62 protein-coding genes (2 of these 62 cut by a window edge) are annotated in these 55355 nt (G+C 51.8%); 24 read left to right on the top strand and 38 right to left on the bottom strand.

The genetic code is table 11. The features are described 5' to 3' along the window. On the top strand, nucleotides 1-1524 hold the 3' portion of the coding sequence (locus INP77_RS02160; protein WP_228518648.1) for an EAL domain-containing protein. Its footprint begins 108 nt before the window's first position; only the last 1524 of its 1632 coding nucleotides appear in the window; its start codon lies beyond the left edge, outside the window; its stop codon occupies nucleotides 1522-1524. Nucleotides 1525-1548: 24 nt separating this feature from the next. On the opposite strand, the gene INP77_RS02155 is transcribed toward INP77_RS02160, so the two are convergent. The 4 genes from INP77_RS02155 to epsC all read right to left on the bottom strand — a co-directional run bounded on the left by INP77_RS02155 (nucleotide 1549) and on the right by epsC (nucleotide 6804). After that, nucleotides 1549-2868: a TAXI family TRAP transporter solute-binding subunit gene (locus INP77_RS02155; protein ID WP_194747050.1), complete on the bottom strand. Its 1320-nt coding sequence runs from the start codon at nucleotides 2866-2868 to the stop codon at nucleotides 1549-1551. Nucleotides 2869-3039: 171 nt separating this feature from the next. Next, entirely contained in the window at nucleotides 3040-4953 is a 1914-nt protein-coding gene (locus INP77_RS02150) for a family 2A encapsulin nanocompartment cargo protein cysteine desulfurase (RefSeq protein ID WP_194747049.1), read from the bottom strand. Next, nucleotides 4940-5854, bottom strand: coding sequence for a family 2A encapsulin nanocompartment shell protein (locus INP77_RS02145; RefSeq protein ID WP_194747048.1), 915 nt, complete (start codon nucleotides 5852-5854; stop codon nucleotides 4940-4942). Before INP77_RS02145 ends, INP77_RS02150 begins: the two co-directional genes overlap by 14 nt. 47 nt (nucleotides 5855-5901) lie before the next feature. Then, on the bottom strand, nucleotides 5902-6804 hold the full coding sequence (gene epsC / locus INP77_RS02140) for a serine O-acetyltransferase EpsC (protein ID WP_194747047.1): 903 nt from the start codon (nucleotides 6802-6804) through the stop codon (nucleotides 5902-5904). A gap of 321 nt (nucleotides 6805-7125) precedes the next feature. Here epsC and cysK point away from each other — a divergent pair, with 321 nt between their 5' ends. The 6 genes from cysK (at nucleotide 7126) to INP77_RS02110 (ending at nucleotide 13070) form a co-directional block, all read left to right on the top strand. After that, nucleotides 7126-8112, top strand: coding sequence for a cysteine synthase A (gene cysK / locus INP77_RS02135; protein ID WP_194747046.1), 987 nt, complete (start codon nucleotides 7126-7128; stop codon nucleotides 8110-8112). A 187-nt stretch (nucleotides 8113-8299) separates the two neighbouring features. Beyond that, on the top strand, nucleotides 8300-9280 hold the full coding sequence (locus INP77_RS02130) for a sulfate ABC transporter substrate-binding protein (protein ID WP_194747045.1): 981 nt from the start codon (nucleotides 8300-8302) through the stop codon (nucleotides 9278-9280). Between the two features lie 50 nt (nucleotides 9281-9330). Beyond that, nucleotides 9331-10200, top strand: coding sequence for an EAL domain-containing protein (locus INP77_RS02125; protein ID WP_194747516.1), 870 nt, complete (start codon nucleotides 9331-9333; stop codon nucleotides 10198-10200). Nucleotides 10201-10309: 109 nt separating this feature from the next. After that, complete coding sequence (gene cysT, locus INP77_RS02120) at nucleotides 10310-11143, top strand: sulfate ABC transporter permease subunit CysT (RefSeq protein WP_194747044.1); 834 nt, start codon at nucleotides 10310-10312, stop codon at nucleotides 11141-11143. Between the two features lie 57 nt (nucleotides 11144-11200). Beyond that, nucleotides 11201-12091, top strand: coding sequence for a sulfate ABC transporter permease subunit CysW (gene cysW, locus INP77_RS02115; protein WP_194747043.1), 891 nt, complete (start codon nucleotides 11201-11203; stop codon nucleotides 12089-12091). A gap of 1 nt (nucleotide 12092) precedes the next feature. After that, a complete protein-coding gene (locus INP77_RS02110; protein ID WP_194747042.1) occupies nucleotides 12093-13070 on the top strand; it encodes a sulfate/molybdate ABC transporter ATP-binding protein in 978 nt (325 codons plus the stop codon). Nucleotides 13071-13165: 95 nt separating this feature from the next. Here the strand turns inward: INP77_RS02110 and INP77_RS02105 are convergent, their stop codons facing one another. The 12 genes from INP77_RS02105 to ribA form a co-directional block, all read right to left on the bottom strand. Beyond that, nucleotides 13166-13585, bottom strand: a complete 420-nt coding sequence (locus INP77_RS02105; RefSeq protein WP_194747041.1) for a type II toxin-antitoxin system VapC family toxin — start codon at nucleotides 13583-13585, stop codon at nucleotides 13166-13168. Next, complete coding sequence (locus INP77_RS02100; protein ID WP_194747040.1) at nucleotides 13582-13821, bottom strand: plasmid stability protein; 240 nt, start codon at nucleotides 13819-13821, stop codon at nucleotides 13582-13584. The genes INP77_RS02105 and INP77_RS02100 overlap by 4 nt, the downstream gene beginning before the upstream one ends. 353 nt (nucleotides 13822-14174) lie before the next feature. Then, a complete protein-coding gene (locus tag INP77_RS02095; protein ID WP_194747039.1) occupies nucleotides 14175-14543 on the bottom strand; it encodes a MoaF C-terminal domain-containing protein in 369 nt (122 codons plus the stop codon). Nucleotides 14544-14883: 340 nt separating this feature from the next. Next, nucleotides 14884-15180, bottom strand: a complete 297-nt coding sequence (locus INP77_RS02090; RefSeq protein ID WP_194747038.1) for a hypothetical protein — start codon at nucleotides 15178-15180, stop codon at nucleotides 14884-14886. Nucleotides 15181-15251: 71 nt separating this feature from the next. Beyond that, nucleotides 15252-15518, bottom strand: a complete 267-nt coding sequence (locus INP77_RS02085; protein ID WP_194747037.1) for a hypothetical protein — start codon at nucleotides 15516-15518, stop codon at nucleotides 15252-15254. A gap of 474 nt (nucleotides 15519-15992) precedes the next feature. After that, nucleotides 15993-16631, bottom strand: coding sequence for a hypothetical protein (locus tag INP77_RS02080; protein WP_194747036.1), 639 nt, complete (start codon nucleotides 16629-16631; stop codon nucleotides 15993-15995). 99 nt (nucleotides 16632-16730) lie between these two features. Next, nucleotides 16731-17429: a hypothetical protein gene (locus INP77_RS02075; protein WP_194747035.1), complete on the bottom strand. Its 699-nt coding sequence runs from the start codon at nucleotides 17427-17429 to the stop codon at nucleotides 16731-16733. Between the two features lie 85 nt (nucleotides 17430-17514). Further along, nucleotides 17515-18033, bottom strand: coding sequence for a hypothetical protein (locus tag INP77_RS02070; protein ID WP_194747034.1), 519 nt, complete (start codon nucleotides 18031-18033; stop codon nucleotides 17515-17517). Between the two features lie 390 nt (nucleotides 18034-18423). Continuing rightward, nucleotides 18424-19695, bottom strand: a complete 1272-nt coding sequence (locus INP77_RS02065; protein WP_194747033.1) for a bifunctional O-acetylhomoserine aminocarboxypropyltransferase/cysteine synthase — start codon at nucleotides 19693-19695, stop codon at nucleotides 18424-18426. Between the two features lie 94 nt (nucleotides 19696-19789). Then, a complete protein-coding gene (locus tag INP77_RS02060) occupies nucleotides 19790-21019 on the bottom strand; it encodes an SfnB family sulfur acquisition oxidoreductase (protein WP_194747032.1) in 1230 nt (409 codons plus the stop codon). Between the two features lie 21 nt (nucleotides 21020-21040). Then, nucleotides 21041-21673, bottom strand: a complete 633-nt coding sequence (locus tag INP77_RS02055; protein WP_228518647.1) for an OmpW family protein — start codon at nucleotides 21671-21673, stop codon at nucleotides 21041-21043. Between the two features lie 312 nt (nucleotides 21674-21985). Continuing rightward, nucleotides 21986-22591, bottom strand: coding sequence for a GTP cyclohydrolase II (gene ribA, locus INP77_RS02050; protein ID WP_194747031.1), 606 nt, complete (start codon nucleotides 22589-22591; stop codon nucleotides 21986-21988). Between the two features lie 239 nt (nucleotides 22592-22830). Between ribA and INP77_RS02045 the strand changes: the two genes are divergently transcribed. From INP77_RS02045 to INP77_RS02035, 3 genes are read left to right on the top strand one after another with little or no spacing between them, the layout of a single operon-like run. Then, complete coding sequence (locus INP77_RS02045; protein ID WP_228518646.1) at nucleotides 22831-23106, top strand: PepSY domain-containing protein; 276 nt, start codon at nucleotides 22831-22833, stop codon at nucleotides 23104-23106. After that, entirely contained in the window at nucleotides 23106-23771 is a 666-nt protein-coding gene (locus INP77_RS02040; RefSeq protein WP_194747030.1) for a response regulator transcription factor, read from the top strand. Before INP77_RS02045 ends, INP77_RS02040 begins: the two co-directional genes overlap by 1 nt. Next, nucleotides 23768-25102: an ATP-binding protein gene (locus tag INP77_RS02035; protein ID WP_194747029.1), complete on the top strand. Its 1335-nt coding sequence runs from the start codon at nucleotides 23768-23770 to the stop codon at nucleotides 25100-25102. Before INP77_RS02040 ends, INP77_RS02035 begins: the two co-directional genes overlap by 4 nt. 17 nt (nucleotides 25103-25119) lie before the next feature. Here the strand turns inward: INP77_RS02035 and INP77_RS02030 are convergent, their stop codons facing one another. Continuing rightward, complete coding sequence (locus tag INP77_RS02030) at nucleotides 25120-25449, bottom strand: PepSY domain-containing protein (RefSeq protein WP_194747028.1); 330 nt, start codon at nucleotides 25447-25449, stop codon at nucleotides 25120-25122. A 220-nt stretch (nucleotides 25450-25669) separates the two neighbouring features. Between INP77_RS02030 and INP77_RS02025 the strand changes: the two genes are divergently transcribed. Continuing rightward, on the top strand, nucleotides 25670-25927 hold the full coding sequence (locus tag INP77_RS02025) for a hypothetical protein (RefSeq protein ID WP_194747027.1): 258 nt from the start codon (nucleotides 25670-25672) through the stop codon (nucleotides 25925-25927). 6 nt (nucleotides 25928-25933) lie between these two features. On the opposite strand, the gene INP77_RS02020 is transcribed toward INP77_RS02025, so the two are convergent. From INP77_RS02020 to INP77_RS02010, 3 genes are read right to left on the bottom strand one after another with little or no spacing between them, the layout of a single operon-like run. Continuing rightward, complete coding sequence (locus INP77_RS02020) at nucleotides 25934-26386, bottom strand: response regulator (protein ID WP_194747026.1); 453 nt, start codon at nucleotides 26384-26386, stop codon at nucleotides 25934-25936. Then, complete coding sequence (locus tag INP77_RS02015; RefSeq protein WP_194747025.1) at nucleotides 26383-28365, bottom strand: ATP-binding protein; 1983 nt, start codon at nucleotides 28363-28365, stop codon at nucleotides 26383-26385. The genes INP77_RS02020 and INP77_RS02015 overlap by 4 nt, the downstream gene beginning before the upstream one ends. 2 nt (nucleotides 28366-28367) lie before the next feature. Next, on the bottom strand, nucleotides 28368-29168 hold the full coding sequence (locus INP77_RS02010; protein ID WP_194747024.1) for a LuxR C-terminal-related transcriptional regulator: 801 nt from the start codon (nucleotides 29166-29168) through the stop codon (nucleotides 28368-28370). A gap of 154 nt (nucleotides 29169-29322) precedes the next feature. Here INP77_RS02010 and INP77_RS02005 point away from each other — a divergent pair, with 154 nt between their 5' ends. The 3 genes from INP77_RS02005 (at nucleotide 29323) to INP77_RS01995 (ending at nucleotide 32036) form a co-directional block, all read left to right on the top strand. Continuing rightward, the gene (locus tag INP77_RS02005) at nucleotides 29323-29550 is read left to right on the top strand and encodes a hypothetical protein (RefSeq protein ID WP_194747023.1); all 228 of its coding nucleotides are present in this window, start codon (nucleotides 29323-29325) and stop codon (nucleotides 29548-29550) included. A 205-nt stretch (nucleotides 29551-29755) separates the two neighbouring features. Further along, nucleotides 29756-31342: a SulP family inorganic anion transporter gene (locus INP77_RS02000; RefSeq protein WP_194747022.1), complete on the top strand. Its 1587-nt coding sequence runs from the start codon at nucleotides 29756-29758 to the stop codon at nucleotides 31340-31342. 49 nt (nucleotides 31343-31391) lie between these two features. After that, nucleotides 31392-32036, top strand: a complete 645-nt coding sequence (locus tag INP77_RS01995) for a carbonic anhydrase (RefSeq protein WP_194747021.1) — start codon at nucleotides 31392-31394, stop codon at nucleotides 32034-32036. 72 nt (nucleotides 32037-32108) lie between these two features. Here INP77_RS01995 and fdx read toward each other — a convergent pair whose 3' ends face one another. From fdx to cysE, 9 genes are all read right to left on the bottom strand, one after another. Continuing rightward, the gene (gene fdx, locus INP77_RS01990; protein WP_194747020.1) at nucleotides 32109-32450 is read right to left on the bottom strand and encodes an ISC system 2Fe-2S type ferredoxin; all 342 of its coding nucleotides are present in this window, start codon (nucleotides 32448-32450) and stop codon (nucleotides 32109-32111) included. Between the two features lies 1 nt (nucleotide 32451). Then, the gene (gene hscA, locus INP77_RS01985; protein ID WP_194747019.1) at nucleotides 32452-34341 is read right to left on the bottom strand and encodes a Fe-S protein assembly chaperone HscA; all 1890 of its coding nucleotides are present in this window, start codon (nucleotides 34339-34341) and stop codon (nucleotides 32452-32454) included. A gap of 6 nt (nucleotides 34342-34347) precedes the next feature. Beyond that, nucleotides 34348-34860: a Fe-S protein assembly co-chaperone HscB gene (gene hscB, locus INP77_RS01980; RefSeq protein ID WP_194747018.1), complete on the bottom strand. Its 513-nt coding sequence runs from the start codon at nucleotides 34858-34860 to the stop codon at nucleotides 34348-34350. 43 nt (nucleotides 34861-34903) lie between these two features. Continuing rightward, nucleotides 34904-35227 carry an iron-sulfur cluster assembly protein IscA gene (gene iscA, locus INP77_RS01975; protein ID WP_194747017.1) on the bottom strand — a complete coding sequence of 108 codons (324 nt, stop codon included), beginning with the start codon at nucleotides 35225-35227 and terminating at the stop codon, nucleotides 34904-34906. A 1-nt stretch (nucleotide 35228) separates the two neighbouring features. Further along, nucleotides 35229-35612, bottom strand: coding sequence for a Fe-S cluster assembly scaffold IscU (iscU, locus tag INP77_RS01970; RefSeq protein WP_194747016.1), 384 nt, complete (start codon nucleotides 35610-35612; stop codon nucleotides 35229-35231). 179 nt (nucleotides 35613-35791) lie between these two features. Then, entirely contained in the window at nucleotides 35792-37009 is a 1218-nt protein-coding gene (locus INP77_RS01965) for an IscS subfamily cysteine desulfurase (RefSeq protein WP_194747015.1), read from the bottom strand. A gap of 26 nt (nucleotides 37010-37035) precedes the next feature. Further along, the gene (locus INP77_RS01960; protein ID WP_194747014.1) at nucleotides 37036-38181 is read right to left on the bottom strand and encodes a cysteine desulfurase family protein; all 1146 of its coding nucleotides are present in this window, start codon (nucleotides 38179-38181) and stop codon (nucleotides 37036-37038) included. Between the two features lie 27 nt (nucleotides 38182-38208). Continuing rightward, complete coding sequence (gene iscR / locus INP77_RS01955) at nucleotides 38209-38679, bottom strand: Fe-S cluster assembly transcriptional regulator IscR (RefSeq protein ID WP_194747013.1); 471 nt, start codon at nucleotides 38677-38679, stop codon at nucleotides 38209-38211. A gap of 152 nt (nucleotides 38680-38831) precedes the next feature. Beyond that, nucleotides 38832-39566 carry a serine O-acetyltransferase gene (cysE, locus tag INP77_RS01950; protein ID WP_194747012.1) on the bottom strand — a complete coding sequence of 245 codons (735 nt, stop codon included), beginning with the start codon at nucleotides 39564-39566 and terminating at the stop codon, nucleotides 38832-38834. A 200-nt stretch (nucleotides 39567-39766) separates the two neighbouring features. On the opposite strand from cysE, the gene INP77_RS01945 reads away from it, so the two are divergent. Then, nucleotides 39767-40075 (top strand): YkgJ family cysteine cluster protein, encoded by a 309-nt coding sequence (locus INP77_RS01945; RefSeq protein ID WP_194747011.1) that lies wholly within the window; start codon nucleotides 39767-39769, stop codon nucleotides 40073-40075. Between the two features lie 101 nt (nucleotides 40076-40176). Here the strand turns inward: INP77_RS01945 and INP77_RS01940 are convergent, their stop codons facing one another. Continuing rightward, nucleotides 40177-40929 (bottom strand): RNA methyltransferase, encoded by a 753-nt coding sequence (locus tag INP77_RS01940; protein ID WP_194747010.1) that lies wholly within the window; start codon nucleotides 40927-40929, stop codon nucleotides 40177-40179. Between the two features lie 84 nt (nucleotides 40930-41013). Between INP77_RS01940 and INP77_RS01935 the strand changes: the two genes are divergently transcribed. From INP77_RS01935 to INP77_RS01900, 8 genes are all read left to right on the top strand, one after another. Beyond that, entirely contained in the window at nucleotides 41014-41823 is an 810-nt protein-coding gene (locus INP77_RS01935) for an inositol monophosphatase family protein (protein ID WP_194747009.1), read from the top strand. Between the two features lie 248 nt (nucleotides 41824-42071). Then, entirely contained in the window at nucleotides 42072-44618 is a 2547-nt protein-coding gene (mutS, locus tag INP77_RS01930; RefSeq protein ID WP_194747008.1) for a DNA mismatch repair protein MutS, read from the top strand. Nucleotides 44619-44628: 10 nt separating this feature from the next. Then, nucleotides 44629-45228 carry a nitroreductase family protein gene (locus tag INP77_RS01925; RefSeq protein ID WP_194747007.1) on the top strand — a complete coding sequence of 200 codons (600 nt, stop codon included), beginning with the start codon at nucleotides 44629-44631 and terminating at the stop codon, nucleotides 45226-45228. A 94-nt stretch (nucleotides 45229-45322) separates the two neighbouring features. Continuing rightward, nucleotides 45323-45691 (top strand): co-chaperone YbbN, encoded by a 369-nt coding sequence (locus INP77_RS01920; RefSeq protein WP_194747006.1) that lies wholly within the window; start codon nucleotides 45323-45325, stop codon nucleotides 45689-45691. 295 nt (nucleotides 45692-45986) lie between these two features. After that, nucleotides 45987-46583, top strand: coding sequence for a hypothetical protein (locus INP77_RS01915; RefSeq protein WP_194747005.1), 597 nt, complete (start codon nucleotides 45987-45989; stop codon nucleotides 46581-46583). Between the two features lie 234 nt (nucleotides 46584-46817). After that, on the top strand, nucleotides 46818-47270 hold the full coding sequence (locus tag INP77_RS01910; protein WP_194747004.1) for a DUF4262 domain-containing protein: 453 nt from the start codon (nucleotides 46818-46820) through the stop codon (nucleotides 47268-47270). A 97-nt stretch (nucleotides 47271-47367) separates the two neighbouring features. Beyond that, the gene (locus tag INP77_RS01905; RefSeq protein ID WP_194747003.1) at nucleotides 47368-48222 is read left to right on the top strand and encodes an AbiJ-NTD4 domain-containing protein; all 855 of its coding nucleotides are present in this window, start codon (nucleotides 47368-47370) and stop codon (nucleotides 48220-48222) included. A 53-nt stretch (nucleotides 48223-48275) separates the two neighbouring features. Next, complete coding sequence (locus INP77_RS01900) at nucleotides 48276-48815, top strand: hypothetical protein (protein ID WP_194747002.1); 540 nt, start codon at nucleotides 48276-48278, stop codon at nucleotides 48813-48815. Nucleotides 48816-48940: 125 nt separating this feature from the next. On the opposite strand, the gene INP77_RS01895 is transcribed toward INP77_RS01900, so the two are convergent. After that, entirely contained in the window at nucleotides 48941-49405 is a 465-nt protein-coding gene (locus tag INP77_RS01895; protein WP_194747001.1) for an Lrp/AsnC family transcriptional regulator, read from the bottom strand. Nucleotides 49406-49569: 164 nt separating this feature from the next. On the opposite strand from INP77_RS01895, the gene leuA reads away from it, so the two are divergent. Then, nucleotides 49570-51264 (top strand): 2-isopropylmalate synthase, encoded by a 1695-nt coding sequence (leuA, locus tag INP77_RS01890; RefSeq protein WP_194747000.1) that lies wholly within the window; start codon nucleotides 49570-49572, stop codon nucleotides 51262-51264. A 46-nt stretch (nucleotides 51265-51310) separates the two neighbouring features. Here leuA and INP77_RS01885 read toward each other — a convergent pair whose 3' ends face one another. The 7 genes from INP77_RS01885 to wrbA form a co-directional block, all read right to left on the bottom strand. Further along, a complete protein-coding gene (locus tag INP77_RS01885; protein WP_194746999.1) occupies nucleotides 51311-51658 on the bottom strand; it encodes a hypothetical protein in 348 nt (115 codons plus the stop codon). Between the two features lie 72 nt (nucleotides 51659-51730). Continuing rightward, nucleotides 51731-52618, bottom strand: a complete 888-nt coding sequence (locus INP77_RS01880) for a peptidoglycan DD-metalloendopeptidase family protein (protein ID WP_194746998.1) — start codon at nucleotides 52616-52618, stop codon at nucleotides 51731-51733. Further along, nucleotides 52615-53289, bottom strand: a complete 675-nt coding sequence (locus INP77_RS01875) for a protein-L-isoaspartate(D-aspartate) O-methyltransferase (protein WP_194746997.1) — start codon at nucleotides 53287-53289, stop codon at nucleotides 52615-52617. Before INP77_RS01875 ends, INP77_RS01880 begins: the two co-directional genes overlap by 4 nt. Nucleotides 53290-53309: 20 nt before the next feature. Beyond that, the gene (gene surE, locus INP77_RS01870) at nucleotides 53310-54059 is read right to left on the bottom strand and encodes a 5'/3'-nucleotidase SurE (RefSeq protein ID WP_194746996.1); all 750 of its coding nucleotides are present in this window, start codon (nucleotides 54057-54059) and stop codon (nucleotides 53310-53312) included. A gap of 96 nt (nucleotides 54060-54155) precedes the next feature. Further along, the gene (locus INP77_RS01865; protein ID WP_194746995.1) at nucleotides 54156-54518 is read right to left on the bottom strand and encodes a DUF2069 domain-containing protein; all 363 of its coding nucleotides are present in this window, start codon (nucleotides 54516-54518) and stop codon (nucleotides 54156-54158) included. Further along, a complete protein-coding gene (locus INP77_RS01860; protein ID WP_228518645.1) occupies nucleotides 54515-55255 on the bottom strand; it encodes a HugZ family protein in 741 nt (246 codons plus the stop codon). Before INP77_RS01860 ends, INP77_RS01865 begins: the two co-directional genes overlap by 4 nt. Before the next feature lie 23 nt (nucleotides 55256-55278). Further along, on the bottom strand, nucleotides 55279-55355 hold the final stretch of the coding sequence (gene wrbA, locus INP77_RS01855) for an NAD(P)H:quinone oxidoreductase (protein WP_194746994.1). The gene runs 514 nt beyond the window's last position; only the last 77 of its 591 coding nucleotides appear in the window; its start codon lies off the right edge, out of view; its stop codon occupies nucleotides 55279-55281.

The following is a 55355-nucleotide window of genomic DNA, read 5'->3' as shown; positions in this document are numbered from 1 at the left end:
TGGCTGGCAATTGTCAGTATTGTCACTGTGTTGTGGGGACTACCGTTTTTGCCAACACACCCTGCGCTAAGCCTGTTTTTACTGCAAAGCAGTGCATACCTGATTTTCATGCTCGCCAGCCTAGGGGTGGTGTACCAGACTTGGCATCAAAAGCGCGTGATTGGTGGCCTGATCCTGATTGTCGCTGCCGGTTTTCTGTGCCAACTTTATGTCAGAAGCAGCGTCGTCACATTCAACAACGGCTGGGCGACGCTCTCTACATTGTTCACTGACCAGCACGATAAGATGGTTTTTGATCTGGGCATGGCCTTGTTGGTGTTGCTGGCAGCGGTGTTGCATCATCGCCATTTCAATCGCGCCAGTCAGGTCTTGCTGAGTATTGCCGTTTTGATGCCGGTCACCGGCTTGCTGGCCTGGGCCTATCATATTCCGCACGCTTACGGTCAGCTCTCACTGTTGACCACCATTGGTGGCTCGCTGTGTGCGGCGGCCTTGCTGGCAAGGCAGATCACCGCTACCCCCATGAGTTACCTGTTGTTGCTGGATGACACTGGCAAGCATCTGAGATGGATCGTCTGCATCTTGATTACATGCGCGATTGTTTTGGGAGGGGTGGGTGTTTTTTTTGATAACGATCTTCGCCTGACGCCCGTCATTGTCACTGCTGCACTGATTTTAATCATCATTGTGATGACTTTGACCTATTATCACAAAGGGGTGATGCATGAGCAGGTGTTGCCCCCAGAAGACCTGGCTTTTGCCAGTGAACTGGAGGCTGCGATTGCGCAAGAAGCGTTTTATCTGGTGTATCAACCGCAGCTGGATTTTGTGACCGGTAAACTGGTGGGCGTTGAAGCCTTGATTCGCTGGCAACATCCCGAGCGTGGGGTCGTGTCGCCGAATCAGTTTATCGGTGTGGCCGAGTTGACCGGGCTGATTGTGCCCATGGGTGCCTGGGTACTCAAAGCCGCGTGTGCACAAGCGGCCTCCTGGACTACCGGTGAATTGAGTCGGGCCAAGGTCTCGGTCAACGTCTCCCCCTTGCAGTTAAATACTCCCTGTTTTGCCGAATATGTGTTGTTGGTACTGCAAGAGACTGGCCTGGCGCCTGAGCGCCTGGTAATCGAGCTGACCGAGAGTGCGTTTATTCATGCCGACTGCACGGGCAACGAGCGCCTGCAGAAACTCAAACAGCACGGCATTAAACTGGCGATTGATGACTTTGGCACCGGCTATTCCTGCTTGGCTTATTTGCGTGATATTCCGGGGGATTACCTGAAAGTGGATAGGTCTTTTGTGAATGACATTCCGGGCAAAGAGCGCTCAGAGGCGGTGATCAGTGCCATTGTGGTGTTGGGCAAAAACCTGCATTACCAGATTGTGGCCGAGGGGGTGGAAACCGAAGCCCAGGCAGATTATCTGAAGGCGCTGGGCTGTGATTTTGTGCAGGGCTTTTTATATGCCAAGCCGATGACCGCACAGGCCTTGCAAGACTGGATGCGCAATCGGGCAGACCTTACCTGAGCTTTGTGCGTTTAAGGCTTGTGCCTAAAACGTGCGCTGATTGAGTTTGGAGCGAACCAGCTCAATATGCGCACGCAACTCGTAAGCATATTGTGAAAAAGGCACCGGTAGCTTGACGTTGACCACCTTGGTTTCAATTTCATTGAGTTTATCCAGGCACTGACGGACATCTTCAGCCGATTTGATTTCTTGCAGCTGGGTATCCAGAAAGCGTAGCTCGCCGTAATAACGGAACAGTTTGCGCTTGACGAGCCACACATACACCATCGGGATAATTTTGGTGAGCGGGATCAGCAACGCCAACAAAGGCAAAATCACAATCAGCGTGCGATTAACAAAGGTGGCTGCCCAAAATGGCAGGTATTTATCAATAATCGGCAGGCCGGATTTGTAGAAATTCAGCGCCTGCGTGCTGATCGGAAAATCCGTATCCTTGGCAGAAGGGAATTCTCCCTTGCCGTTAAACATGCTTGGGCCACCATGCACTTCGGCAATCACTTTCATCATCAGGTAAATCAGCGCCGGATGCATGCTGTCCTTGATCACCAGCGTCGCGGTTGGCGCCACCAGATGCACATCGTGGCTGGGAATATTGCGCGCCAGGTCCATGGCGCCTTCTGGCAGCACCAGGTGATGCATAAACGCAAACTTGCGTGAAAAGGCTTCAGCGGTGTCCATACTTACCATGGTCAGATGCTTGTCTGCAATGAGCTCGCGGACCAGGCTTGAGTTGGCAACATCCACAAAAAAAGCGGCATCGAGCTTGCCTGACTGCAGGGCCGCCACTGCTTCTTCGGCACCTATGGTGACCAAGGTGCTGTTGCTGGCATTGATGCCACTTTCAGTCAACAGCGTACTTGCCAGAAAATGACTGCCGCTGCCTGGATAGCCGACGCCGATGCGTTTGCCTTTGAGGGCCGATAAATGGGTGGTTTCGGTTTTGCCGCGGCAAAAAATCCACACCGGCTGGTAGTACAGGCTGCCCAATGACAACAGTGAGCCTGCGCCTTCACTATGCGCCATGCCATCTTGAATGAATGCAATATCTACGTTGGAGTCAGGGTCCTTGAGCAAACGCAGGTTTTCATCATCCCCTGCCGTTTTGCGTATCTGCAGATGAATGCCTTCTTTTTTAAGATAGACGCCATAAATCGCGGCAAACGCATTGTAATTGAGGTCCGCTTCGCCGGTGGCAATCACAATATTGCGTGGGGGCGCAGGGTCTATGAATTTGTAAGCAAAAAACAGCGCCAGGCAAATGAGCAGGAAGGAGGGGAGCGTGGCTTCCAGCATTTCGCGGGTGAAGATGGCGGTAAATTTGTTGTTGCGCGGATCAAATTTCATCGGTTACCTGGCGTCTGGTTATGGAAATCACACTCACAGCGAGCTGTGCATTGCGATTCTACAGAGGCTTGCCGCGAATGTCACAATCTTGGCGGGCAACAAAAAAGAATCCCCTGCCTTGGCAACGCGCACGCTGCACGGGCAGGGGATGAGCTATGTTACGCGGCTAGACTAGGCGTGATAGGACGCCAAGCGTTGTAACACCGCAATCATGCGGTCGATTTCATCATAAGTGTTGTAAAACGCCAGTGAAGGCCGTACGGTGGTTTCAAAACCAAAGCGACGCAAAATCGGCTGTGCACAATGATGGCCAGAACGCACGGCAATGCCTTCTTCATTGAGCGCTGCGCCTACCTCTTCGCTTTGATAGCCCTTGAGTGCAAAAGACAGTACACTGGCCTTATGTTTGGCCGTCCCGATCAGGCGCAGATTGGGGATCTGGCACATGGCTGCCGTGGCATACTCCAGCAGGGCATGCTCATAGGCGGCGATATTTTCGATGCCTAGCCGTTCCACATACTGCAAGGCGGCACCTAATCCTACCGCATCGGCGATATTACCCGTGCCTGCTTCAAATTTGGCCGGGGCCGCGTGATACACCGTTTTTTCAAAGGTGACATCTTGGATCATGTTGCCGCCGCCTTGCCAGGCAGGCATGTCTTGCAGCACGTCCGCTTTGCCATACAAGGCACCAATGCCGGTGGGGCCAAAGATTTTGTGCCCGGAGAACACAAAAAAGTCAGCATCCAGCGTTTGTACATCGGTCCGCATGTGTGACACCGATTGCGCGCCATCCAGTAGCACTTTTGCGCCCGCCCTGTGAGCCATTGCAATCATTTCCTGAGCAGGCGTGACCGTCCCCAACGCATTTGATACCTGGGTAAATGACACCAGCTTGGTTTTTGCCGTCAGCAGTTTCTGGTATTCCTCCAGCAGAATCTGGCCACTGTCATCCACCGGAATCACTTTCAGCACCGCCCCCGTTTCCTGACACAATTGTTGCCAGGGGACGATATTGGCGTGATGTTCCAGATGTGAGACCACAATTTCATCGCCTTGCTCCAGATGTTTTTTGCCCCAGGTTTTTGCGACCAGGTTAATCGCTTCCGTGGTCCCGCGTACAAAAATGACCTGATTCACCGAGGGCGCATTGATAAAACGACGCACGGTTTCGCGCGCTTCTTCATACGCATCCGTCGCGCGCGCGGCCAGCGCATGGGCGGCACGGTGAATATTCGAGTTTTCGTGCTGGTAGAAATAACTCACGCGGTCAATGACAACTTGTGGTTTTTGCGTGGTCGCCGCATTGTCAAACCAGACCAACTGGCGGCCATTCACCCGCTCATTGAGGATGGGAAAGTCACGCCGTACCGCATGCACATCAAATGCCGGATGCGCAGAAGCCGGCAGGCTGCCCGTCAACCCGGGTTCGGCCTGCAAAAAGTAAAACGATTGCGCGCCGGCTACCGGCGGTTTAGCCGCAGTTTGGGAGGAGGCCGCAGACGGTGGGGACTGTATTGCACCCGCCCCCAGCCAGCGATCCAGCTCCTGCTGGTAAGGAATCTCAATGCCCGTCCCGGCAAATGAGCCAGGGGTCAGAAAAGCAGCCTCGGGCTGCAATACATTCAGGTGGGCCGGATGGTTATGTAACGGGTCGCTACCCAAGGCTTCAATGCCAGGCACATACGTGAGCTGCTGCGCTTGCGCCTGCTGGGTGACGGGTTGCGCCTGCGTTTGCGCATAACTCGGTGAGGCCACACCACCTGTGCCACCCACATTGACCAGCTTGGTAGTCAATGAGTCTGTAGGCGGGACAGATGGCTGTGGGGCATGCGAAGCCGCCAACGATTGCGCCAGGTCTGCTGCCGCAAACGGTGCCGTCGCCGGAAACCCTTCAGCGTAGAGATCGTTGACCAGTTGCGTCAGCGTGGCGGTATCCAGCACACCTGTGTTTTCCAGTTCGCGTCCTACACCCGCCGCAGCAGTCATCTTGGGATGCTCACCCGGCAATGAGGCCAAGATGGCCTCAGGCTCAAAACTGGCGCCATCAGTTAAAGTCAGGCCGAATGAATTACTTGTAGTCATAGTAATGATCAACTCCGACATCTTCCAGGACGGCAATCGCGTCTTCGGTCAGCACGGCCAGTGAGCAATACAGCGAGACCAGGTAAGACGCAATTGCTTTATGGTTAATGCCCATAAAACGTACTGACAGGCCCATGGTTTGCTGGCCTGGCAAGTTCGGTTGATACAAGCCGATCACGCCTTGCTTGCTCTCGCCTACACGCAGCAGCAAGATTTTGGATTTGCCGTTGACGATAGGCAGTTTGTCGCTAGGAATCAGCGGAACGCCACGCCAGGTCAAGAACTGTGAGCCGAATAAGGAAACGGTTGGGGGTGGCACGCCACGGCGGGTGCACTCACGGCCAAAGGCGGCAATTGCTTTCGGGTGCGCCAGGAAAAACGCAGGTTCTTTCCAGACTTTGGTCAGCAGCTCATCCAGGTCATCCGGTGTTGGGTAACCATTACGGGTTTTGATGGTTTGTGATTTGGCCACATTGTTGAGCAGGCCGTACTCTTTGTTGTTGATCAGTTCGCTTTCCTGGCGCTCTTTGACTACTTCAATAGTCAGGCGCAGTTGCTCTTTGATCTGGTTGTGCGGGCTGCTATACAGGTCAGACACGCGGGTATGCACATCGACCACGGTATTCACCGCGTTTAGCACATATTCACGGCCCCACTCTTCATAATCGACAAAGGTTGCTGGCAGCTCTTTTTCATCTTTGTTGGAGCAGTCGACAGTAATGGCGTTGGGGTCTTTGGCCTTGTTGACACGGTAAATACCGGCTTCAACGGGTACCCAGTTGAGCAAATGCACCAGCCAGCGCGGGCTGATGGTGCTGAGCATGGGCACCGATTTGGTGGCATTGGCAAGCGTGCGGGCGGCGACATCGCCCAAAGCGCTCTGAAAAGGTTGTTCTGACATAAGGTCTCCTTAAAGTGCAACTATGAATAGGTTGCAATAGTTAAAAATCAAGCGGCAGCCGGAATCGGTTTGGCATCCGAATGCGCTTGTGTGAGGTGACTGTTGGCAGGCACGCTGCGTGTAACCCAGACATTGCCGCCAATAATCGAATGTTTTCCTATGGTAATGCGGCCCAGAATGGTGGCCCCGGCATACACCACCACGTAATCCTCCAGAATGGGGTGGCGTTCAAATTTCTTCACCAGATGGCCATTGGCATCTTTGGGAAAGTTTTTTGCACCCAGTGTCACCGCCTGGTAAAGGCGGACGTGGTTACCAATAATCGCCGTCTCACCTATGACCACGCCGGTGCCATGATCAATAAAAAAGTAATCACCGATACGGGCGCCAGGATGAATATCAATGCCGGTTTGCGAATGGGCGATTTCAGTGATCAGGCGCGCAGAAATGGTCAAACCCAATCCGTGTAAAACATGCGCCAGCCGGTAATGAATCAGCGCCAGAATGCCGGGATAGCTGACCAGAATTTCATCCACGCTGTCCGCCGCCGGATCGCCTTGATAAGCGGCTTCAAGATCGGTATCCAGCTGCTGGCGAATCGCAGGCAATTGCTCGGCAAAGGTTTGCGTGAGGGCATGTGATTGTGCATTGAACTGGCTGGCGGCGGTCCCCGGCGCCTTAAACGCAAGCTCAAGACGGATTTGTTGCTGCAATTCACGCAGAGCTTTATCCAGCGTGGTCCCCACATAAAAGTTAATGGCATGTGGCTGAATGTCTGAATCACCCAGCCGGTTGGGGAACAGCGCCGCAGCCAGGCCTTCCACGCACTTGGCCAGCACTTTACGTGAAGGCAGCTTGGGTGGTTGCGTCAAGCGCTGGCGTTGTTGCAATGCATGTTCGCGGATGCCCGCCAGTTGTTGCACGATGTGCTCGATGGCAATTTCTTGCATCGTGGATTCCTTGTCATGGTAAGTACGCGATTGCTGACAACAGGCGAAAAAAAAGCCAGTGGCCCTGGCGGGTCACTGGCTTCCAGTTGTCTGGTCAGCATGAATCTTTGCTCACTATAAAACACTCTTTCGTGATTGAACAGGGTAAAGCCTAGAATCATTTATTATTTTATTATCAGTATTTGTTATTTAAAGCAGTTTTAAAATAACCGAAAAGGTAGGGTTATAACTATTAAATATATTTATCCAACAAAATGTTATTTTTAATTTATTTCAGCGCTTTTTAAACTACAGTCACTGTTTTTATTTGAAGAGCGCTTTATGTCACACTGGTTTAATGACAATGCACATTCCATCGGCAATACGCCCTTAGTGCGCCTGAACCGCCTGACCGCCCCTGGTCAGGCCACCATTTTTGCCAAAATAGAAGGCCGTAACCCGGCCTATTCTGTCAAGTGCCGCATCGGTGCGGCCATGATCTGGGATGCCGAACAAAAAGGCTTGCTGGGCCCCGGTAAAGAAATTGTGGAGCCAACCAGCGGCAATACCGGCATCGCGCTGGCCTTTGTGGCTGCGGCACGGGGTATCCCCATTACTTTAACCATGCCGGAAACCATGAGCCTGGAGCGGCGCAAATTGCTGATTGCTTATGGTGCCAAGCTGGTACTGACCGAGGGCGCCAAAGGCATGAAAGGCGCCGTGGCCAAGGCAGAAGAAATTGCCGCCGCGGATCCAGCACGTTATGTGTTGTTGCAACAGTTCAAAAATCCGGCCAATCCGGCCATTCATGAACAAACCACAGGCTCCGAAATCTGGCGCGATACCAATGGCGAGGTGGATATTCTGGTTTCAGGGGTGGGCACCGGCGGCACCATTACCGGCGTTTCCCGCTATTTCAAACAGACGCAGCATAAGAACATTCTCTCTGTTGCGGTAGAGCCGGCCGCCAGTCCGGTGTTGACGCAGTTTAGGGCAGGGCAAGCACTCGCGCCGGCACCGCACAAAATTCAAGGCATAGGCGCAGGCTTTGTGCCGGATATCCTGGATTTAAGTCTGGTGGATGACATTGCACAAGTGACCAATGAAGAAGCGATTGCATTCGCCAGAAGACTGGCACGCGAGGAGGGCATTCTGGCCGGCATTTCCTGCGGGGCGGCGGTCGCGGTAGCGGTCAGGTATGCGGCTCTGCCTGAGCATGCGGGTAAAAATATCGTGGTGATTTTGCCGGATTCCGGCGAGCGCTATTTGAGCTCCGTGCTGTTTGACGGCATATTTGACGAGCACGGGCTCAGTGTGTCAGCCGCTTAAATTGCTCGCTGTTTCTCGCTTTGGGCTTTGCTGCGGACCAGCGATCAAAACGCCAGTGCTTGCACTGGCGTTTTTTATCATCTTCAGTTTTATATTCTTTAATATTATAAATATATTATATTTTATTCTTTTTAAAAATATAAAACTCCCGCTATAGTGCCTCCCTATCAAGTTCAGGGAGTTGTTTATGTCGTCTTTTATCCGTCACTTGCTGGTCTGGGCTGCGCTGCTACAAGCACCTGTGCAGGCTGCTGAATTGCTGAATGTTTCTTACGATGTGACCCGCGAGTTTTATAAAGAATTCAACCCGGCTTTTGTCCAGTACTGGAAAGAAAAGACCGGTGAATTGGTGACCATTAACCAGTCACACGGCGGCTCGACCAAGCAGGCGCGTGCGGTTGTGGATGGCTTGCCTGCGGATGTGATTACCATGAACCGTAGCGCCGATATTGATATTCTGGCGCAAAAAGCCAAATTGATCCCGGCAAACTGGCAGAGCAGATTACCCAATAACAGCGTGCCCAGCGCTTCACCCACAGTGTTTCTGGTCCGCAAAGGCAATCCCAAACAGATTAAAGACTGGGACGACCTGATCAGACCCGGTGTGGCGGCGGTGATTCCTAACCCTAAAACCTCGGGTAACGGCAAGTATAGCTATCTGGGCGCCTGGGGCTATATCACGCAAAAAGGCGGCGATGCCAGCAAGGCGCGCCAATTTGTGACCCAGGTGTTTAAACATGTGCCGGTGCTGGATACCGGTGGCCGCGGCGCCACTACCACGTTTGCCCAGCGCGAGATTGGCGATGTGCTGGTGACGTTTGAAAACGAGGCCTATCTGCTGCAAAAAGAGCTGGGGGAAGACAAGTTTGAGCTGGTGTACCCGTCCGTGACCGTGCTGGCAGAGAACCCGGTGGCGCTTGTAGACAAGGTGGTGGATAGAAAAGGCACGCGCAAGCTGGCACAAGCCTATCTTGAGTATCACTTTTCACCTGCGGGTCAGGCTTTGGCTGCCAAACATTACTTGCGCCCGCAAGTGGCTGAGGTGGCGCAACCCAGCTTTAAAAAGCTCAATACATTTACGGTCAAACAGGTGTTTGGCAGCTGGAACGAAGCCGAAAACACGCATTTTAGTGATGGCGGCATCTTCGACCAGATTTATCAAAAATAGCGTTTAAAAATCATTGCCTAGCGCATGCTTAAACGCAGAAAGGAGTCATGATGACACAAAAACCGTTATCCCCAGAGCCGGAGCACATTGTGCAATTGCGTGCCGAACTCAAACAGGTGCTTGCGCTGGACCTGGAAGAGCTTGGTCTGCTGGAGGCCAGCTCGGGCGAGTATGAAAGCACCTTTATCGGTGTTCATCTTAAAACCGCTTTTCAGCCGATCTACGATGCCAAACAAGGGGATATTTATGGCTATGAAGCCCTGATTCGCCCCTCATTGTTTGGCACCCTGGGCAGCACACCCGAGTTTGCGTTTACCTATGCCGAGCAGTCCGGCAAGCTGGTGCAGTTTGACCGCGTATGCCGCTCGCAGCACGTGCTTAATTACCGGGCCATCCACCAGGAAAACGGCTTGCTGTTTTTAAACGTGCATCCGAAATTACTCCTCGAGGTCAGCGCTCACGGCAAGGTGTTTGAGCAGATCCTGCATAAGTATTCGGTGCCTACGCATCGCGTTGTGCTCGAGATCAACGAGTCTCTGATCGAGCAGGACAAGCACCTGATCGCTGCCGTGGAGAACTACCGCGCCTTGGGCTACCAGATTGCGTTTGATCATGTCGGCGGCCACCAAAGCAAGTTATATCGCTTGTGGAGTGTGCAGCATGATTTTATCAAGTTTGATGTCTCTGTGATTCAGCAGGCCGCGCAACAACCGGGCTTGGCCAAGGCACTCAAGGGGCTGGTATCCAGCGTGCAGGATCTGGGCAGCACGCCGGTGATTTTGGGCATTGAAACCCAGCAGCAACTGGATATTGCGATCTCAGCCGGGGCGACCGTGTTGCAGGGCAACTTGCTGGCCGCACCGGTGGTGGCCAAGGTCATTAATGACCAATACCAGCACCGCACGCCAAAAGTTGCCTAATCCATCACGCTTTATATAACAGGCGCTTATAAATTAATGATTATTCATTCTTTAATGATTTAAAAGAATGCAGCTATATTAGCGCCTGTTTAACGGATCACCATACACCATGGCATCACAAAAAAAGAAACATTTACTCCCCGGCTTTGGCTTGTCACTCGGCTACACGCTGGTCTACCTAAGCCTAATCGTTCTCATCCCTTTAGCCGCTGTTTTTCTGCGCACCACCGAGCTCAGCTGGCATGAGTTTTGGGCGGTGGTCACTACGCCGCGCGTGGTTGCTACCTATAAACTAACCTTTGGCGCCTCATTGATTGCAGCGCTGATTAATCTGGTATTTGGCCTGCTCACTGCCTGGGTCTTTGTCAGGTATCAGTTTTTTGGCAAAAAAGTGTTCGATGCACTGGTCGACTTGCCGTTTGCCTTGCCGACGGCGGTGGCCGGGATTTCACTCACCGCGATTTATGCGCCGAATGGCTGGTTAGGCCATTGGCTGGAGCCACATGGCATTAAAGTCGCGTTTACCCCACTCGGCGTGGTGGTGGCGCTCACCTTTATTGGCTTGCCGTTTGTGGTGCGTACCGTACAACCGGTGCTCGAAGACTTTAGTGCCGAGGCCGAAGAAGCCGCGGCCAGCTTGGGCGCCAACCGCTGGCAAACTTTTTACAAAATTATTCTGCCCGCCATCTGGCCGGCGCTACTTACCGGTTTCTCGCTGGCATTTGCCCGCGCGGTAGGTGAGTATGGGTCGGTCATCTTTATCGCCGGCAATATGCCGATGATTTCCGAGATTACGCCGCTTATGATCATCACCAAACTTGAACAATATGATTATGCAGGCGCCACGGCCATTGCCGTTGTGATGCTGGTGATTTCGTTTGTGTTGCTGCTGTTGATCAACTTGCTGCAATGGTGGAGCAGTCACCGCCATGGCGCTAAATAATCGGTAGCCGCTGAAAGCATAGCGTTGCGTATATTTTGATAAACCATAGGTAGGATGATGCAAACCACACAATTTCAACAATATCAGGGCAAAGTGGCCTACAAACGCGCCACCTCTGAACCCACCTGGGTTCGCTGGGGCTTGATTGGCCTGGCACTGACGTTTTTAGGGCTGTTTTTGCTGGTGCCGCTGGCGGCCGTTTTTACCGAGGCTTTGCGCAAAGGCTGGGACGTCTACCTGGCTGCGATCACCGAAGCTGATGCCTTGTCCGCGATGAAGCTGACTCTGATCGCCTCGTTGATCTCGGTGCCTCTGAATCTGGTATTTGGCGTGGCCGCCGCCTGGGCAATTACCAAGTTTGACTTTAAAGGCAAAAGCTTTTTGATCACCCTGATTGACCTGCCGTTTGCGGTCTCGCCGGTGATCGCCGGGTTGATCTTTGTGCTGATTTTTGGCCTGCAAGGCTGGTTTGGCGAATGGTTGATCGATCACGATCTGAAAGTGGTGTTTGCCGTGCCCGGCATTGTGCTGGCGACCATTTTTGTGACCTTCCCGTTTGTGGCGCGCGAGTTGATCCCGCTCATGCAGGCGCAAGGCAAAGAAGAGGAAGAGGCTGCACTGGTGCTGGGCGCTTCTGGCTGGAAAATGCTGTGGCATGTGACCCTGCCCAATGTGAAGTGGGGCCTGATTTACGGCGTGATCCTGACCAACGCACGGGCCATGGGCGAGTTTGGCGCCGTGTCTGTGGTCTCCGGCCATATCCGCGGCCTCACCAACACCATGCCTTTGCATGTCGAGATTTTGTATAACGAATATAACTACGCTGCGGCCTTTGCAGTGGCTTCATTATTGACGCTGCTGGCCCTGGTAACCCTGATTTTGAAAACCTATGTTGAATGGCAGGCATCCCGAGATGCCGCCGCGATTGAAAAGGAAGTGACGGCTTAAGATGAGCATTACCATACAACAGATCAATAAAGGGTTTGGCCAATTTAGTGCCCTGCGCGATATCAATCTGCAAGTCCCCTCAGGCGAGCTGGTGGCCTTGCTTGGGCCTTCAGGCTGCGGCAAAACCACGCTGTTACGCATTATCGCTGGCCTGGAGACCCCAGACAGCGGTCAGGTGCTGTTTGATGGCGTAGACACCACCCACCGTGATGTGCGCGAGCGCCAGGTTGGTTTTGTGTTCCAGCATTATGCGCTGTTCCGCCATATGACCGTGTTTGAAAACGTCGCCTTTGGCCTGCGCGTGCGCCCCAAAGAAACGCGCCCGTCAGAAGCCGAGATCAAAAAACGCGTGCATGACTTGCTCAAGCTGGTACAACTCGACTGGCTGGCTGACCGCTATCCACCGCAATTGTCTGGCGGCCAGCGCCAACGAATTGCCTTGGCACGTGCCTTGGCCGTCGAGCCAAAAGTACTGTTGCTGGACGAGCCATTTGGCGCGCTAGACGCCAAAGTGCGTAAAGACCTGCGCCGCTGGTTGCGCCGTCTGCATGACGAACTGCATGTGACCAGCGTATTCGTCACGCATGACCAGGAAGAAGCCCTCGAAGTCGCCGACACCATCGTCGTCATGAATCACGGTCAGGTTGAGCAGGTCGGGTCACCGCAAGCGGTGTATGACCAACCCGCCACGCCGTTTGTGTATGAGTTTTTAGGCAATGTAAACGCCTTTGAAACCCCGCAAGGCAAAGGCTTTGTGCGTCCATATGAGATTGCCGTTAGCCGAGAAGCAGACGCGCAAAGTATCGCCGGTGCGCTCACCTATGTGCACTCTGTGGGCTCACTGGTGCGTCTGGAGATCAAACGTGCAGACAATGAGCAATATGTCGATGTGGAGCTGGGTCGGGAGCAGTTTAATCAGTTGAGTTTTAAGCAGGGCGAGACGGTGTATTTGAAACCGACGCAATTGCGGGTGTTTTAAACTAACGCTCTGAACAAAAAGGCGCAACATCCATCATTGCGCCTTTTTTCTGTTTAGAAAAATCTATTTTTAAAGCTTGATGCAAAGCGCTTTTATTACAGATCAAACGGATTAATCACGCTCAATCCTGCCGCGATAAAAGGTTGTGTGTCTCTAGTCGCAACGGTCAGCTCATGTGTCATCGCAATCGCGGCTATGTAACCATCTGCGGGCGCGATCACTTGACCAGCCGCACGCGCTTTAGCCCGCAACGTGGCATAAGCCTGGGATGCTACGAGATCAAATGACAAAATACGACCTTCAAATAAAGGTAACACGCGTTGCTCAAGGCTGGCATGTAACACCTCTTTTCGCTTACCCGCTGGTAACACTGCAATCCCAAAACGCAGTTCAGCGATGCCGATGGTAGAGAGGTACAAAGTTTCAATGTTTTGTGCATTGATCCAATCGGCTATTTTGGGGTCGCCTGTGGCTTTTAACGGCTCAGAAATGACATTGGTATCTAATAAAATCATTCAAAATCCATAGGCTCTGAGGCTGTTTGGTCTCGCCCAATCTCAATATCCACGCCATCAACCTCACGACCAATTTCCGTTAACAATGTACCAAGCAGGACTCTATGCTTAGGCCTCACTGCATTTTCTAAAATAAAACGTATTTCCGCTTCGGTACTGCGATGGTTCTGGGCCGCCCGCGCCTTGAGTGCGCGGTGTGTTTCCTCGGGTAAATTTCTGACAGTGACAACAGACATACATATGCACTCCATGATAAAAACATAAAAATGCTATCACTATAAAAAAATGATGTCAAATTGATGTTTTGGAGTCACTTTTGCAACTAAAATAATAAGTGCGTAGCCTTTATGATAGACCACCCCGACTCTCCCCATTTACCTTACCCAAGAGAGTAGTAGGGCAACTAGTTGCCCTCGCGTCACAATACCCGTTACGCTCTAACTATCCCCAAATTCACTATCTGGACTTCACCCGCTTCCCCGGCGCTCACTATAAATCCCCAACTTCACGGCACGATGAAAAGTGGAGTTAGGCCACCCTACAGGGTTGCATGGCGAATGGACATCATCGTTCGCCATGCAGGTAAATCTCACTTCTCGCGTACGATAGCCCCTGAAATCACATAGCGTTCCTTGCCATCAATAATGGTCGAATACACCTTCATGGTGTTCAGGTTGACTACCTGAGTGACGGTGATTCCAGTTTTCTCAACCCAGCTAGCAAAGTAAATCTTATCGGCTATTTTAAAGCGATCAGGGTGCTCCTTGCCGCTGGCACCTTTCTCTGACCCTTCTACGCAGGTCCATGTCATGAGTTGCGGGTCTTTGACCTCCACCCGGTAAATGCTTCCGCCATCATATTTGTAAAGAAACTGCCCAATAAATGCCTCAGCGGCATGCGCTGCAGGTATCCAAGTTGCAAAGAGTAAAGAGCTGAACAAGAGAGATAGCGATTTCATGCGTACTTTCCTAAAGTGTGTTTTCTGTCAGTGTCATCGGTTAAAAATGTAAGTATAGTAGGGTGCGCAACTAGTTGCCCACGCGTCACAATACCAAATACGCTCTAACTATCCTCAACCCACTCTCTTCAAACGCTAAGCTACTTTCCCAATTTTCAGCAAACAAACCCACCTTTGAGTCGCGATGAAAAGTGGAGTAAGGCCACCCTCAATGCCCTTGCCAAATCGTGGGTATTACCCAGCCGCTTGATTTTTCTAGCGTGCGAAGGAACAAAAAAACCCGCCCAAAAAAACAGGCGGGTATCAGAGAGAGATTTAAAATCGTTTGGTAAATCAGGCGTTAATCAGGGTTATGTGGTGCAAGATATGGGCGTTTACCCGTAAAATTCATTTGATGTTGGTTATGTTTCATCAATTTTTTTTCAGCTTGTTCCGGGTCCTCAGCCACTAAACCAGTGCCTTCCCAGGCTTGATCAGCCCCCTTGGCTGGTTTATCAAGAATTTTGTTGTAGGGACGTTTCCCGATAAAGTGATTGTGATGTGACTGGCCTACACTTTGCTCGTTATCCGGTAAGTCAGCTGCATTTACTTGCGCCACAAAGCCTAAAGCCAATATGGTTAAAAATAATTTTTTCATTTGTAATCTCCTAAATTTGTCCTAAAGCATTTGGGGCGCTTCACTTGTTCACGTCGACCCTATGCCCTGGATTAAAAAGCGCGTTTACCAAGCATGTGCAGTTTTTGCACTTCATGAACGTTCGCACGTCCGCTGTTACCATCCACCACCAGTGTCGCGCCTACCCAGGGTTGCTCACCGTCAGCTTTGGCAACCACTGGTTGAGCATATGGACGCTTGCTCAAAAAATGTTGCGCAGTTTGTACTTTTTCAATCCCACCATTTTGTTCAACCGCCACTACTGGGGCAGCAACAATAAAACCACTTACTAAAGCCATTGCAGAAATAACGTTACGCATGTTTGTTCTCCTATCTGTTAGTCAGTGTGATGGCAATCTGTTAAAACTTGCTCAATCACGATGGTTTGCATTATGCGCGGACTTTTTCCATAAATCGTCTATAGATATAGGTAGGTTGGTATATACCAAACGGCATATTTTTGTTGCTTAGAGGATAAGAAAACCAGAGGCTGAGATGAGCTATTTTCAAGTCTCAAAGAGGATTCGATGATCACAATATCGGTGTAGCAATAGGGTAGCTTCCCGTAGCGCAAAGCGCACATCGTCATCACATAAAAACCGTTGCTTACGGTAAGTGACTACTGCTAACGGTCACTTGCTTTAGAAGGGTTGGCGCGATGGTGATGCAATATTGAATCAATTTGCAAGGGATTTAATGCGTGGGCAACAAGTTGCCCACCCTACAGGGCTAATGTCATGATGCCCAACGTTTGAATTAAGGGGCGCCGTTAGACGTCCCACTTGAATGATGGGTTAGGCACTTTTAGCATATTTTTCAATCAATTCATTATATTTTGCCTCACCAACATATTCACCAAAGAACAAAGCATTTTGATCAAGATTTTTTTTGGCATTTGGAAGCATATACACTTTGATGCAATATCCACTAAATCCATGAGTTTTATTGGGATATTTCATTACCATTTCTTTTCCATCCCAACTATAAACAAGCTCATTTTTTCTTAGCCATTTACCAAACTCTGAAGCAATTTTATTTAGTTCTGGGAAGGTTTTATTTAGGTTAGTGGGGGTAAAAGTCAATGATGCACATGTCCAGTTATTTGGTTTTCTAAAAATTGGATATTCAAAAACAGCACATGGTGTTTCTCGCAGTTTAACTATTGGGGCCTTAGGTTCTTCCTTCTGTAGCCTCGAAGCAAAAATAGCAGATTTTTTATCTCTATTTGACTGGTAAGTTTTCCAGTCAATACTATCTTCCCAGGTAATTACAGGGCCCATAGTTGAAAAATGAAATACATCTTGTCGATGTACACCGTTGCAATATAGCTCTTTCTTCTCAGAAATAATCATTTCAGGGGAATATAAAGCTAGCCAGTTATTTATAGTAATAACATCATCATCCGTTGCTAAAAAGTAAAAAGATTTTGACATGGGAAGCCTAACGTAGAGCTAACCGGCGCTGCGCGGCTTTATCGCGCAGCGTCCAGCGACTGAAAGGAGCGAAGTTGAGCGCCGGGTTAGAGCTGTCGTTCACTTTGTGGATTGCTCTCTCGGTTTTCCGCCTAGGGTAACTTCCTTAATCAGATATCGAATTTCCCCAGTGTCAGCGACGAATCTTGTCAAGAACTCAACGGAATCTACAGGTGCAGATTGAACGACAATCGCTTCGTATGTAACACCCACCCCAAGAAGGCTTAGCGACATACGAGGACTACGCCACCACACGGCGGAGCGCCCGGTTAAGGTAACGTCACTCGTCTCCGCCCAACTGAGTCCTCCAAAACCAATACGAAACCCAATTTCCGCTTTTCGAGAAAGTGATGCGGAGTCACGGGACGCGCCCAAAAACTCACCAAAAGACCTAAGCCTATCCTCCAGTTCGTTTGTGAGGAAAGCCTCCGCGCCACGGCTCCTAAGCAGTTGTACTTCATTTCGAAACTCATCAATAGCTTGCTTGAAAACTTCGGTTGCGCCACTCTCCGATGGATTGCGTTGAAAAGTTGAGAAGGCATCACATAGCTTTGAGGTAGCTAAGGTCAAAGGAACGTAGATTCCTTTGGTGTATTCACGAGCGTTCTGCAAGTAGTTCTCGCGTAGTTTCTGGCTTGCGGAAACCTCAAGCTCTTTTATCTTGTGGCGGGTGTTCCATGTTGAAGAGATGGCTGCAATAGTGCCGCCTACTAAGGCCGCACCTGCGGCAATTGCTGCGGTGATAATGGTAGCTTCCATTGGCTGTGTTCTTTGCAGTTCTAACGTTTGACATAAGGGGCGGTGCGCTTCAGCGCAGCGTCCCGCTTGATGGATGGGTTAGCCATTAGTAAATTTCCCCTGACCAATCCCACGTAATAGACGAAACTTTGCCACGAACAAACGTAAAGGTGATTGTATTTTCACTTGGCCCTTCCTCATTGAGTTGGTAGACAAGATTGTCATTGTCGGCCCATAGGGGAAAACCAAGTTTAGAGCGTATGGAATCGGGAGATGCACCAATGGATAGCTGCTTCAGCATTTTCGGATGTGGTTTGTTGATAACTAGATTCAGCGGTAATTCGTTGGGTGGGCTGAAATAATAAGCCTTGTATATTTCTATTTTGGCTTTTGGGCATGAAATAGTTTGAATTTCGTCAGTGATTGTAGATTCGATGCGATTTTGAACACGTTTGATAGCAATGTGCTTTGGGTTTTGGCATTTGGCTTTTACGATTTCACGACCTAAAGAATCTAGTTCCGGCCTTACGGTTGGTGTTTGATTGAGGCTCTCGGCAGAGATGGCATTGCAAGTTGCAATACCCGATAAGGCAATGTAGAAAACAATCAATGCTAAGCGGTTCATATGGCTAACGTAATATAGACACCGATATCGGTGTATAACTTATATTTTGTATGTGATTATTTATATAAGTGTCTAGCATATCTTTGTGTTTTTATTGATGATTTTTATTTAAATATCATGCATGGAACACACCTGCTGGTTGCACTATTTAAAGCTTTTAATTATTAGTAAACTTAATCTGATTATCATCAAGCTTTTACAAAAATGCAATATTAAATCTTAGCTTGTAAAAGCAGTGGCGACTGTTCAGCCACGATTGGATTGCTGTTGATAACCGATCGTTGGATAGCAGCTATGTGCTGATAATTTAAGAAAAAAGCGCAGCATTGCTGCTGCGCTCGCATAGTTGCCTTTAATGCCAAAAACCGACATGGCCAGTTTTTGATCACCTTAAACTTTCGCCAATGCCTGCTCCAAATCTGCAATCAAATCATCGATATGCTCAATGCCGACTGATAACCTGACCATATCTTCACTTACGCCAGCGCGTGCCAATTCCTCAGCATTAAGCTGACGGTGGGTAGTGGTGGCTGGGTGGCAAGCGAGACTTTTTGCATCGCCGATGTTGACCAGGCGTGTAAACAGTTGCAGCGCGTCAATAAAGCGGGTGCCGCCTTCGCGACCATCTTGCACGCCAAAGGATAAGATGCCTGAGGCGTGGCCGTTGAGGTATTTTTTCACCAGTGCATGGTCGGGGTGGTCTTCAAGCCCGGCGTATCTGACCCATTTTACTTTGGGGTGTTGTTTGAGGTATTGAGCGACCGCGAGGGCGTTGCTGCTGTGGCGCTCAATTCTAAGGGCAAGCGTTTCCAGGCCTTGCAGAATCAAAAAGCTATTAAATGGGCTGATGGCGGCGCCGGTATTGCGCAAAGGCACGACGCGGGCGCGGGCGATGTAGGCGGCGGGGCCTAATGCCTCGACGTAATTGACTCCATGGTAGCTGGGGTCGGGGGTGTTGAGGCTGGGGAAGCGGGCGGCATGTTCTGCCCACGGGAACTTGCCGCTATCGACAATGACGCCACCAATCGAGTTGCCGTGGCCGCCGATATATTTGGTCAGCGAGTGCACCACAATATCCACACCGTGCTCAAATGGTCGGGACAAAATGGGCGTGGCGACTGTGTTATCGACGATCACCGGCACGCCGTGTTTATGGGCTGCCGCGCTAATGGCGGCGAGATCGACCACATTGCCTAACGGGTTTCCTATGGTTTCAGCAAACACCAGCTTGGTACGGCTGTCGATGAGTTTTTCTAAAGAGGCCGGATCGCGGTAATCAAAAAACCGGACTTCTATGCCTTGCTTGGGCAAGGTGTGCGCAAAGAAGTTATAGGTGCCGCCATACAGCGTTGAGACGGACACAATATTATCGCCTGCCTCGGCAATGGTTTGAATCGCGTAGGTAATCGCGGCCATGCCAGACGCCAATGCCAGCGCGCCAATGCCGCCTTCCAGTTGTGCCAGGCGCTCCTCTAGCACGGCGGTAGTCGGGTTCATGATGCGCGTATAAATATTGCCTTGTACCTTGAGGTCAAACAGGTCAGCGCCATGTTGGGTATTGTCAAAGGCGTAAGAGGTGGTTTGGTAAATGGGCACCGCAACCGCCTTGGTGGTGGGGTCCGGGTGATAGCCGCCGTGAATGGAAAGGGTTTCTTGTTTCATCGCTCAACTCCTTTATTAATTATTTGAATTTATTATATTGGTATTAAAGTATAACCCCGGTGCGCGGCCGGGGTTATATCATTTGCTTACATGCTTATAACCACGGGTGACGTGGCGGATTCACTTTGTTGAGGTAGTAGTTGCCAATGGCGTGAAACTTCCAGCGGACCGGATCATGCAGGGTATGCGTGCGTGCATTGCGCCAGTGACGGTCGAGATTGAGTTCTTCGAGCGTAGAACGCGTGCCGCTGAGCTCAAACAGTTTGTTGCCGGCTAATAGCGCGATTTCGGTGGTCAATACTTTGGCTTCTGCCACGGCAATGGAGGCCGCTGCCACCGTGGTTTCGTTGGCTTCTTTCGCTGCCAGTGTCAAGGCCTCGGCGGCGCGGTCCAGCAAGGCTTCTGCTGCGTGCAAGCGCAATTCCAGGTCGCCAATTTGCTGGATGGTGTAGGGGTCATCGCTGGCATGCTGGATATCCTTGGCATCTATCCATGGCCGCGCGGACTGCTTCACATAGTCCAGCGTCGCGGCTATGGTGCCTGCGGCAATGCCTGCATCGACGGCTGCCTGAATAAACTGTGAGCTGGGTCCGGCGATGGTCGGGCGGGCAAAGGCTTGGTAAATTGGCACCACATGTTCTGCAGGCACTTGTACGGCTTCAATCACCACGGTTCCGCTGGCGGTGGTGCGTTGACCAAAGCTGGACCAGTCATTGATCACTGTCAGCCCAGGGGTACCTTGTTTGGCCAGTGCCAGATAAGGCAGACCTTCTTCTGTGGCCGCCACAATTGGAATCCAGTGGGCGAGCAAGGCGCCAGTGGCAAAAAACTTGGTGCCATTGACGACAAAACCTTCGCCATGCGGGGTGATGCGGGTGGCAAACTCGACCACCGTGCGGCTGCCTTTTTCTGAGAAGGCATTGCCAAAGCGGGCGCCTTTGAGCACCAGCTCAAAAAAGAACTGCTTCTGGCTCTCGCTGGCATCCAGGATCAGATGCTCGATAATGACAAAATGGTTTTGCGGTAATTGGCCCAGTGAAGGGTCCGCCGCAGAAATAATTTTTATCACTTCGCCCAAGGTGCGATAAGAGACGCCCGCGCCGCCGTAGGCTTTGGGGATGGTGATAGCCCACAGGCCGCTTTGCGAATATGCGTCCAGTTCGGCCACTGGTAAACGGCGCTCTCGGTCGCGCGCAGAGGCTTCCTTGGCAAAGGTCTCTGCTAACTGTTTTGCAACGGCAATCGCCTCTTCGTCACTGCGAATGCGGTGTGCCGCCGGGAGAGTGTCTAATGCTGGTATGGCAAATGTATTGGATTGACTCATGAGGGTTCCTTTCACGTGAGATTAAAAGCGATAGCCGACAGTAAGGCTGTAAACCGTGGGGTTGATCTCCACTTTGCCAACATTGGCGCCATTGATTTCTGTGCGCGTATCAATGCGTGCATAGCGGATATCACCGCCCACAGACCAATGCTCGTCAATGGCAATATCTACCCCCGCTTGCACTGCGGGCCCCCAGGAGCTGCCGAGTGACAGTTTGGCGCCGCTATCGAGTTTTTCATCAAGAAAACGTGTGTAGTTGATGCCGAGCCCAACAAATGGCCGTATGGTCGCTTCTGGCCGGAAGTGGTATTGCAGGCTGAGGATGGGCGGCAAATGTTTGGTGGAGCCAGCACGCTCACCATTGACGTTGATCTGGTGCTTGAAGGCGAGTCCGCCCAACAGATCGATTGCCCAGTGCGGCGTCAAGTAGTAGCCAATATTGAAGGTCGGGCCGGTTTGACTATCCACCGTCACAGCAGCGGTGTTTTGGATAATACGGCCATTGTGGGATTGAGGATCAATCAATGAAATCCCCGCACGTAATTGCCATGGCGACAGGTCTGTGTCCGCGTGCACGGTGGCAGTAATCATCGACAGAGAGAGGCCGATGGCGATCAAAGGGGAATGGGTAAAGAATGGAAATGCATGTTTCAAGATAAAACTCCTTCTGGTTTTCAAGTCGGCTGTCATGCAGGTAATGCACCACTCGTACGTCAAGAAGGTGACCTAGCTTAACGATCCTTTGCAGAAAGTGTGCCAGGGTAAGATTTTATTAAAAACAAAGACTTATAATTTTTTTGCGTATGGATGACATGCTTTTTGAAAAGCAGCTTGCTGTCAGCGTGCCCTGACAAAGGCAGGCCGCATGCGGATTGAATAAGCGTTTAAGACTGAAACAGGCGTTGCCGGGGTCGGCAAATGCTGGGAAGAAGGGCGGTAGATAGGGGGCAATGAAGCGGGTTGCCTTTAAGCAGGTAAATCTGGCAGTAAATGCCCTAACTTGTTGACCTTGGTTTGCAGGTACTTCAGATTGTCAGGCGTAGGCGGCGTGAGCAATGGCACTTGCTGCGCAACGCTGATGCCTAGCGATTGCAAGGCCGTGCGTTTTTCCTGATTATTGGAAAGTAGCTGGATCGTGTTGATCTCAAAGTGTTGCAGCATCTCAGCGGCCGCTTCGTAGGTGCGGGCATCCACCGGCAGCCCGAGGGCGATATTGGCCTCTACGGTATCCAGGCCTTGGTCTTGCAGCGCATAGGCGCGCATTTTGTTATTGAGGCCAATGCCGCGGCCTTCGTGGTTTTTTAAATACAGGATCAGACCCAGGCCGGTTTGCTGGATCAGGCGTTGCGCGTGGTGCAACTGTTCACCACAATCACAGCGTGTTGAGCCAAACACATCGCCAGTTAAACATTCCGAATGCACTCTGACCAAGGGCGACTGCGCGCCTTGCAGGTTGCCACAGGCCAGCGCAACATGTTCGAGGCCATTGCGGCTATCGGTAAAGACATGGATATCAAACTCGCCAAACTGGGTAGGTAAGCGGGCGGTGGAGCTGTGAGATAAAAATTGCATGATGCGTTGGGCGTTGGAGATGTGTGCCAAATCAATATTGTAGCTGCAACCGGCTTTTTAAAGGGCGGGTTTTGAAATAATCCGTCGTCGGTGGCCATGCAGCCAGGTCATGGCCCAATTTAAGCTTGGTTTAAGATGAATGCTGTTAAACTTTTGGGCATAGCCTCTGTTGCAGGAGTTGGATAAGCATGGTTGGGATGCCCCGTCGCGCCAGGAGAGTACTTCTCGCGCTTTTGATCATGAGCACTACATTAGCCTGCTTGCCGCAGGCCGATTCAGGGGAAAGCCCTGATAATGCCGGCCGATTGTCTGCCAAAGGTGAAATTCTGAGCCTGGAAAAAATCTCTCAAAAAGCCAGAGCTTACAAACCCGGTGAAATTCTCGAGGTTGAGCTGGAGAAGAAACATGGCCGCTACGTGTATGAGATCGACATACTGGATGCGGGTAGCCAGGTGTGGGAGCTGAAACTGGACGCCAAGACCGGGCAGCTGCTAAAAATGGAGCAGGACGACTGATGCGGTTGCTGTTAGTAGAAGATGATGCCTTGTTGGGCGCGCAGCTGCAGCTGTCACTTGCACAGGCGGGCTACGCTTGCGATTGGTTGCAAGCGGGCGTTGAGGCTGCGATACAGGGTAGCCTGGAACCTTATGATCTGGCGATTCTGGATTTGGGCTTGCCGGACCGTCCGGGTCTGGACATTCTGGCCGAGTGGCGGCGCAAGGGGCTGGCGTTGCCGGTGATTGTCCTGACCGCGCGTAGCAGCTGGCAGGAGAAAGTCGAAGCCTTTCATGTGGGCGCCGATGACTATGTGACCAAGCCCTTTCACTTGCAGGAGCTAATTGCCAGATTGGCGGCCGTGCATAAACGCACGGTGGGGGTGGTCAGTGGTGAGTTGGTGGTAGACGATCTGCGTTTGGATGAGCAAACGCAAATGGTGTGGCAAGCGCAGCGCGCGCACGTGTTGACGGGCACCGAGTTCAGGCTGTTACGGTATCTGATGCTGCATCCCGGGCGTATTTTTTCTAAAACCGAGCTCACCGAACACGTGTACGCATATGATGCAGACAAGGACAGTAATGTGATCGAAGTCTATGTGAACCGCTTGCGGCACAAGATCGGCGCTGAGCGTATCCAGACCCGGCGCGGTCAGGGCTATGTGTTGATCGTGCAGGCAGCATGAAGTCTTTACGCACGCAATTGTCGCTAGGGTTGACGCTCAGTCTGGTGGGGCTGCTGACGCTGCAATGGGCGGTGGTGACGTTTACCATAGATCACCTGATCCAGTCGCAGATGACGGCGCGAATGCAGCAAGAAGCAGAAGGGGTGCTCGCCGGTGTTACAGTGAATGCGCACGGGCAATTGGTCTTGGCCCCGCATGTGATGACGGCGGCATACCAGCGTCCTTTTTCCGGGCGTTATTTTATTGTGATGCTGGACCAGTCTAAAACCCAATCCCGCTCGTGGTGGGATGTGAACTTGCCGGTGAGCGCGCTCAAGGTGGGTGAAGAGCGGGTCATGCACGTCACCGGCCCTGAGTCGCAGCCACTGTTGTTATTGGGGCATGGCTACCGCAAGCAGCAGCGAACCATCACGATTTATATCGCCGAAAGCCTGGTGGAATTGCAGCAAAGTTTGCGTATGTTTCATTGGTTGTATGGCGTGTTTTCCTTGCTGGGGTTGCTGGCACTGCTCGCCTTGCAGCGCTGGATTGTCGTGAATACGCTCCATCCCTTACAGCAGATCAAGGAAAGCCTGGCAAAAGTGGCCAGCGGCGAGTTGCAGCAGATGAATGCCAGCGGTCCGGCTGAAGTCATGCCGCTCATCAATGAGTTTAACCGTATCCTCAAAAGTGCCAGCCAGAAAACCCGGCGCTCGCGGCTGGCTATCGGTAATCTGGCCCATGGGCTTAAAACTCGTCTCGCCCAGCTGCAATTGTTGTCAGGGGACGCCTCACTAGAGAGTGATGCCCAGTGGCGGCACATGGTACAAAGCTGTGCCGATGAAATTTATCAGGATGTGGAGCGCGAATTAAAACGGGCGCGCTTGATGGGCGATGCCTATACCAGCCAAACGACGGACCTGGAACTGGTGCTACCCACGCTGGTGGCGACCCTGCAAAAAATCTATAGCGAAAAGACCGTAGGATTTGCCTGGCAGCACGACGGTCAGCCGCGCGTGATGATAGATCGCGAAGACATGCTGGAACTCCTTGGGAATGTGCTGGATAACGCGTTTAAATGGTGCCGCAGCCAGGTTCAGTTAAATATCTCGGTGCAGGCGGAGATACACATCATTGTTGAAGACGATGGGCCCGGTAGCCAGGCTTCAGAACTGGCGGCCTTGCTGCAACGTGGCATGCGTATGGATGAATCCAAGCCGGGCAGCGGATTGGGTCTGGCCATCGTACAGGATATTGTGCAGCATTATCAGGGCAGCATCGTACTCGACCATTCGCCACGGCTGGGCGGACTGCGGGTGACATTCACGCTCAGGCCCGGCGTGCAGGCCTAAGCGCTTGAGTCGACCCGTTAAAACCAGTCGCGGTTGAGGCTATTCACTTTGCCGGTCTTGGCATTCAGCGTGACTTCCCACGCTTTGCCCTTGGCATCGACTATTTCCACTTCGTAGTCCCAGCCATCTCTAAATTTGCGGCGTTCCAGCTCTATCTCCTTTACCACGCCAGGCTTGGCTGCCAGGGCTTTGGTCTGTGCCTCCTGCTGAGAAATCAGGCCGAACGCTTTCACCATTTGTTCCATTTTCTGCATATCGTCTTCATCGTCGTCGTCAGCCCAAGCTGGCTGCAACAAGCTGCTGGCAATTAGCAGGCTACTCAATACATAAGGCAGTATTTTGTTCATTTTGGGGCTCCTTGTTTCACAATGAACCGTCAAGATACCTGCGCAGCCTTAACTCAAGCTGAAAAGCCCTTTATTCAAGAAGTCTTTTTTAATTCATATTTTTTTAATATTTGCAAGGCTGTTGTAAGGGATTGTGTGCAGAATGACACTTACAGAATCCGTTAAGCCTCATTTGTTAAGCAAGACGGCCCTCGTAACCACTTAAAGACAGGAGTTTCAAATGAATATTTCTAAATCATTGGTTGTTGTGGGTATGGCATTATTCACTGTTGCAGGAACTGCATTAGCGGATCAGAGCATCCCTGTTCAGCAACAAAACTTTGGTAAACGCCCATTAACAGTAAATGCGACTGCTGAAAAATCAGAACAGGCTTGGGAAGGCACCGGCTTGAAGGTAACTGATCCGGCACAAAGCGTTGCACAGCATCAGCGTCAATTATTAAATCTGCGCTTTGCCAGCAAACGCGCTTATCAATAAGGTTGTTTACTGATAGCCCGGCAATTGCAAATCAGGTTGATGTTGCTTGAGCTGGGTGAATAACCAGCGCGTCTCCAGCAGAATCCAGACGCGCAACATGGCCTCCATGGGGTCAAAAGGTTTGGTTAAAAAATCTTTTGCCCCCAGGGCCAGCGCCCGTCTACGGGTAGCGATGGTCGCATCCGCAGTCAGTACCAGCACCGGCAAGTATTCATTATGGCCGACATGGTGCGAGAGCTGGTCGAGCACGGCAAACCCGTCCAGTACCGGCATCATCAAATCCAGCAAGATTAAATCAGGTTGAAAGGCGTTGACCAGATCCATGGTCTTGGTTGGGTCTGTGGTGCTGATCACCTGCTCAAACCCTTCTTTGGTCAGCAGTTCTTCGAGTAAGCGCAAGTTGGCTTCAGCATCATCAATAATCAGAATTTTGGACGCACGCAGTTGTTCTATGTTCATGAGGCAGACTCTGGTAATAATTTAAGCAATAGCTGGTTGAAACTGGCTACATTTAATGGCTTGGTAAAATAATGTGTAATGCCCAGCTGACTCAGGCGCTCCCTGGTTTCCGGCAAGGCATCCGCACTTAACACGACGATGGGCATGGACTGCAAGGACTGCCGCTCGGCCTGTATGTGCTGAATGAGTCTCTCCCCCGAACCGTCTGGCAAATTGAGATCCAGCAATAGCAAATCTGGCTGCATATCCCTTAACCAAACCATGCTTTCCTGCAGGTTGGCAGCCAGATGCAGCTTGAGGTGACGATGCTTGCTCACAATCGCTTCAATCAGGGCCTGGTTACTCGGGTTGTCTTCCACGTACAAAATAGGCCGTTTGCCGGTGGAAGGGGTGGTGACCGGCTGCACAGGCGCGCCTGGCTCCACCGGCGCAGACACATGCACGGGCTGGGGGTGTGCATTAGGCTGTGCCGGCAGGCTGATCCAGAATAGGCTTTTATCTTCAGCGACCCCGATTTGCCCGCCCATGGCGTCCATCAGTTGTTTACTGAGCACCAGCCCCAAGCCGGTGCCTTCCGTCACGGTACGTTCGGCGCCGAGCCGGTCAAATGGCGTAAACAGCCGGGAGCGCATCGCGAGCGGAATGCCTTTGCCCGCATCCTCGACCTCTACGCGTACCTGACCATGCTGGGGATAGGCCCTGAGCTTGACCACATTGTTCTCGGGGCCATATTTCAAGGCATTCGACAGCAGGTTAAGTACCACTTGCAGCAGCCGCTGACGGTCTGCCTGTACGGCCAGGTCTGCTGCAAACTCGGTTTGGATCGAAATATCACGCACCTTTTCCAAGGGCTTGAGGTAGTGGTAAGCCTCTTCTAGCAGTCCATTCACCGAGACGTGTTCCAGCGCCATGTCAATATCGCCACTTTCAATCCGCGAGATGTCCAGCACCTCGTTAATCAGCTTTAACAGATGCTGGCCCGCATTATGAATCAAGGTTGCGCTGTCTTTTTGCCGCCCCTCGGGCAAGTCATTTTCCAGGATCTGGGCAAAGCCTAAAATGGCATTGAGTGGCGTACGCAACTCATGACTGGTGCGCGACAAAAAATTACTTTTTGCGGCACTGGCTTCTTCGGCTTCTACCCGTGCCAGATGCGCCTCCTGTGCACTTTTAGTCAGCAATTGTGAGGCATGCTCCAGCTCACTGGTCAGCTCACCGAGTTCGTCGCGGCTAATGCTGGGCAATGCCAGCGGTTCGCCTTTGACCAGATGGGTGGCACTGTCACGGATGGTCCGCACCCTGGCGACGATGGTCTGGCTGAAAAGCCAGACACCAATCAGGGAACCCGCTACCCCGGCGATGACTGCCATCAGCGTAATGCGCAAATTGCGTTTGCGCTCAAAAATCACTTCTTTCTTGTCTTGCTCGACGATGGCTGATTCGCGCGCGCTCATCTGATTCAAATGATTGCGCAATTGATTCAAGGCTTTGCCTTGTGAGGAAAACTTTGTAATCAGCGCCTGGTCGGCTTCCTGCGCTCGGTGACTGGCCATCACGGCCAGGTCTTCCAGGTTTTGGGCGACCAGCGGGTGAATGACATCGAGCAGGTGTTGTTGCGAGGCATCGTCCAGGTTGGTTTCGAGTGAGTGCAGCAAATGCGGCATACTTTGCTTGGCACTTTCGTAGCCAGTCAGGAATTGCCGGTTACCCGTCAGTAAAAAGTCTCTTACGCCAGTGGAGGCTTCCAGCAACAAGGTTTGCAGGGTCTGGATATCCTGCTGGATTTGCAAGGCATTCTGCACCCGTCTTTCGAGCAGGGCTGCTTGCTGTTCACTCTCGAAAATCAGCGCCAGTGACGCCAGTAAGACTGTGAGCGGCAAGGCATTGAGCACGATCCCCTTGGTGGTGAGCGATAAATCCTGCCACAGCCGGTTCATGCGGTTGCTGAATTGGTGTAAGCCTGCCACGATCCACTGCATGTTTATAGCCCGTCGCTGCTAAAACCGGCTTCAACTGCCTTGACTGCCGCTTGTGTGCGGTCCCGCAAGTCCAGTTTGCTTAAAATACGTTCTACATGAATCTTGATCGTGCCCGGTGAAATGCCCAGCTTTTGCGCCAGGATGGCATTGCTGGCGCCGGAGGGTAACAAGGCAAAGACCTCGCGTTCGCGCGGGGTCAGTTTTTGCAGGACGCTGTCATCAATGCTAGTGGCAGTGCGGGTGGATTGTTGCAGGGCAAATCCAATCAATCCGCACAGGCTATGCAATAGCTGCAGATTGGCGGGGCTAAGTGGATTGCTGGTCATGAGTGCCAGCAGGCCAACCGCCCGCTGCTGGACGGCAATCGGCAGATGATAGCAATGCAAGGTGGGTGCTGTGCCTGCGGGCGGTTGCAGCGTCCATAAGCTGGCGACATATTGAGTATGCACTTCAAACGTGATTGGTTCCTTGAGCCATAGCGCCAGCGCACCCAGCATGGGGATACGCGCGCCCACCGGATAGGTATTGCCTCTTTGTGCCAGAATTTTGAGCGCCCCGGCATGCTGCTGGCTGATCAGGGCATGCGGCGCACCAAATTGTCCGCTTAACTCATCCAGTACCCATTGCAGCAGGCTCTCTGACCAGCCATGACTAAATAATTGCTGCCCGAGCTTTTCAAACAGGCGCTCATGCGCGATTTGCACCTGATTTTGTTTGAGGGCGTTGCGCAGGGCAAATGCACTTTCCGTGGCAGGCGCATTTGCAGTATGGGGTATGGGTGAGTGAGCACTGTCGTTAGGCATATGCCATTTAGTATATACCGAACTCCGTATATTGGTTGATTTTTTATTATCAGGACCCGTGCACAATGCTCGATCTGGTTATCAGACAACGCATTGTGGTGCAGGGGATACCCGGCGTCATTGAGATGAATCAGTGACACGAAAAGGATAAACAATGAAAAAATTATGGTTGGCAGTCATCGCTGCATTTGGTTTAATGGGTTCAGTCTATGCGGATGATGTTGATCAGGCGCAAGCGGTCAAGCAACAGCATCATCACAACTTTTTGAGCAAACGGCCTTATGCAAAAGTGCCGGTTGCCAAACAGGATGCCGATGGCAAATGGATTGGCGCAGGCATCGTGACTGACAAGCCTGAGAAGGGCTTTGACAAGCACCAGTAAATGCAACTGCATTTTATCGGTAGTCGTCCTTACACTGCGCCCATGGCTGACTAAGGCGGCACTGAACAAGATCGGGTGGGAACAGGTCAGCGATGGCCGTATTCCCTCCGTTGCACACTAGTGACCGCACATCCCGCATACAGGCGGGGCTAGTTTTAAAAAAATGATGATAAAAACGAATAAATTAAAAGAGGACTGATACACCATGTCAACCGATACTCAACGGTCAGGGCCGTTGTCATTGTTAGCGCATTTGAACCGCGACCTGCCGGCTTCGATTGTCGTCTTTTTTGTCGCCTTGCCCCTGTGCCTGGGCATTGCACTGGCTTCTGGCGCTCCTTTGTTTTCCGGCGTGATTGCCGGGATTATCGGTGGCATTGTGGTTGGCCTCGCCAGTGGTTCGCAACTGGGGGTGAGTGGACCCGCGGCCGGCCTGGCGGTGATTGTGCTGGCCGCCATCAGCAACCTGGGTTCTTATGAGGCATTTCTCGCTGCGGTCGTACTGGCCGGGGTGTTCCAGTTTTTGCTGGGCCAGTTTAAAGCCGGCTTCATTGCTTATTTTGTGCCATCTTCGGTGATTAAAGGCATGCTGACCGGCATCGGCCTGTTGATTATCCTCAAGCAGATTCCGCATGCCTTTGGCTATGATGCGGACTTTGAAGGTGACGAAGCCTTTGAGGAGGCAGGGGGTCACAACACATTTAGTGATATTTTGCAGGCCTGGGATTTATTGACGCCAGGCGCCATCCTGATTGCCGCTGTTTCCTTTGCCATCCTGATTTTTTGGGATGTCTATTTGAGTAAAAAGCATCGTGTGTTTCAAGTGCTGCAAGGGCCGATTGTGGTGGTGTTAACCGGTATCGCGCTCAACTGGGCGTTTATGCAGGAATGGCTGGACTTCAAACTGGCGGCAGACCAGATTGTGAGCTTGCCCGTTGCCAGCAGTCTGGGCGACTTTGCCAGTTTTTTCACCCACCCGGATTTTAGTCAGATGGCTCAGCCTCTGGTGATCAAAACCGCATTGGTGATGGCGATTGTGGCCAGCCTGGAAACCCTGCTGTGTGTGGAGGCGACGGATAAACTAGACCCGCATAAGCGTGTGACACCGACCAACCGTGAGCTCAAGGCGCAGGGGTTAGGCAATGTTTTGTCTGGCCTGATTGGCGGTTTACCCATCACACAGGTGATCGTACGTAGCAGTGCAAACATTACCTTTGGTGCACACACAAAAATGTCAGCGATACTGCATGGTTTTTGGTTACTGTTGAGTGCCATCACCATCGCCAGCCTGTTGAATATGATTCCGCTGGCCAGCCTGGCAACCATTCTGATTATGGTCGGCTATAAGCTGGCCAAACCCAGCCTGTTTAAGCAGATGTATGCCTTGGGCTGGGAACAGTTTGTGCCTTTTGTGGTAACGATTGCCGCGATTGTGTTGACGGACTTGCTGACCGGCATCGGCTTGGGCCTGGTGGTGGCTATTTTCTTCACCTTGCACCATAGCTATCGTAATTCGCATTACATCAAGCAAACGCGCTCGAACGAAGAGGGCCGTGAAGTGTATCATCTCGTTTTGGCCGAAGAAGTATCGTTTTTTAATAAAGCGAGCATCCTCGAAGTCCTGGCATCCATCCCGCGCAATAGCAAGGTGGTGATTGATTGCACCAACAGCAAATCTATCGCCTATGATGTGGTGGAGTTTATTCAAGACTACCAGCAACAGGCCAAACTGAAAAATATTGCGGTTGAAACCATCCAGTTTAACCCGCCCAAATTTATGCTTGGCCATTAAGATTTTGGCTGATCAATAATAAAAAACTGATTATTAAGGATAGATTGATATGTACAAACATCCCTTGCTCGACCGTGACAAAATGACCCCGCGTGAAGCGCTGGAGATTCTGGTCGAAGGCAACCACCGTTTTACCAGTGATCTCGAGCAGGACAAGGACTTCAAAAGCCTGATTCAAATCACCAAAGATAAGCAACACCCGTTTGCTTCATTCCTCAGTTGCAGTGACTCCCGAGCACCGGTGGAGTTGTTGTTTGATCAGGCGCTGGGCGATGTGTTCAGTGTGCGGCTGGCAGGGAATATTGCCTCGGATAAAGCGATTGGCAGTCTTGAATTCGCCAGTAAATACCTGGGTAGCAAACTGATTGTGGTCATGGGCCATAGCTCTTGCGGCGCAGTCAAAGCGGCTTGCGACGATTTTAAAGACGGACATATTGGTGAGATTATCAATCTGATCAAACCCTCTATCCGTCACGAAAAAACAGTCTCAGACCCGGCGCAGCGTAATTCCAAGAATGGCGACTTCGTGGAAAAGATTTGTGCACTCAATGTGAAATATCAAATCGATACCATCATCCGCTGCAGTGATATTGTCGACGACATGCTGCAAAGCAAGCAAATCGGTATTGTTGGCGCGGTTTATGATATATCGAATGGTAAAGTGGACTTCCTTGAAGAGACATTTATTGGCTAGTCGCTGGTCTGGTACAAATAAAAAGCCGATGCATGCATCGGCTTTTTTTGTGGGAGCGCAGGACTCAGGCGCCTAGTGGTTACCCTCTTTGGCCAGATTGATGCTGTATTTCGGAATCTCAACCGTGACATCCTGATCCTGCAACACGGCCTGGCAGGACAAGCGTGAATGCGGTTGCAGGCCCCAGGCACGGTCCAGCATGTCTTCTTCATCTTCTTCGATCTCGTTCAGGCTGTTAAAGCCTGCACGCACAATGACATGGCAGGTAGTACAGGCACACACGCCGCCACAGGCATTATCAATGTCTATGTCGTGTTTCAACAAGGCGTCGCAAATCGAAGTCCCTGAGGCTGCTTCAATCACGGTGCCTTCCGGGCACAGTTCAGCGTGGGGAAGTATGGTAATTTTAGGCATATCAGAGTTCCAGTGAATCCAGGTTTTTACCTGCCAGCGCTTTTTTGACAGACGCATCCATGCGTCTGGCGGCAAAGGTTTCGGTGGCATGGTTGAGGGTTTCGGTCGCTTGCTTGATGGCTTGGCTATCGTGTTTATTACACAGGGCGCGTAACGCCTGCATAGACGCTTCTATCTGCGCACGCTCCGCCGCATCGAGCAAAGTGTCGCCACTCTCAGCGAGGGCGGCTTCAATCGCTTCAATCAGGCGCTGGGCATCGACTATCGCTTCACGCAGCATGCGCGCCTGTTTGTCTGCTTCGGCGGCGCCAAACGAGTCTTTGAGCATACTGGTGATTTGTTCTTCGTTGAGGCCATAAGACGGCTTGACGGTGACATTGGACTCGACGCCACTGGTCTGTTCGCGCGCGGAGACCGAGAGCAGGCCATCGGCATCAATCTGAAAGGTGACGCGGATACGGGCAGCCCCGGCCGCCATGGGCGGAATGCCACGCAGTTCAAAGCGTGCCAGTGAACGGCAGTCGCTGACCAGCTCGCGCTCGCCTTGTACCACATGGATCGCCATCGCCGTTTGGCCGTCTTTATAGGTGGTGAAATCCTGGGCACGTGCAATCGGCAAGGTCGAGTTGCGCGGAATGACTTTTTCAACCAGCCCGCCCATGGTTTCCAGTCCTAAGGAGAGCGGCGTCACATCCAGCAGCAATAAATCATCGCCACTACGGTTGCCAGCCAGAATGTTGGCCTGAATGGCAGCCCCCAGGGCCACCACTTTGTCCGGGTCCAGATTGGTTAACGGTTCTTGCTGAAAAAAGGCTTGTACGGCATGACGGATATGCGGCATGCGCGTCGCGCCGCCAACCAGTACCACGCCCTTGATTTCATCGATGGCCAGCCCGGCATCGCGCATGGCTTTGCGGGTAGGGCTCAGGGTTTTATTGACCAGATGTTCAGTCAGGGCTACAAACTGGCTCACGCTCAGTGTTTCATCCACCAATGCACCATTACTGAGTTTGCAGACAATATTGGCTTCATGGTTATCTGTCAGCCATTCTTTGGCCTGGCGCGCTTTGGTCAGCAACAGGCGCGTGTCTTCTTCGGTTAACGGTTTGAAGTCTGCCGTTTTGCTACGCACCTGATCAAGCACCCAGCAGTAAATCCGGTGGTCAAAATCATCCCCGCCCAGGGCAGAGTCGCCATTGGTTGACAGGACTTCAAACACCCCTTTGCTCAAGCGCAGGATGGAAATATCAAATGTACCGCCGCCCAGGTCATAAATCACATAGACGCCTTCTGCAGCGTTATCCAGGCCGTAGGCAACGGCGGCGGCCGTCGGTTCATTGAGCAGGCGCAAGACATGCAAGCCTGCCAGTCGGGCCGCGTCTTTGGTCGCCTGGCGTTGCGCATCATCAAAATAGGCGGGCACGGTAATGACTGCACCGGTGAGCTCACCGCCCAGCGCCTTTTCAGCGCGCACTTTCAGTGTCTTTAAAATCTCGGCAGAAATCTCGATCGGGCTTTTGAGCCCGGCACGGGTTTTCAGCTCCAGTATGCCGTGTGAGCTGTCGTTCTCGACAAAATGGTAGGGGATATGTGCGCGGTCAGTGATGTCGTGCAAGGCCCGGCCCATAAACCGTTTGACCGAAACAATGGTATTCACCGGGTCCTGGCTTTGTGCCGCTTGCGCCTCATGGCCGACGACGACAGCCTCTTCGAGGTAACGTACCACAGAAGGTAACAAGGCATGCCCGTGTTCATCGTGCAACACGGTGCTCATGCCGCTACGCACGGTCGCCACCAGCGAGTTGGTGGTGCCCAGGTCTATGCCCACCGCCAGTTTGTGCTGGTGTGGGGCTGGGGAAAAACCTGGTTCTGAAATCTGTAATAGGGCCATGAAATTCTAATCTTCCAACTGGGCGATGATCTGGTGGATATCCTCAGTCACTTTGTCAATAAAACGCATTTTACGCACGGTCATCGCCGCCGCTTGCGGGGCGTCAGCCAGCTCGGTTTTCACCTGTTGCTGCAAGTCTTTGGCCGCCAGACGCATTTGTGACAGCAAGCGTTCCAGTGCTGGAATGTCTTTGTCAAACTTGGCGTCTTCCATCGCCTCGCGCCACTCCATTTGTGACATCAGAAAATCCGCAGGCATGGCGGTATTCTGTTCCTCATCGGTAGCAATGCCCTGCAGTTGCAGCAGATAACGGGCACGGGCGGTCGGCTGCTTCAAGGTTTGATAGGCCTCGTTGGCCAAGGTGGCCATCTGCATGGATTGCATGCGTTCAGCAGGGGAGGCGTTCACAAACTTGTCAGGATGCACTTCAGCTTGTAGTTTGCGGTAGTGCGCATCGAGTGTGGCCAGATCAATTTCAAATTGGGCTGGTAGCTGAAACAGCGAGAAATGGTTTTGCATAAAGTCATCAGCCGCAGAAAACGAAGGTTATCTGCGGCAACAATTAAACCGTAAAAGACTCACCACAACCACATTCGTCCTTGACGTTGGGGTTGTTGAACTTAAAGCCTTCATTGAGGCCTTCCTTGGCAAAGTCGAGCTCGGTGCCATCGATGTAGACCAGACTCTTAGGGTCTACAATCACTTTAATGCCATGGCTTTCAAACGTCGTATCTTCTGGCTGCAGATCATCCACAAACTCCAGCGTGTAAGCCATGCCCGAGCACCCTGTGGTTTTGACACCGAGGCGCAAGCCTATGCCTTTGCCACGATTCGCCAGAAACTTTTCAACACGTTGGGCCGCGGCTTCTGTCAGGGTAATCGCCATATTACGCGCCTTGCTTGGATTTCAAATCGGCAATCGCGGATTTGATCGCATCTTCGGCCAGCACTGAGCAGTGAATTTTCACTGGCGGTAACGCCAACTCTTCCGCAATCGCAGAGTTCTTGATCTCTTGCGCCTGATCCAGGGTTTTGCCCTTGAGCCATTCTGTCACCAGTGAGCTCGAAGCAATGGCAGAGCCACAGCCATAGGTCTTGAATTTGGCGTCTTCAATCACGCCCGCATCATTGACCTTGATCTGCAATTTCATCACGTCACCACAGGCAGGGGCGCCGACCATGCCGGTGCCGACATTCGGGTCATTTTTGTCCATAGAACCCACGTTACGTGGATTTTCGTAGTGGTCTAATACTTTATCTGAGTAAGCCATATGATTGCTCCTATCAATTAAAACGTCACATAAAGATTATGTTCATGTTTTAATTTAAAAAATAATTCTTTCATGAATAAAAATTGCAGATTTCATTGTCTGGCAAGGCGGAGGCATGCGCCGTTTAGTCTAATCTAAACAAGCATGTCGACAATGCCGCCAGGCGATGAAAGATCACATTAATGCTCTGCCCATTCAACTTTGGACAAATCAATCCCATCCTTGAACATCTCCCATAATGGGGACAGTTCACGCAGTTTTCCAATCTTGCTCTTCAACAAATCTATCGTGTAATCTACATCGGCTTCGGTGGTAAAGCGGCCAATGCTGAAACGGATGGAGCTGTGAGCCAACTCGTCAGAGCGGCCCAAGGCGCGCAAGACATAGCTTGGTTCCAGGCTGGCCGAGGTACAGGCAGAGCCGGAGGAGACGGCGATATCCTTGATTGCCATAATCAGCGATTCACCTTCTACAAAGTTGAAGCTCACATTCAGATTGTGCGGGACGCGGTGATCCAGATCCCCATTGACGTAAGTTTCTTCAATTTGCAGCAAACCGTTGAGTAGACGGTCACGCAACATGCGGATACGTTCGTTCTCGCTGGCCATTTCTTCACGGGCAATGCGGAAAGCTTCCCCCATGCCGACAATCTGGTGGGTGGCCAGCGTCCCGGAACGCATGCCACGCTCGTGACCGCCGCCATGCATCTGCGCTTCAATACGGATGCGTGGTTTACGGCGGACATACAAGGCACCAATCCCTTTAGGGCCATAGGTTTTGTGCGCAGAAAAGCTCATCAAATCCACAGGCAGTTTTTCCAGGTCTATCGTCACTTTGCCGGTAGCTTGTGCGGCATCCACATGAAAAATCACGTTGTTGGCACGGCAGAGATTGCCCAGCGCTTCGATATCCTGAATCACGCCGATTTCGTTGTTCACCAGCATGATGGACGCCAGCACGGTGTCAGGGCGAATGGCTGCCTTGAATTTTTCCAGTGAAATCAGGCCGTCGGCTTCTGGTTGCAAATACGTGGCTTCATAGCCCTCGCGCTCCAGTTCACGCACGGTGTCCAGCACCGCTTTGTGCTCGGTGGCCGAGGTAATGATGTGTTTGCCTTTGCTGGCAGCATAAAAATGCGCAGCGCCTTTAATCGCCAGGTTGTTGGACTCGGTCGCGCCTGAAGTCCAGACGATTTCGCGTGGATCCGCATTCACCAGTTTGGCAACTTCTTCACGTGCATGCTCAACCGCCTGCTCGGCTGTCCAGCCGTAAGGATGGCTACGCGAGGCCGGGTTACCAAAATCCTCGGTCAGGTAAGGGATCATCTTTTGTGCAACACGAGGATCCACAGGGGTGGTCGCAGAATAATCCAGATAGATCGGCTTTCTTTCAGACATATTTCAATGCTCTTTCCATAAAATACTTATGCCGCGATGGCACTTAACCCTTTGAGACGTTGCACTTCTTTCTGCAACGCGGCTAAAAATTCGCTGATTTCTTCGGCGGTATTACTGTCGCTCAAACTCACGCGTACCGCACCGCGCGCAAGGTCGGGTTCTATCCCCATGGCCAGCAGGACATGACTGGGCTCAGTACTGTCACTGGAGCAGGCGGAGCCGCTGGCGACAGCAAATCCAGCTTTATCCAGTGCAGTGACCAAGGTCTCACCCTCAATATTGGGGATGGCAAAAAAACTCGTATTGGGCAGGCGTGGTACATTCTCCGCAAAGATCACCGCACCCAGACGCTGCAATCCGGCTTCAAGCTGAGACCGCAAGGCTTGGGTCGCCTGGCTGCGGCTTTGCAGCGTTTGCATGGCAAGCTGGCAGGCACGGGCAAAGCCTACAATACCGGCGACATTCTCGGTGCCGCTACGCAAGCCTTTTTCTTGCCCACCGCCGTGCAGCAAGGGCGCAATGTCCACCCGTTTGTCCAGAATCAGCGCACCGACGCCGACCGGACCACCAACTTTATGGCTGGAAATCGTCATCGCATGCACGCCCAATGACGTAAAATCGACAGGCACCTTACCAAACGCTTGTACGGCATCGGTATGGATCAGCGCGCCACGGGCTTTTGCCAGCGTTGCCAATTCAGCGACCGGCTGTAAGGCACCTGTTTCGTTATTTGCCAACATGCAAGATACCAAGCCTGTGCGTGTGTTCAGCGCTTGTTCGGCTTGCTGCAGATCCAGCGTGCCTTCGGTCGTGACCGGTAGCGTTGCCACTTTCCAGTCATGCCAAGCCAGCGACTGCGCCGGTTTGGTGACACAGGGATGTTCAATGGCACTGATCAATAATTGCGTGGCACTCAAGTTGGCCGCCATGCCTTTAATGGCAAAATTATTGGCTTCGGTACCACCGGAGGTAAAGACCACTTGCGACGGTTGCACACCGACACACTCGGCAATCTGTGCTCTGGCCAGTTCCATGGCATCACGCGCATTGCGCCCAAACACATGGCGACTGGTCGGATTGCCACACGCTTGCCCCAGCCACGGCAACATGGCGTCCAGCACTTGCGGTTTCAGTGCGGTGGTGCTGTTGTGGTCAAAGAATGCGCTGGTCATGGACTTGGTGTGCCTTGATGCCCGGCCTTAAGCCGCAATGCTGGCTTCAGAGCCACATTTTCGCGGGGCAAAAATCACCTGGCCGGTAGATTTGTTGCGTTGCATGTCTACCATGTCGGCCAGTGTGACGCCTGACAGGTAGTCCAGAATTTTGCTGTTTAAAGAAGCCCATAGCTCATGGGTCATGCAGCGGCCTTCTTCATGGCAATTCTCGTTGCCACCACATTGGGTCGCGTCAATTTGCTCATCTACGGCAGTGATAATGTCAGAGACGGAAATCTCATGATGCGCTTTGGCAATACGGTAACCGCCGCCGGGGCCGCGCACGCTGGAAACCAGGCCTTGTTTGCGCAGGCGACTGAATAACTGTTCAAGATAAGACAATGAAATGCTTTGGCGCTCACTGATGCCGGCCAATGTCACTGGTTTATCCGCTTCATAGAGCGCGATATCCAACATGGCGGTAACGGCAAAACGACCTTTGGTAGTTAATCGCATCTTGAGATGACCTTTAAAAACAGTATTGAATTATAGAATAACCTACTGTTTTAGTCAATTATTATGCTGTAAAAGTTCAGTCTGTTTTTATCCATCTAATCAAGGCCTCAATGCGGGCCCGAGGTCAGGCTGGAAAGGCCTGTTCGCTGCCTTTATTCCGGCTTTTTGGCAAACGCCTCACCGACATTGCTGTCGTTTTCCACATCATTGAGCCTGGCGACTTGCGCCTTCAGTTCGGCAATTTCTGCTTCTTGCTTGTGAGCATGATCAAGCAAGCTGTTGATCGCCTTGATCATCGGGTCATTTTCATCGTTGCCCACCGCATAGGCGTTGAACCCCATTTTCTGTGCGACATCATGGCGTTGCTTGGCTTTTTCCTCCTCGAGTATACGCGCCGGAATCCCAACCGCAGTGGCGTTTTCAGGGACGTCTTTGACCACTACGGCATTGGAGCCGATTTTGGCGTTCTTGCCGACGGTGATGGGCCCCAACACTTTGGCTCCAGCGCCAATGACCACACCAGATTCCAGTGTCGGATGACGTTTGCCCTTGTTCCAGCTGGTGCCGCCCAAGGTGACACCATGGTAGAGCGTGCAGTCATCGCCAATAATCGCTGTTTCACCAATCACCACGCCCATGCCATGGTCAATAAACACGCGCCGACCAATGGTCGCGCCGGGATGAATCTCGATGCCAGTCAGCCAGCGGCCAAGATGCGACAACGCGCGTCCCAGCCAATAGAGCCGGTGACTCCATAACCAGTGACTGAAACGATGCAAAATCAGCGCGTGGACGCCAGGGTAGGTGGTCAGAATCTCGAAATGTGTCCGTGCGGCCGGGTCACGGTCAAACACAATCGAAATATCTTCTTTAAGATGTTTGAACATGCGCGCATTATGCCACAAGTCGTGGTTTGCGCTTGCCGGGTTGTTGGTTGGGAGGGATGGTCAGCCACAGCGGGCGAAGAGATCGCAGAGGAAACCCATGAAACACACGTTTTTGTCTGTCTTTGCCTGGTGTGGGCGTTGTGGCTAAAAAAGGGAAAGCCGTTAAAATAGCGAGCGTGTTTATTAGAAATTCGTGTTGAATGTCAGATCATTGCCAATCCTGCGGCGCCTGTTGTGCCAGTTTTCGCGTCTCGTTTTACTGGGCTGAGACTGACGCGCATCCACTGGGGACGGTGCCGGCCGCCATGACGACTAAAGTCAATGAAACTTATGTCTGCATGCAGGGCACCGAGACCAAGCCGGTTCGTTGCGTCGCGTTGCAAGGGCAGGTTGGGCAGTCAGTCGGGTGCAGTATTTATGCCTTGCGATCAAGCACCTGTCGCGAGTTTGAAGCAGGGTCGGTCGTATGCAATGAGGCGCGGGCGAAGATCGGGTTGGCTGCGATTTGACGACGCATGGGTGACCACAATATTCACCGCCAATAAAAAAGCAATCTGTTTGTGCCTGATTATCTGCGGCTCTGCTTGATACTTTGTGGTGAACGCAGCCACTAATACTTGCTGTGTTTCTTGGGATTGACCGTGAGCGTCAAAATCCCGCGCAACAGGTTCACTTCTTCTTTCTCGAGCCGGGTACGGCCATACAGGCGGCGCAAGCGCTCAAACAGTTTTTTCGGCGCACGAGGATTGATGTAGCCGATATGCTCCAAGACTTCGCGCATGTGCTCATAAAAACGCTCCAGGTCGTCCTGGGTCGCCAGTTCCACCGGTTTTTCCTGGTAATGCAGTTCACCGGTCGTCACGGCCATGCGGGTTTCATAACACATCACTTGTACGGCTTGCGCCAGATTGAGCGAAGTGTATTCCGGATTGGCTGGAATCGTCGCCAGTACATGGCAGCGGTCCGCCTCGGCATTGCTGAGTCCGCTCATTTCGGTGCCAAACACCAGTGCGACCTCGCTATGGCTGGCGACAGCTTTAACATCCTGTGCTGCTTCACGCACGGTCATCACTTGTTGCGACAACGAGCGCTCTTTGCCGCTGACGCCAATCACAAACTGGCAATCAGCCAGCGCTTCTTCCAGGGTTTGTGTGACCACGGCGTGGTCCAGCACGTCGCCTGCATTCACGGCCAGTGACTTGGCTTCGCCATCGGGAAAGTGCTTGGGACGAACCAAATATAGCCGGTTCAGGCCCATGGTTTTCATGGCGCGCGCGGTCGAACCGATATTGCCAGGATGGCTGGTTTGACACAACACGACGCGGATATTGTTAAAAATGGGGGATTCAGAGTTAGAAGACATGCGTATATTTGGTCGTTGTGTTTGTGACACAGCGCTTAAAAAGCTAAAATAGCATTTTATCAGTGTAATCAAGAATCCCACAGCATGCATCCAACCCTGAATGTCGCCATCCGCGCCGCGCGTGAAGCTGGCAAAATCATTAACCGTGCCGCCATGGATATTGGCGCCCTCAAGATCGAGCAGAAAGACACTAACGATTTCGTCAGTGAAGTGGACCGGGGTGCCGAGCAAGCCATTATTGCCGTGCTCAAGGACGCGTATCCCACCCATGGCTTTTATGGGGAAGAGAGCGGTAAATCCAACAGTGAGTCCGATAGCATCTGGATCATTGACCCGCTGGATGGCACCACTAACTTTTTGCATAACTTTCCGGCATATTGCATCTCGATTGCCTTGCAAGAAAAAGGCGTGCTGACGCAAGCCGTCATTTACGATCCGGTACGTAACGACCTGTTTACCGCCACCAAGGGCAGTGGCGCCTTTCTGAATAATCGCCGTATCCGCGTCACTCAGCGCGCAAAACTGCAAGAAGCCTTGCTCTCTACCGGCTTCCCATTCAAAGATTTTAGCTATCTGGAAACCTACATCAACATTTTCCGCGACATGGCCAAAAAAACCTCTGGCTTGCGCCGCCCTGGTTCGGCTGCGCTCGACCTGGCTTACGTTGCCGCGGGTTACAGTGATGGTTTCTTTGAGATTAATCTCTCCCCTTGGGATATTGCTGCCGGCGCTTTGTTAGTGCAGGAAGCTGGCGGGATCGTCGGTGACTTTGAGGGCAACGAGAGCTGGTTGCGTACCGGAAACATTGTTGCTGCTAATCCTAAGGTATTTAGCCAAATGTTGCAGGTGATTGCACCGCATTTAACCGAGCGGATTAAAACGCCGACTTTGTAATTTTGTATTGCGTTCAGGCTTGTTACAAACCCGGAGTTGAATCCGGGTTTGTTTTTTTCTGGCACGACAACCCGCATCAAGGTTGTTCTCCTCGCTTGAAACAATGACTTTTTTATAGATCTATTGGTCACGGTTGTATTCGTCATGCTCGCTGGCAGCGCACATGATCATCCTGCATCCTTTTGTTGTAAGATGCCAAGGCTAAACACACTTATTCACTCAACCCATACTCGCACTGATTTATCCGCATGTCCTTCGAAAACCACACCCCCATGATGCGTCAATACCTGACGCTTAAAGCACAGTATCCCGATATGCTGCTGTTTTACCGCATGGGTGATTTTTACGAACTGTTTTTTGAGGATGCAGAAAAGGCAGCCCGTTTGTTGGGGATTACCTTAACTCGCCGCGGTGCCAGCAATGGCGAGCCGATCAAGATGGCCGGACTGCCTTACCATGCGGCCGAGCAGTATCTGGCCAAGCTGGCAAAAATGGGCGAGGCAGTGGCTATTTGCGAGCAGGTGGGCGATCCGGCGACCTCAAAAGGGCCGGTGGCGCGCGAAGTGACGCGCATCCTGACGCCGGGCACACTGACGGATGCGGCCTTGCTGGATGAAACCCGCGATAACACTTTGCTCTGCGTAGCCAGGGGCGAGGGTATATTGGGGTTAGCACGGCTCAATCTGGCCTCAGGCGAGTTTGTTTTGACTGAAATTGCACCAGGACACTTGCCGCAGGAGCTGGAGCGCATCCACCCGGCTGAGTTGGTCATGGCTGAGGATCATAATGCTGAGGCCTTGCAGCATGCACGTTGCGCCAAAAAACGGCTTGCCCCCTGGCAATTTGACCTGGAAACGGCCAACCGCAGTTTGACCCAGCAATTCAATACGCATGATCTGGCCGGGTTTGGTTGTGGCGAGATGCCCGCGGCCGTGACGGCGGCGGGGGCCTTGCTGGAGTATGTGAAACATACGCAGCGCACGGCCTTGCCGCATATTGTCGGCTTGCGTGTCGAGCAGAGCCATCATTACCTGCAACTCGATGCGGCCACCCGGCGCAATCTGGAAATCGATACCACCATACGCGGTGAGACTTCTCCCACTTTGTATTCGTTGCTGAACTCGACGCAAACCGCCATGGGTGCGCGTTTGTTGCGGCATTGGTTGCATCATCCTTTGCGTAACCAGCAGACCATCCAGCAGCGGCATCTGGCAGTCGCCGAGTTATTTGAACAGTTTTTGGATAGCGCGTTGCAACAAGCCTTGCATCCGGTGGGCGACATTGAGCGCATGACTGCACGCGTGGCGCTCAAGTCGGCCAGACCGCGCGATTTGTCTGGTCTGCGCGATAGCTTGTTGCAGCTGCCGGCGCTGGTCAGCGTCTTGCCGCGGACACAATCCGGCTTGTTGCAGAGTCTGATCGCCGAATTGCAGGTACCTGCCGAGGCTTTGCAGATATTGGTACAGGCGATTCAAGCTGAGCCGTCTGCCGTGTTGCGTGAGGGCGGTGTGATTGCGACGGGGTACGATGCCGAGCTCGATGAGTTGCGGGCGATCCAGACCGATCACGGCGATTTTCTGTTGCAATTTGAGGCCGCTGAAAAAGCCCGTACTGGCATTACCAACCTCAAGGTGGAATACAACAGCGTGCATGGGTTTTACATTGAAATCAGTCGCTTACATGCAGAAAGTGCGCCCGCGGAATATCGTCGCCGCCAGACCTTGAAAAACGTAGAGCGCTTTATCACGCCCGAGTTAAAAGCGTTTGAGGATAAAGTGTTGAGCGCCAATGAGCGTGCGCTGGCACGTGAAAAAATGCTGTATGAACAGGTGTTAGAGGCTTTACTGCCGCACATCGCCCAGTTGCAGCGCATCGCCACTGCCGTGGCGACCTTAGATGTGCTGGCCTGTTTTGCCGAGCGCGCACGGTCGCTCAATTATGTGCAGCCGCAATTCCGCGCAGAGAATGGCCTGGATATCCAGGGTGGGCGGCATCCGGTGGTCGAGAGTATCGCGCAGCCCTATGTAGCCAATGATGTCGTGCTCAATCCCTATCGGCAGTTATTGCTGATCACCGGCCCCAACATGGGCGGTAAATCTACCTTTATGCGGCAAACGGCCTTGATTGTGTTGCTGGCCTACTGCGGCAGCTTTGTGCCTGCCCAAAGCGCAATGATTGGTGAGATAGACCGTATTTTTACCCGTATCGGCGCCTCAGACGATCTGGCAGGCGGGCGCTCCACGTTTATGGTGGAAATGACGGAGACGGCAAATATCCTGAATAATGCCACCGCAAACAGCCTGGTATTACTGGATGAAATCGGCCGTGGGACCAGTACCTTTGATGGCTTGAGCCTGGCTTGGGCGGTGGCCAAACAACTGCTCGAAAAAAACAAGTCACTGACTCTGTTTGCCACCCATTATTTTGAGCTGACGCGCATTGTCGATGAAGCCAAGCATGCCGCCAGCGTCCATCTGGATGCGGTTGAGCATGGTCAGGGCATCGTCTTTTTGCATAAAGTTGAAGAGGGCGCTGCGACCATGAGCTATGGTATACAGGTGGCGCAACTGGCAGGTATTCCCAAATCGGTAGTGAATTTGGCCAAACGCAAATTGCAACAACTCGAAAACCAGACCATTGCAGCGACACCGCAAAACGATTTGTTTGCCAGTGCCGTGCCCCCCGAGGAACCGCCTGCCCATCCGGTGGTCGCAGAATTGGAACGCATACAGCCTGACGACCTGACACCGAAGCAGGCGCTAGAGTTACTTTATCAATTGAAAAAACAACTGTGAGGATTTCACCATGCAAAAGCCAGCCATTACCCAGCAGCCTATACACGATTTGATTGCCAACCGTTGGAGTGGCCGCGCCTATGATGCCAGCCAAGGCGTGAGTCAAGAGCAAGTCATCAGCCTGCTAGAAGCAGCCCGCTGGGCGCCTTCCTGCTTTGGCGACCAACCCTGGCGCTACGTGGTTTGCAACAAGGCGGATAACCTGCAAGCCTGGCAAGCAGCATTTGATTGCCTGGTGCCTGGCAACCAGAGCTGGGCTGTGAACGCACCGGTGTTGTTACTGATTTGTGCCGATACCCTGTTTGGCCATAACGACAAACCCAACAAATGGGCACCATACGATACTGGCGCTGCTACTGAAAATCTGTGCCTGCAAGCTACCGCACTTGGCCTGATGGCGCACCAGATGGGCGGTTTTGATGCCGACAAAGCCAGAGCGACCTTCAACGTGCCTGAGCGCTACCAGATTCTGGCCATGGTCACCGTCGGCTACCAGGCGGATGTTGAAAGCCTCACGGGTGAAACCAAAGAGCGTGAAACCGCAGCGCGTAGCCGTAAACCGCTCAATGAGCTGTTTTTCAATGGTCAATGGGACCAAAGCATTGTTTAAACTTTGCGCGATTGCAGCAAAAGCGGTTAGCGAGCCTGCCATCCTCTGCTAAAATGCTGGCGATAAAAATATAATTGAACGGATTGGAGATCATATGGCAGTCGTTACGCTGACCAAAGCAAATTTTAAAGAAACCATCGAGAATCATCCATTCGTGATTGTCGATTTCTGGGCGCCTTGGTGTGATCCCTGTGTTGCCTTTACGCCCACCTTCGAGGCTGCGGCAGCAAAAAATCCAGACATCGTGTTTGGCATGGTCAATACCGAAACCGACCCTGAAATTTCTGATTATTTTGAGGTCAAGCAGATTCCTGGCTTGCTGGTTGTGCGTGAGCGCGCCGGCATACACGCACAAGTCGGCGAGATTGGCGCGCCAGCGCTGGACGAGATTATCAAATGGGCAAGAGAGTTTGATATGACGCCAGTGCGCGAGTACTACAAGGCGGAAGACGCCAAGCAGTAATTGGTGAGTTTGCCTAAGTTTAAAAAGCCGTGCTGAGCATGGCTTTTTGCTTTTCTGAGACGATTAATTTTGTATGTCGCAGTTAAAGTTGAAAGTTTGCCCCTATAGGCTACAATCACTGAAATAGTAACGCTATATCTCTAGATTAATAATCTAAATATAGGGTATGCAAAACAACAAGAATAAGAAAGAGAAAGGGATTCGAGCCATGTCTATCCATTATACAATTCATAATATAGAGACCCATGGGTCTCTATGCTTACTGATATGCATCTCCCAATAGGTTAGCTAATTAATGGTGAACACCAACAACTTCAAAATCGTGTGGTGGGCAATTCTAGTGATTGCTCTAGGTGGTTATCTCTACCTAAGGCAAGACCAACTTGTTGGCGGGAGTCCAACTTATTTCGACGTAGTTGTGTTCTTGGTGTGGATGGCGGTTTGCCTTGCTCCCATCTTCAAGGACGTGAAGCTATTCGGTCTCGAACTCAAGCAAGACATTGAACAGCTTAAAAAAGACATCTCACATCAATTGGCACTCATGAAGGTTGAGCTTCAATCGTCGATTGACATTTCTTCATCCAATACCAGTCATGTACACATCAACAGCGGAGCGCCGATCCCTGCTAACGATGCGGAAATACCAGATATAAAACAGCAAATCGGGGAAACCCTGAGAGAGTTTGGTATTAGTGTAGGTAAGACAGCTCAACCCGAGTTGCAGTTTGCGCATGACATTCAAAAAGAGAGCATTGATCTATTCAAGGTTCGCCTTTCCTTTGAACGGCTTATCAATGAGTACTCTCGTTTGAATGGCATCGACCCACGCCGTTATCCAATGCATATGGTCTGCGCTAGCTCCAGAAAAACGAAAAGCTTTCACCAAACGTAATTAATGGAGTTCTAGAGGTTATGGCTATTTGCAACTATGCCGTCCATGGGGAAACGGTTTCTGAGAACCAAATTGCTTTTGTCTTGGATTCAGCGCCTGGTCTGTATGCAGCACTTAAGAAGGAGCTTCAATCAAATGCATAACATGGCGCTCAACCTCGCTCCCTTCGGTCGCTGGACGCTGCTTGATAAAGCCGCGCAGCGCCGGTTAGCTCTACGTTAGCGAGCAATAGCCATGGATGCTGCCGAGAAACAAGCATTGGAAAACATTGAGCGATATGGATGTCATATTCTTCATATTATGGCAGAGGGAGAATCGCCGCCGTTTTCCTACACAGTCGGAATACAACGCGCATCTAACGCACCAGAACTTATAGTTATAGGCCTCAAACAACCAATTGCCCATTTCATTTTGAACGAATACAATCGCCGTGTTCGCGAAGGCGAGCGTTTCTCCGACGGGCAGTTTTCAAGCGGTTTCCTAGAAGGATTTGACTGCCTCTTTCGAGAGGTAGATAGTGTAAATTATCGAGAATATCTTGGTTGGGGTAACTGGTTTTATGGGCGTGAGAGCTTCAAAACTCTTCAACTGATCTATCCAAACACAAGTGGGGTATGGCCTTGGCAGTCTGAAGCTGATCAATGGTTTAAGTCATGGCAGCCAAGTCTGGCAGCAGAGCCACGTTAATGAAAAATCCCGCTAATAGCCTGCTCCAATCGACCATCAAAAAATTACCCTTTTTGTCTTCGGCTGACCTTTCAAGTTAGCCCAGAAGGAATGAGTCGTGAAATTTTCCGAAAGGTATGGCTACAAAAAAATCCGAGAACTCGTCCAGATAGATTCGATTGACGAGCCACTTCGGAACGCGCTTTGGAGTTTGCTAAAGATACATGTATGGGATCATGTGTACTATACCTCTGGCGTGTATGGTGGCTACTATCTATCTAACGAATCCAATCGTGACCTTCATGTGTTGTGCGAGCGAATGTGGTTCAACTACTTCAAAAAACCCTTAGACCAACTCGATAGTAAATGGACAAAGGTGCTTGAGCAACTACGCACCTACTTTTTTCAATGCGAGTGGTACGAGGTGTACGACTTCATTGAATTCGTCGCAAACAACTACAAGAGGAATACCTTCCGTGACGCCTTTATTCAAAGCTGTAATAAGGTCTTGGAAAAGGAGGTCTCAGCATATCGCTTCCTTGATGGACTGATATCGCGTATCACAGAGCAAGATCAGTTAGAGGAGATAGAACTTGCACTTGCTAAAACTCGTGGTCCAGTTCAGATGCACCTTCGGCGCGCACTGGAACTTCTATCAAACAGAGATGAGCCCGATTACCGCAACTCGATAAAGGAGTCCATCTCTGCTGTTGAAGGGCTTGTGGCAAAGACGGTGGGTGCAGAGAAAGGCACCCTCGGTCAGCTAATCAAGAAGCTGGAGGATGAGATTGACTTGCACCCGGCATTGAGAACAGCGTTCAGTAGCCTCTATGGCTACACAAATGACGAAGGCGGTATCCGCCATGCAATCCTTGAATCAAAAACAATTGGATTCGAGGATGCAAAATTTTTTCTTGTAGTTTGTTCCGCATTTGTTAACTACGTCGAGGCGAAAGTTGCGACTGCGAGCTAACAACGTGCTTCAAGGAGTGCACCACAAGCGGCGAGCCTCTGAGCTTTAAAGTTATGAATAAGCTGTCCACTTTTATCATTGTCCCCTTAGTGTTGGTATCATGCTCAAGTCCTCCCTCGACCGAGGCGTTGGCAGCAAAATACTCAGTTGCACCTGAGGCATTTGAAGTGCTCAAAAAGATGATCACTGATGATACTGGTGAGAAAGAGTGCTTTGTTGTAGGTCTCGATAATATCGGTGAGTATTGGGAGTACAACGGTGAATGGACTCGCAACAGTGATTACAAAACAAGGTTATCACTTTCAGAGGTTCTCAAAGTGGTAGGTTTAACTGAAAAGCGATATGGGGAATACAAAAAATTATTTGCAAAAACAAGCTCGGAGAGAGTTAAGTTTTGCCATGCTCTAGAATATGCGCCAGAAGAGGTAAATGTCTTGGTTTATCGTGCCGGCTTATCAGTTTCTGGCTGCAGTGGTGAAATCAATTGGCGACACGAACCCTTGCCTTCGTCAACTGGAAAAAAAGAAGAGGGTGATTTTTCAGAAATCACACCGTTAGGCAATGGTTGGTATTTGGATTACCAATGCAATTAAGTAGACACATCGACCTAGTTTTTAGGGGATGTTAAATGGCTAGAACAATCAAACAATCATATTTGATTCATTGATTTTGATGAATGAACAAATGAATTTTTTATATAGCTCTCCTTCTTCGAGAGTCATTCCACGGGCACTTTCGCCCGAGCCACCACATTTCTCAATACAAAACTCGTATGCACCCCGGTGACACCTGCAATCTTGGTGATTTTATGCAGTAGCAGGTGTTGGTAGTCGTCCATGTCTTTCACCACCACTTTTAGCAAGTAGTCAGACTGCTGGCCGGTGATTAGCAGGCATTCCAGCACTTCGGGGATTTGCGTAATGCTGCTTTCAAAATTGGCGAAGCGTTCTGGTGTGTGTTGATCCATCGAAATTCCGATGAGTGCCATCAGGCTCAGGCCTAGTTTTTTAGCGTCGACCAGCGCTTGATAGCCGAGAATTAGCCCGGCTTGTTCGAGGGCTTTTACCCGGCGCAGGCAGGGTGCAGGGGAGAGGCCAATACGGTCGGCGAGGTCCTGGTTGCTGATATGGCCTTCGGTTTGCAGGATGTTTAAAATGGCTTTGTCAAAACGGTCTAATTTCATAGTTATTTCATTTAAGATTTTAATATTGAAATAATATTACAAAATATTTTATTTAATTGAAATATTATTTTTAATTAATGCGTTTTTTGATTGAATTAGCAATTTAATTTTTTGCAAAGTCTTTATCATGTGTCTTGTCAAAAACATCTCTTCTGGAGCACAACATGCAGACACAATCCGCACATAAATATCAGGCTTTTCCTCCCGTTCATCTCCCGGACCGCCAATGGCCGAATGCGGTGATCACGCAACCGCCGATCTGGATGAGTACCGATCTGCGCGATGGTAATCAGTCGCTGTTTGAGCCGATGGATGCGGATAAAAAGCGCCGTATGTTCAAGATGCTGTGCCAGATGGGCTTTAAGGAAATTGAAGTGGCGTTTCCTTCGGCCTCGCAAACCGATTTCAACTTTGTGCGTAGCCTGATTGAAGAAAGGCAGATTCCCGAGGATGTGACGATTGAGGTACTGACGCAGGCACGCGAGCCTCTGATCCGCCGTACGATGGAGTCCGTCCGTGGCGCGCGTCGGGTGATTGTGCATGTGTATAACGCGATTTCGCCGACGTTTAGGGACGTGGTGTTCAACATGACTAAGGATGAGGTGAAGGCGATGGCAGTAGAGGCGGTGCGGCTGGTGAAAGCACTGGCCGCCGAGATGCCTGAGACCGAAGTCGTGATGCAATATAGCCCGGAGACGTTCACGGCGACCGAGCTTGAATTTTCCAAAGAGGTGTGTGATGCAGTCACCGAGGTCTGGGAGGCAACGCCTGACCGCAAGATCATTATCAACCTGCCGGCGACGGTGGAAGTGGCCACGCCGAATGTGTATGCCGACCAGATTGAGTGGATGCATAGACATCTGGCGCATCGCGACAGCGTGATTCTGAGCCTGCATCCGCACAATGACCGCGGCACGGCGGTTGCGGCCACCGAACTGGGCATCATGGCTGGAGCGGATCGCGTGGAAGGCTGCCTGTTTGGGCATGGGGAACGCACGGGCAACGTGGATCTGGTGACGGTGGCGCTGAATATGTATTCGCAAGGTGTGCATCCTGGCCTGGATTTTTCTGAGATTGATGCGATTGGCCGGACGGTGGAAGAGTGTACGCAGATTGAGATTCACCCGCGCCACCCTTATGCGGGCGATCTGGTGTTTACTGCGTTTTCTGGGTCGCATCAGGATGCGATTAAAAAGGGATTCGCGGCAAGGCAGTCGCTGCCCGCCGATGCGCCCTGGAATATGCCTTACCTGCCGATAGACCCCAAGGATGTGGGTCGCAATTATGATTCGATTATCCGGGTGAATAGCCAGTCAGGCAAAGGTGGCGTGGCTTATCTGCTGGAGAGTCATTATGGGGTGGTAATGCCCAGACGCATGCAGGTCGAATTTTCTGCCGTGGTGCAGCAATATACCGACCAACACGGCAGCGAGGTGGGGCCTGAGACTCTGTGGCAGCTGTTTAATGCTCACTATGTGTCTACGGTGATGCCTATGCATATGCAGGACTATCAGCTGGAGAGTCATGCCCAGGGCCAGGCGATCCGCATGCATATGGCAGTCAATGGCGTGCCCGCCATCGCCAGTGGGCAAGGCAACGGGCCGGTGGATGCGGCGATTCATGCCCTGCAACATATGGGCATTGAGGTACAGGTACGCAGTTTTGAAGAGCGTTCGCTAGGGGCCAGCCCGTCTGCTGGCGAGGCAATGGCCTGCGCGTTTGTCGAGGTCGCGTGTCAGGGCAAGGTATGTTACGGCGTGGGGATGGATACCAATATCGTCACTGCTTCGATCAAGGCCATTTTTAGTGGTATGAACCGTTGCCATGTGCAGGCCGGTAGCCTTCGCAAAACGGCTTGATCTGGTTGGGCCTTGATTTGGTTGGGGCTTAGGCGCTAGCAGGCGTCTACCAATGCCCTGTGGTTAGCAGTTGGTAGATAAAATAAGCGCCTAACAGCATCATGACATAAACAGGAAAGTCACTGGCTGAGCGGCGCTGATGGTTGCTCAGGTGGCTGATATAGCGGTGAAACACAAACAGGGCCAGCAGGGTGAGGACCGCTAGCACCACATTCATCGGACTGGCCATCAGCCATTGCAACCAGTCAGTCGGGCGTGACTCACTGCTGAATAGATGGACAGCGATCCCGACCAGGCCGCAAAGCACCAGGCCTAGCGTCAGCACCGCCTGCAGGATTTTCCATCCGCTGTCTGGTCGGATATCGCGGTTTTTGCTGTAGCGGTTGGGGTCCATACCAGCTCCTTTGCTGAGTGCACCTGCATGGTTTAACCTGCCAGCGGTCGAGGCATGCCGACCGTGCTTGGCTTAATGGCTGCTGGCGGTGGCCGGCGTACTCGGTAAATACGTGGCCGGGTCTACCGGTTTGCCTTTTTGCCGGATTTCAAAATGCAGCACAGGCAGTTTGTTATTGGCCGGGGCGGGCAAGGTGGCAAGTTTTTCACCTTGGGTCACAAACACGCCCTCTTTGACCAGCGAGTTGCCCTGGTGCGCATAGACAGAGAGCAGGTTGCTGTTGTGTTTGACGATAATCAGCTTGCCATAGCCACGCACATCCATGCCGCTATAAATTACTTTACCCGCGCCCGCGGCATTGACTGCCTGACCGGCGCTCCCCGTGATGTTCAAGCCTTTATTGGTTTGTACGTCAAACCCTGCACTCACTTTGCCTGCCAACGGCCACTGCCATTGAATGTCGCTGTCGTTGATGGCTTCGAGGTCTAAGGGGGCTGCGGATTTTTCGCCCTCTGTGGTGGCCTGCAGCGCCGGTGCGGCATTGGCCGTGCTTGCGGCCTCAGAGGTCGCATTCATGTCTGGTCTGCTGATCGCCGAGGTGACGACTTCAGCATCATCCGCGCCTGCGGGATCGGTGGCTTTGTTATTCGTTGCGCTGGTGCCGCTTTTTGCGGTCAGGTTGAGGACTTGGCCGACATGAATCTCATACGGCGCTTGCAGCTGGTTGAACTCGGCCAGCTTTATGAACGGGATGCCAAATTTGCGGCCGATACTGTAGAGCGTATCGCCTTTTTGTACCAGGTACTGATTTGCCCCCACGCTGACCGGCGCAGCCGGTTTGCTCTCTGGCGCAGGTGACACGCTGGTGACCACCGGTGCGCGCGGCATGGGAGAGTTGAGGGCACAGGCAGCAAGTGTACAGGCGGTTCCGCACGCGGTCAGCAAGGTGCGTAGATTCATGATAAAGCAGTGCCTCCTAGCAATGGGACAAACTTCACGGATTCCAGCGCGGTTTGCTGAATTCCCTGGGCGGTGCGTTCAATTAAATGCAGTACCTGGTCGGTAGTGCCGACCGGGATGACCATGCGGCCACCGACGGCTAATTGTTCGACCAGCTCAGGCGGCACATGGCTGGCCGCCGCGGTGACCATAATGGCATCAAACGGGCCATAATCCTTGAGTCCCAAGCTGCCATCGGCGTGGTCCAGTTTGACATTGGTACATTTCAAGGTGCGCAGATGGTTTCTGGCTTTCATCACCAGCGGCCGGATGCGTTCCAGTGAGTAGACGTCGGTGCTCACGCGCGACAATACTGCGGTCTGGTAGCCGCAGCCCGTGCCAATCTCAAGCACTTTGTTCAATGGTTTGCCATTGCGCAGAATTTGCGTCATTTTGGCCACGATATACGGTTGCGAAATGGTCTGACCGTAACCAATCGGCAATGAAACGTCTTCATAGGCGCGGATAGACAGCGCTTCATCGACGAAGATATGGCGAGGAATCTCTGCCATGGCCGCTATGACCACTTCATCCTGAATGCCTTGCTCACGCAGGCGCGTCAACATGCGCTCGCGTGTCCGCGAAGAGGTCATTCCGATACCGGTTTTGTGTGATGTTCTTGGAATCGCCATGTCACTGAATTCTTGATGACTTATTGCTTGCTTTGCAGCCATTGCTGCAGGGTGGCAATTTGAGAGTGTTTGGTTAAATCTACCTGTATGGGTGAAATGGAGACATAGCCATCGGCCACGGCGTGAAAGTCAGTCCCTTCACCGCCGTCATTCGGCTGGCCCGCGGCACCTACCCAGTAAACGGTTTCGCCTCTGGGGGTTTGCAGTTGAATGACGGGTTCTGCCTTGTGACGTTTACCCAGTCGCGTGATTTTTTTACCTTTGATGGCTTCAAACGGTACATCTGGCACATTGATGTTTAACAAGGTTGGCTCGGTAAACTCGCTGTGGTTGTATTGCTGGACCAGGTCCACCACGATCTTGGCCGCCGTTTCAAAGTGCAGTGCCTGATGTTGCGACATCGAAATGGCAAAAGAAGGAATGCCCAGTAAATACCCCTCAGTCGCTGCAGCTACGGTGCCAGAGTAAATGGTATCGTCGCCCATATTGGCACCGTCATTGATACCGCTGATCACCATGTCCGGCATTTCCTGCATGAGGCCGGTCAGGGCAATGTGTACGCAGTCGGTGGGGGTGCCATTGACATAAAAAAAGCCATTGGCGGCTTGTTTGACACTTAAAGGTCTGTCCAGGGTGAGTGAGTTGCTGGCACCACTGCGGTTACGCTCGGGAGCGACCACGGTGATCTCGGCTATTTTGCTCAAATGCGCGGCCAGGACATTGAGGCCGGGCGCAAGATAGCCATCGTCATTAGATAACAGGATTTTCATGCCCGATATTATATAAGGTTTAGCGGGCTTGTCAGCGTGGATTCAACAAAGAATTTACAGCAAAAATGGCCAAGCCAGGCGGTGAGGCAATGTTGGTCAAGCGGCCTGATAGCGGCTACCGCTAAATTTGGCATAGGTGACGACGCTGGCAAAAAACAATGCGCTGAAGATGACCTCTGCCAGCGCCAGCCAATGGCTGAGCCCCGTTTCTGACCATGTCCGCACCACGCCCTCGGTAAAGTAAAACAGAATCAGCATACCTGACCATTGGTAGGTATAGCGCTTGCCACGCAAAATGCCAAATAACGGGCCCAACAGCGGCAAGACTTTTAAAAACAGCAAGCTGCCACCAGCCCGCAAGGGCGCCCATAAAATCTCCCACCCCAGACACAATACAATCAGCGCAATCAAGCTGACGCTGGCGACCCAGCGACTGACCATCAACCAGCGCGCGATCATGCTTTGCACGCTTGAGACAAGGCTACCAGGGCTTTGCGCGCATCCATGGCGTTCAATACCGGCTGCTCAAAGGCAAACCGCAATAACCCTTGTGTTTCTTCACCCTGATGATATTGCACATCAAACCCTTCAGCATCCAGGCCTATCATTTCTGCATGGTCGGCGGTGATGTCATGAACATGTTTGCAATACTGTAGCAGGCTATCCTTGTGGTCCTCGTTCATATGGGCGACGATGCCCGCTTCTTGCGCGGCGAGCATGCTCTCGCCCAGTCCTTCGTTGAGCGCCGAGCCTTCAAACCAGCCCATGCGGCCAAAGCCGGCAATGTAGCGCACATGCTCCACCTGAATGCGGTAAAAATGAAAGTCATGCATATCAAAGTAGCTGGCTGCCTGTGGCAAATAGCGCAGGTAGCGGGCGCGCAAATCGGCATCCTGCTTGTCGCAAGGCATGGCTTCACCCATCAATGTCAGGCGCGCGTTGGCTTGCAAGTCTTCAGCCCCGGAAAACACCAGTAAAGAGACTTTGGCGTTTTCGAGAATATTTTTGGTATGTTCGGCAATCGTGCTGATCAGAACCACGGGTTCTGCCTGCTGGTTGCAGACAAACGGTGCCACCGAGCCAAACGGAAAGCCGGGATACTTCATCGAATGCGTCGACAAAATGGCATGACGGGTTGAAAACAAGAATTGACGGGCTTCACGAGCCAATGATTTCGGGATGGGTGCATCAGACATACTTAAAGTTCCCTAAAAAACGATTATTGCAATTTGAGCGCTGTGTGGGCCAGACGTTTGCCCAAGGCCAGACATAATTTCTTCTCATCGTCAGACAAGG

It is taken from the genome of Methylophilus sp. 13, assembly GCF_015354335.1.
Classification (GTDB): domain Bacteria; phylum Pseudomonadota; class Gammaproteobacteria; order Burkholderiales; family Methylophilaceae; genus Methylophilus; species Methylophilus glucosoxydans.
This window is presented reverse-complemented; position numbering and strand designations above follow the sequence as displayed.

Coding starts and splice junctions, on each gene's coding strand:
- INP77_RS02060 (WP_194747032.1), bottom strand. CDS start 21,019: ATGAGTCAATCCAATACATTTGCCATACCAGCATTAGACACTCTCCCG.
- INP77_RS02095 (WP_194747039.1), bottom strand. CDS start 14,543: ATGAAATCGCTATCTCTCTTGTTCAGCTCTTTACTCTTTGCAACTTGG.
- hscB (WP_194747018.1), bottom strand. CDS start 34,860: ATGCAAAACCATTTCTCGCTGTTTCAGCTACCAGCCCAATTTGAAATT.
- INP77_RS02080 (WP_194747036.1), bottom strand. CDS start 16,631: ATGTCAAAATCTTTTTACTTTTTAGCAACGGATGATGATGTTATTACT.
- INP77_RS02000 (WP_194747022.1), top strand. CDS start 29,756: ATGTCAACCGATACTCAACGGTCAGGGCCGTTGTCATTGTTAGCGCAT.
- INP77_RS02105 (WP_194747041.1), bottom strand. CDS start 13,585: ATGATTTTATTAGATACCAATGTCATTTCTGAGCCGTTAAAAGCCACA.
- cysK (WP_194747046.1), top strand. CDS start 7,126: ATGTCACACTGGTTTAATGACAATGCACATTCCATCGGCAATACGCCC.
- INP77_RS02030 (WP_194747028.1), bottom strand. CDS start 25,449: ATGAACAAAATACTGCCTTATGTATTGAGTAGCCTGCTAATTGCCAGC.
- INP77_RS01960 (WP_194747014.1), bottom strand. CDS start 38,181: ATGACCAGCGCATTCTTTGACCACAACAGCACCACCGCACTGAAACCG.
- INP77_RS01875 (WP_194746997.1), bottom strand. CDS start 53,289: ATGGCGATTCCAAGAACATCACACAAAACCGGTATCGGAATGACCTCT.
- iscU (WP_194747016.1), bottom strand. CDS start 35,612: ATGGCTTACTCAGATAAAGTATTAGACCACTACGAAAATCCACGTAAC.
- INP77_RS01865 (WP_194746995.1), bottom strand. CDS start 54,518: ATGATCGCGCGCTGGTTGATGGTCAGTCGCTGGGTCGCCAGCGTCAGC.
- INP77_RS01895 (WP_194747001.1), bottom strand. CDS start 49,405: ATGAAATTAGACCGTTTTGACAAAGCCATTTTAAACATCCTGCAAACC.
- INP77_RS01910 (WP_194747004.1), top strand. CDS start 46,818: ATGGATGCTGCCGAGAAACAAGCATTGGAAAACATTGAGCGATATGGA.
- hscA (WP_194747019.1), bottom strand. CDS start 34,341: ATGGCCCTATTACAGATTTCAGAACCAGGTTTTTCCCCAGCCCCACAC.
- INP77_RS01885 (WP_194746999.1), bottom strand. CDS start 51,658: ATGGACCCCAACCGCTACAGCAAAAACCGCGATATCCGACCAGACAGC.
- INP77_RS02035 (WP_194747029.1), top strand. CDS start 23,768: ATGAAGTCTTTACGCACGCAATTGTCGCTAGGGTTGACGCTCAGTCTG.
- INP77_RS02130 (WP_194747045.1), top strand. CDS start 8,300: ATGTCGTCTTTTATCCGTCACTTGCTGGTCTGGGCTGCGCTGCTACAA.
- INP77_RS02040 (WP_194747030.1), top strand. CDS start 23,106: ATGCGGTTGCTGTTAGTAGAAGATGATGCCTTGTTGGGCGCGCAGCTG.
- INP77_RS01880 (WP_194746998.1), bottom strand. CDS start 52,618: ATGAATCTACGCACCTTGCTGACCGCGTGCGGAACCGCCTGTACACTT.
- fdx (WP_194747020.1), bottom strand. CDS start 32,450: ATGCCTAAAATTACCATACTTCCCCACGCTGAACTGTGCCCGGAAGGC.
- INP77_RS02025 (WP_194747027.1), top strand. CDS start 25,670: ATGAATATTTCTAAATCATTGGTTGTTGTGGGTATGGCATTATTCACT.
- INP77_RS01940 (WP_194747010.1), bottom strand. CDS start 40,929: ATGTCTTCTAACTCTGAATCCCCCATTTTTAACAATATCCGCGTCGTG.
- INP77_RS02010 (WP_194747024.1), bottom strand. CDS start 29,168: ATGCCTAACGACAGTGCTCACTCACCCATACCCCATACTGCAAATGCG.
- INP77_RS02070 (WP_194747034.1), bottom strand. CDS start 18,033: ATGAACCGCTTAGCATTGATTGTTTTCTACATTGCCTTATCGGGTATT.
- INP77_RS02110 (WP_194747042.1), top strand. CDS start 12,093: ATGAGCATTACCATACAACAGATCAATAAAGGGTTTGGCCAATTTAGT.
- INP77_RS01925 (WP_194747007.1), top strand. CDS start 44,629: ATGCAAAAGCCAGCCATTACCCAGCAGCCTATACACGATTTGATTGCC.
- INP77_RS02005 (WP_194747023.1), top strand. CDS start 29,323: ATGAAAAAATTATGGTTGGCAGTCATCGCTGCATTTGGTTTAATGGGT.
- INP77_RS02065 (WP_194747033.1), bottom strand. CDS start 19,695: ATGAAACAAGAAACCCTTTCCATTCACGGCGGCTATCACCCGGACCCC.
- INP77_RS01920 (WP_194747006.1), top strand. CDS start 45,323: ATGGCAGTCGTTACGCTGACCAAAGCAAATTTTAAAGAAACCATCGAG.
- INP77_RS01935 (WP_194747009.1), top strand. CDS start 41,014: ATGCATCCAACCCTGAATGTCGCCATCCGCGCCGCGCGTGAAGCTGGC.
- INP77_RS02090 (WP_194747038.1), bottom strand. CDS start 15,180: ATGAAAAAATTATTTTTAACCATATTGGCTTTAGGCTTTGTGGCGCAA.
- INP77_RS01915 (WP_194747005.1), top strand. CDS start 45,987: ATGGTGAACACCAACAACTTCAAAATCGTGTGGTGGGCAATTCTAGTG.
- cysT (WP_194747044.1), top strand. CDS start 10,310: ATGGCATCACAAAAAAAGAAACATTTACTCCCCGGCTTTGGCTTGTCA.
- INP77_RS01995 (WP_194747021.1), top strand. CDS start 31,392: ATGTACAAACATCCCTTGCTCGACCGTGACAAAATGACCCCGCGTGAA.
- INP77_RS02075 (WP_194747035.1), bottom strand. CDS start 17,429: ATGGAAGCTACCATTATCACCGCAGCAATTGCCGCAGGTGCGGCCTTA.
- INP77_RS02085 (WP_194747037.1), bottom strand. CDS start 15,518: ATGCGTAACGTTATTTCTGCAATGGCTTTAGTAAGTGGTTTTATTGTT.
- ribA (WP_194747031.1), bottom strand. CDS start 22,591: ATGCAATTTTTATCTCACAGCTCCACCGCCCGCTTACCTACCCAGTTT.
- INP77_RS02150 (WP_194747049.1), bottom strand. CDS start 4,953: ATGACTACAAGTAATTCATTCGGCCTGACTTTAACTGATGGCGCCAGT.
- epsC (WP_194747047.1), bottom strand. CDS start 6,804: ATGCAAGAAATTGCCATCGAGCACATCGTGCAACAACTGGCGGGCATC.
- INP77_RS01945 (WP_194747011.1), top strand. CDS start 39,767: ATGTCAGATCATTGCCAATCCTGCGGCGCCTGTTGTGCCAGTTTTCGC.
- INP77_RS02125 (WP_194747516.1), top strand. CDS start 9,331: ATGACACAAAAACCGTTATCCCCAGAGCCGGAGCACATTGTGCAATTG.
- INP77_RS01965 (WP_194747015.1), bottom strand. CDS start 37,009: ATGTCTGAAAGAAAGCCGATCTATCTGGATTATTCTGCGACCACCCCT.
- iscA (WP_194747017.1), bottom strand. CDS start 35,227: ATGGCGATTACCCTGACAGAAGCCGCGGCCCAACGTGTTGAAAAGTTT.
- INP77_RS02145 (WP_194747048.1), bottom strand. CDS start 5,854: ATGTCAGAACAACCTTTTCAGAGCGCTTTGGGCGATGTCGCCGCCCGC.
- INP77_RS01860 (WP_228518645.1), bottom strand. CDS start 55,255: ATGTCTGATGCACCCATCCCGAAATCATTGGCTCGTGAAGCCCGTCAA.
- INP77_RS02015 (WP_194747025.1), bottom strand. CDS start 28,365: ATGCAGTGGATCGTGGCAGGCTTACACCAATTCAGCAACCGCATGAAC.
- cysE (WP_194747012.1), bottom strand. CDS start 39,566: ATGTTCAAACATCTTAAAGAAGATATTTCGATTGTGTTTGACCGTGAC.
- surE (WP_194746996.1), bottom strand. CDS start 54,059: ATGAAAATCCTGTTATCTAATGACGATGGCTATCTTGCGCCCGGCCTC.
- leuA (WP_194747000.1), top strand. CDS start 49,570: ATGCAGACACAATCCGCACATAAATATCAGGCTTTTCCTCCCGTTCAT.
- mutS (WP_194747008.1), top strand. CDS start 42,072: ATGTCCTTCGAAAACCACACCCCCATGATGCGTCAATACCTGACGCTT.
- INP77_RS02100 (WP_194747040.1), bottom strand. CDS start 13,821: ATGTCTGTTGTCACTGTCAGAAATTTACCCGAGGAAACACACCGCGCA.
- INP77_RS02045 (WP_228518646.1), top strand. CDS start 22,831: ATGAGCACTACATTAGCCTGCTTGCCGCAGGCCGATTCAGGGGAAAGC.
- cysW (WP_194747043.1), top strand. CDS start 11,201: ATGCAAACCACACAATTTCAACAATATCAGGGCAAAGTGGCCTACAAA.
- INP77_RS02155 (WP_194747050.1), bottom strand. CDS start 2,868: ATGAAATTTGATCCGCGCAACAACAAATTTACCGCCATCTTCACCCGC.
- iscR (WP_194747013.1), bottom strand. CDS start 38,679: ATGCGATTAACTACCAAAGGTCGTTTTGCCGTTACCGCCATGTTGGAT.
- INP77_RS02020 (WP_194747026.1), bottom strand. CDS start 26,386: ATGAACATAGAACAACTGCGTGCGTCCAAAATTCTGATTATTGATGAT.
- INP77_RS01900 (WP_194747002.1), top strand. CDS start 48,276: ATGAATAAGCTGTCCACTTTTATCATTGTCCCCTTAGTGTTGGTATCA.